This is a genomic window from Staphylococcus sp. SM3655 (assembly GCF_016917315.1).
GTDB lineage: Bacteria > Bacillota > Bacilli > Staphylococcales > Staphylococcaceae > Staphylococcus > Staphylococcus aureus.
This window is the reverse complement of sequence record NZ_CP070305.1, coordinates 2,479,870-2,537,540: the sequence shown is the minus strand read 5'-3', so window position 1 is coordinate 2,537,540 and position 57,671 is coordinate 2,479,870. Positions and strand designations below refer to the sequence as shown.

Annotated in this window: 49 protein-coding genes, 1 pseudogene, 1 riboswitch and 1 other annotated feature (2 of these 52 only partly in view); of the genes and pseudogenes, 43 read left to right on the top strand and 7 right to left on the bottom strand. The window is 32.6% G+C overall.

Annotated elements, in window-relative coordinates; genetic code table 11:
* On the top strand, positions 1-51 hold the 3' portion of the coding sequence (locus JQN76_RS12355) for a glycerophosphodiester phosphodiesterase (RefSeq protein ID WP_000174285.1). Its footprint begins 693 nt before the window's first position; 51 of the gene's 744 nt are visible here — the last part of the coding sequence; its start codon lies beyond the left edge, outside the window; it ends in the stop codon at positions 49-51.
* Between the two features lie 215 nt (positions 52-266).
* On the opposite strand, the gene rpsD is transcribed toward JQN76_RS12355, so the two are convergent.
* Together rpsD and JQN76_RS12345 are read right to left on the bottom strand one after the other, a co-directional pair.
* The gene (gene rpsD, locus JQN76_RS12350; RefSeq protein ID WP_000090512.1) at positions 267-869 is read right to left on the bottom strand and encodes a 30S ribosomal protein S4; all 603 of its coding nucleotides are present in this window, start codon (positions 867-869) and stop codon (positions 267-269) included.
* A 243-nt stretch (positions 870-1,112) separates the two neighbouring features.
* Positions 1,113-1,577 (bottom strand): GAF domain-containing protein, encoded by a 465-nt coding sequence (locus JQN76_RS12345; protein ID WP_000207845.1) that lies wholly within the window; start codon positions 1,575-1,577, stop codon positions 1,113-1,115.
* 136 nt (positions 1,578-1,713) lie between these two features.
* Between JQN76_RS12345 and ezrA the strand changes: the two genes are divergently transcribed.
* Entirely contained in the window at positions 1,714-3,408 is a 1,695-nt protein-coding gene (gene ezrA / locus JQN76_RS12340; RefSeq protein WP_000244865.1) for a septation ring formation regulator EzrA, read from the top strand.
* Positions 3,409-3,481: 73 nt separating this feature from the next.
* Here ezrA and JQN76_RS12335 read toward each other — a convergent pair whose 3' ends face one another.
* Entirely contained in the window at positions 3,482-3,622 is a 141-nt protein-coding gene (locus JQN76_RS12335) for a hypothetical protein (RefSeq protein WP_001789981.1), read from the bottom strand.
* A gap of 148 nt (positions 3,623-3,770) precedes the next feature.
* Between JQN76_RS12335 and JQN76_RS12330 the strand changes: the two genes are divergently transcribed.
* The 6 genes from JQN76_RS12330 (at position 3,771) to JQN76_RS12305 (ending at position 9,908) form a co-directional block, all read left to right on the top strand.
* Positions 3,771-4,919 (top strand): cysteine desulfurase family protein, encoded by a 1,149-nt coding sequence (locus tag JQN76_RS12330; protein ID WP_011447028.1) that lies wholly within the window; start codon positions 3,771-3,773, stop codon positions 4,917-4,919.
* Complete coding sequence (gene thiI, locus JQN76_RS12325) at positions 4,919-6,142, top strand: tRNA uracil 4-sulfurtransferase ThiI (RefSeq protein ID WP_000872655.1); 1,224 nt, start codon at positions 4,919-4,921, stop codon at positions 6,140-6,142. Before JQN76_RS12330 ends, thiI begins: the two co-directional genes overlap by 1 nt.
* A gap of 43 nt (positions 6,143-6,185) precedes the next feature.
* Entirely contained in the window at positions 6,186-6,956 is a 771-nt protein-coding gene (locus JQN76_RS12320) for a sulfite exporter TauE/SafE family protein (RefSeq protein ID WP_000365316.1), read from the top strand.
* 97 nt (positions 6,957-7,053) lie between these two features.
* Positions 7,054-7,548 carry a thiol peroxidase gene (gene tpx, locus JQN76_RS12315; protein WP_000136253.1) on the top strand — a complete coding sequence of 165 codons (495 nt, stop codon included), beginning with the start codon at positions 7,054-7,056 and terminating at the stop codon, positions 7,546-7,548.
* Between the two features lie 122 nt (positions 7,549-7,670).
* On the top strand, positions 7,671-8,618 hold the full coding sequence (locus tag JQN76_RS12310) for a class I SAM-dependent methyltransferase (protein WP_001836686.1): 948 nt from the start codon (positions 7,671-7,673) through the stop codon (positions 8,616-8,618).
* Positions 8,619-8,705: 87 nt separating this feature from the next.
* The gene (locus JQN76_RS12305; protein WP_000040063.1) at positions 8,706-9,908 is read left to right on the top strand and encodes an acetate kinase; all 1,203 of its coding nucleotides are present in this window, start codon (positions 8,706-8,708) and stop codon (positions 9,906-9,908) included.
* 245 nt (positions 9,909-10,153) lie between these two features.
* On the opposite strand, the gene JQN76_RS12300 is transcribed toward JQN76_RS12305, so the two are convergent.
* Complete coding sequence (locus JQN76_RS12300; RefSeq protein ID WP_000634175.1) at positions 10,154-10,654, bottom strand: universal stress protein; 501 nt, start codon at positions 10,652-10,654, stop codon at positions 10,154-10,156.
* A gap of 140 nt (positions 10,655-10,794) precedes the next feature.
* Here JQN76_RS12300 and ald point away from each other — a divergent pair, with 140 nt between their 5' ends.
* Entirely contained in the window at positions 10,795-11,913 is a 1,119-nt protein-coding gene (gene ald, locus JQN76_RS12295; RefSeq protein WP_000689998.1) for an alanine dehydrogenase, read from the top strand.
* A gap of 123 nt (positions 11,914-12,036) precedes the next feature.
* Positions 12,037-12,135 carry a hypothetical protein gene (locus JQN76_RS12290; RefSeq protein ID WP_001789984.1) on the top strand — a complete coding sequence of 33 codons (99 nt, stop codon included), beginning with the start codon at positions 12,037-12,039 and terminating at the stop codon, positions 12,133-12,135.
* 93 nt (positions 12,136-12,228) lie between these two features.
* Here the strand turns inward: JQN76_RS12290 and JQN76_RS12285 are convergent, their stop codons facing one another.
* Entirely contained in the window at positions 12,229-13,284 is a 1,056-nt protein-coding gene (locus JQN76_RS12285; RefSeq protein WP_000161674.1) for a M24 family metallopeptidase, read from the bottom strand.
* Between the two features lie 174 nt (positions 13,285-13,458).
* On the opposite strand from JQN76_RS12285, the gene JQN76_RS12280 reads away from it, so the two are divergent.
* Positions 13,459-14,148: a metal-dependent hydrolase gene (locus tag JQN76_RS12280; protein WP_000777190.1), complete on the top strand. Its 690-nt coding sequence runs from the start codon at positions 13,459-13,461 to the stop codon at positions 14,146-14,148.
* Between the two features lie 304 nt (positions 14,149-14,452).
* Here the strand turns inward: JQN76_RS12280 and JQN76_RS12275 are convergent, their stop codons facing one another.
* Positions 14,453-14,866 (bottom strand): universal stress protein, encoded by a 414-nt coding sequence (locus tag JQN76_RS12275; protein ID WP_000277601.1) that lies wholly within the window; start codon positions 14,864-14,866, stop codon positions 14,453-14,455.
* Between the two features lie 204 nt (positions 14,867-15,070).
* Here JQN76_RS12275 and JQN76_RS12270 point away from each other — a divergent pair, with 204 nt between their 5' ends.
* The 9 genes and pseudogenes from JQN76_RS12270 (at position 15,071) to JQN76_RS12230 (ending at position 30,020) form a co-directional block, all read left to right on the top strand.
* A complete protein-coding gene (locus JQN76_RS12270; protein ID WP_000160435.1) occupies positions 15,071-16,369 on the top strand; it encodes a CBS domain-containing protein in 1,299 nt (432 codons plus the stop codon).
* A gap of 508 nt (positions 16,370-16,877) precedes the next feature.
* A complete protein-coding gene (gene pde2 / locus JQN76_RS12265; protein WP_000626076.1) occupies positions 16,878-17,819 on the top strand; it encodes a pApA hydrolase Pde2 in 942 nt (313 codons plus the stop codon).
* A 20-nt stretch (positions 17,820-17,839) separates the two neighbouring features.
* Entirely contained in the window at positions 17,840-21,037 is a 3,198-nt protein-coding gene (locus JQN76_RS12260) for a DNA polymerase III subunit alpha (RefSeq protein ID WP_001836688.1), read from the top strand.
* Between the two features lie 449 nt (positions 21,038-21,486).
* Entirely contained in the window at positions 21,487-22,716 is a 1,230-nt protein-coding gene (gene ystJ / locus JQN76_RS12255; RefSeq protein WP_000058389.1) for an NADP-dependent malic enzyme, read from the top strand.
* 194 nt (positions 22,717-22,910) lie between these two features.
* A complete protein-coding gene (accD, locus tag JQN76_RS12250) occupies positions 22,911-23,768 on the top strand; it encodes an acetyl-CoA carboxylase, carboxyltransferase subunit beta (protein WP_000471571.1) in 858 nt (285 codons plus the stop codon).
* Positions 23,768-24,712 carry an acetyl-CoA carboxylase carboxyltransferase subunit alpha gene (locus tag JQN76_RS12245; RefSeq protein WP_000883648.1) on the top strand — a complete coding sequence of 315 codons (945 nt, stop codon included), beginning with the start codon at positions 23,768-23,770 and terminating at the stop codon, positions 24,710-24,712. Before accD ends, JQN76_RS12245 begins: the two co-directional genes overlap by 1 nt.
* Positions 24,713-24,980: 268 nt before the next feature.
* Positions 24,981-25,949 carry a 6-phosphofructokinase gene (gene pfkA / locus JQN76_RS12240; RefSeq protein ID WP_000717561.1) on the top strand — a complete coding sequence of 323 codons (969 nt, stop codon included), beginning with the start codon at positions 24,981-24,983 and terminating at the stop codon, positions 25,947-25,949.
* A gap of 21 nt (positions 25,950-25,970) precedes the next feature.
* Positions 25,971-27,728, top strand: a complete 1,758-nt coding sequence (pyk, locus tag JQN76_RS12235) for a pyruvate kinase (protein WP_001232648.1) — start codon at positions 25,971-25,973, stop codon at positions 27,726-27,728.
* A 640-nt stretch (positions 27,729-28,368) separates the two neighbouring features.
* Positions 28,369-30,020 (top strand): annotated as a pseudogene (locus JQN76_RS12230) (IS1182 family transposase).
* Positions 30,021-30,052: 32 nt separating this feature from the next.
* Here the strand turns inward: JQN76_RS12230 and JQN76_RS12225 are convergent.
* Positions 30,053-31,414: an amino acid permease gene (locus JQN76_RS12225; RefSeq protein ID WP_000818525.1), complete on the bottom strand. Its 1,362-nt coding sequence runs from the start codon at positions 31,412-31,414 to the stop codon at positions 30,053-30,055.
* Between the two features lie 347 nt (positions 31,415-31,761).
* Between JQN76_RS12225 and JQN76_RS12220 the strand changes: the two genes are divergently transcribed.
* The 23 genes from JQN76_RS12220 to clpX all read left to right on the top strand — a co-directional run.
* Positions 31,762-32,883: a citrate synthase gene (locus tag JQN76_RS12220; protein WP_000829167.1), complete on the top strand. Its 1,122-nt coding sequence runs from the start codon at positions 31,762-31,764 to the stop codon at positions 32,881-32,883.
* 48 nt (positions 32,884-32,931) lie between these two features.
* Positions 32,932-34,200, top strand: coding sequence for an NADP-dependent isocitrate dehydrogenase (gene icd / locus JQN76_RS12215; protein WP_000123164.1), 1,269 nt, complete (start codon positions 32,932-32,934; stop codon positions 34,198-34,200).
* Positions 34,201-34,589: 389 nt separating this feature from the next.
* Positions 34,590-35,294 (top strand): response regulator, encoded by a 705-nt coding sequence (locus tag JQN76_RS12210; RefSeq protein ID WP_000080028.1) that lies wholly within the window; start codon positions 34,590-34,592, stop codon positions 35,292-35,294.
* On the top strand, positions 35,294-36,955 hold the full coding sequence (pnpS, locus tag JQN76_RS12205; RefSeq protein ID WP_015445861.1) for a two-component system histidine kinase PnpS: 1,662 nt from the start codon (positions 35,294-35,296) through the stop codon (positions 36,953-36,955). Before JQN76_RS12210 ends, pnpS begins: the two co-directional genes overlap by 1 nt.
* Positions 36,956-37,453: 498 nt before the next feature.
* Positions 37,454-38,941, top strand: a complete 1,488-nt coding sequence (locus JQN76_RS12200; protein ID WP_000849439.1) for a hypothetical protein — start codon at positions 37,454-37,456, stop codon at positions 38,939-38,941.
* Between the two features lie 293 nt (positions 38,942-39,234).
* Positions 39,235-41,865 carry a DNA polymerase I gene (gene polA / locus JQN76_RS12195; RefSeq protein WP_001038308.1) on the top strand — a complete coding sequence of 877 codons (2,631 nt, stop codon included), beginning with the start codon at positions 39,235-39,237 and terminating at the stop codon, positions 41,863-41,865.
* A 15-nt stretch (positions 41,866-41,880) separates the two neighbouring features.
* Positions 41,881-42,753, top strand: coding sequence for a bifunctional DNA-formamidopyrimidine glycosylase/DNA-(apurinic or apyrimidinic site) lyase (mutM, locus tag JQN76_RS12190; protein WP_001836902.1), 873 nt, complete (start codon positions 41,881-41,883; stop codon positions 42,751-42,753).
* A 15-nt stretch (positions 42,754-42,768) separates the two neighbouring features.
* A complete protein-coding gene (coaE, locus tag JQN76_RS12185; RefSeq protein ID WP_001127167.1) occupies positions 42,769-43,392 on the top strand; it encodes a dephospho-CoA kinase in 624 nt (207 codons plus the stop codon).
* 169 nt (positions 43,393-43,561) lie between these two features.
* Positions 43,562-44,587, top strand: coding sequence for a type I glyceraldehyde-3-phosphate dehydrogenase (gene gap, locus JQN76_RS12180; RefSeq protein WP_000106141.1), 1,026 nt, complete (start codon positions 43,562-43,564; stop codon positions 44,585-44,587).
* Positions 44,588-44,797: 210 nt separating this feature from the next.
* On the top strand, positions 44,798-45,268 hold the full coding sequence (gene nrdR / locus JQN76_RS12175; protein ID WP_000650082.1) for a transcriptional regulator NrdR: 471 nt from the start codon (positions 44,798-44,800) through the stop codon (positions 45,266-45,268).
* Positions 45,269-46,669 carry a replicative helicase loading/DNA remodeling protein DnaB gene (locus JQN76_RS12170; RefSeq protein WP_000533493.1) on the top strand — a complete coding sequence of 467 codons (1,401 nt, stop codon included), beginning with the start codon at positions 45,269-45,271 and terminating at the stop codon, positions 46,667-46,669.
* Entirely contained in the window at positions 46,669-47,589 is a 921-nt protein-coding gene (gene dnaI / locus JQN76_RS12165) for a primosomal protein DnaI (RefSeq protein WP_000808621.1), read from the top strand. Before JQN76_RS12170 ends, dnaI begins: the two co-directional genes overlap by 1 nt.
* 92 nt (positions 47,590-47,681) lie before the next feature.
* Positions 47,682-47,804, top strand: coding sequence for a hypothetical protein (locus tag JQN76_RS12160; RefSeq protein WP_001790562.1), 123 nt, complete (start codon positions 47,682-47,684; stop codon positions 47,802-47,804).
* Positions 47,805-48,001: 197 nt separating this feature from the next.
* The gene (gene thrS / locus JQN76_RS12155; RefSeq protein WP_000435134.1) at positions 48,002-49,939 is read left to right on the top strand and encodes a threonine--tRNA ligase; all 1,938 of its coding nucleotides are present in this window, start codon (positions 48,002-48,004) and stop codon (positions 49,937-49,939) included.
* Between the two features lie 105 nt (positions 49,940-50,044).
* A riboswitch (Lysine riboswitch) is annotated at positions 50,045-50,220 on the top strand.
* 144 nt (positions 50,221-50,364) lie between these two features.
* Positions 50,365-51,858 (top strand): amino acid permease, encoded by a 1,494-nt coding sequence (locus JQN76_RS12150; RefSeq protein ID WP_000049145.1) that lies wholly within the window; start codon positions 50,365-50,367, stop codon positions 51,856-51,858.
* A gap of 74 nt (positions 51,859-51,932) precedes the next feature.
* Positions 51,933-52,058 (top strand) — a sequence feature (ribosomal protein L20 leader region).
* Between the two features lie 28 nt (positions 52,059-52,086).
* Entirely contained in the window at positions 52,087-52,614 is a 528-nt protein-coding gene (gene infC, locus JQN76_RS12145; RefSeq protein ID WP_001791162.1) for a translation initiation factor IF-3, read from the top strand.
* A 28-nt stretch (positions 52,615-52,642) separates the two neighbouring features.
* Positions 52,643-52,843, top strand: a complete 201-nt coding sequence (rpmI, locus tag JQN76_RS12140) for a 50S ribosomal protein L35 (RefSeq protein ID WP_001125540.1) — start codon at positions 52,643-52,645, stop codon at positions 52,841-52,843.
* 46 nt (positions 52,844-52,889) lie between these two features.
* Entirely contained in the window at positions 52,890-53,246 is a 357-nt protein-coding gene (gene rplT / locus JQN76_RS12135; protein WP_001138360.1) for a 50S ribosomal protein L20, read from the top strand.
* Between the two features lie 104 nt (positions 53,247-53,350).
* Complete coding sequence (locus JQN76_RS12130) at positions 53,351-53,959, top strand: NUDIX domain-containing protein (RefSeq protein WP_000032657.1); 609 nt, start codon at positions 53,351-53,353, stop codon at positions 53,957-53,959.
* 18 nt (positions 53,960-53,977) lie between these two features.
* A complete protein-coding gene (locus JQN76_RS12125; RefSeq protein ID WP_001280020.1) occupies positions 53,978-54,907 on the top strand; it encodes a hypothetical protein in 930 nt (309 codons plus the stop codon).
* Positions 54,908-54,911: 4 nt separating this feature from the next.
* Positions 54,912-55,022 carry a hypothetical protein gene (locus tag JQN76_RS12120; protein ID WP_001790560.1) on the top strand — a complete coding sequence of 37 codons (111 nt, stop codon included), beginning with the start codon at positions 54,912-54,914 and terminating at the stop codon, positions 55,020-55,022.
* A 47-nt stretch (positions 55,023-55,069) separates the two neighbouring features.
* Positions 55,070-56,371: a trigger factor gene (gene tig / locus JQN76_RS12115; protein WP_000127574.1), complete on the top strand. Its 1,302-nt coding sequence runs from the start codon at positions 55,070-55,072 to the stop codon at positions 56,369-56,371.
* A gap of 150 nt (positions 56,372-56,521) precedes the next feature.
* Positions 56,522-57,671 carry the 5' portion of an ATP-dependent Clp protease ATP-binding subunit ClpX gene (gene clpX / locus JQN76_RS12110; protein WP_000472293.1) on the top strand. 113 nt of this gene lie beyond the right edge of the window, so the window shows 1,150 of its 1,263 coding nt (coding positions 1-1,150); the start codon lies at positions 56,522-56,524; the stop codon falls past the right edge of the window.

The window sequence follows — 57,671 nt, the reverse complement described above, 5'->3', positions numbered from 1 at the left end:
ATGGGTGTAGATGGATTAATTACAGATAATCCGAAATTATTTATTAAGTGAGACGATGAATGGTAATTTGATAGAGGGATGAGGATTCGTATATCGCAATTGATAATTTTAAAAACTAATGATGAAATACTAAAGATAATTAAACAAATAAGACTTGTAAATTCTAAGTTGATTGTAAAATAGGGTAGCTCCATATAATTTTGAATCTATCATTTTTAAATTAATAAAAAAAACACCCACAATTGTGGGTGTTTGTATTGAACGTATTATCTTGAGTAGTACTCAACGATTAATTGTTCGTTAATTTCAGCAGGTAATTCGCTACGTTCTGGTAAACGTACGAAAGTACCAGTTAAGCTGTCAGCATCAAAGTTTAAGTACTCAGGTACGAAATTGTTGATTTCAACTGATTCAACGATGATGTTTAATTTTTGAGATTTTTCACGAACTGAAATTGTTTGACCAGGTTTAACAGAATAAGATGGAATATCAACACGTTTACCATCTACTAAGATATGACCGTGGTTAACTAATTGACGTGCTTGACGACGAGTACGAGCTAAACCTAATGAATAAACAACAGCGTCTAAACGACTTGCTAATAAGATCATGAAGTTTTCACCGTGTACACCGAATTTTTTACCAGCGATGTCAAATGTGTTACGGAATTGTCTTTCAGTCATTCCATATAAGTAACGTAATTTTTGTTTTTCACGTAATTGTAAACCATATTCTGATAATTTTTTACGTTGGTTTGGACCATGTTGTCCTGGTGCGTAAGGACGTTTTTCTAATTCTTTACCAGTACCGCTTAAAGAGATACCTAAACGACGAGATTTTTTCCAGTTTGAACCTCTGAATCGAGCCATAATAAGACTCCTCCTTTAATTCTTTTTTGTTGTTATGAATAAACAAAAAAGAGTGTTGCATGCTTACTAAGATATATTGTTTTATGTGTCTTCACCTTATAGCGACAGTTACGTGACACGTCCGCATTGGGAACAACATAGCGCTCAATAATATACAACTGCTACTTTCGTTAATTCACACAAAGATTATTGTAACATTTTCCTGCTAACTGTCAACACTTTATTGAAAATGCTGATGTCCTTTTATGCGAGTTGCTTTTCAATAATTTTAACAATTGCTTCAAGATGTTCTTTGTCATTGTCATCAAATCGATCCGTTATAGGGGCATCGATATCTAAGACGCCGATAATTTTATCATCTTTGAAAATTGGAACGACAATCTCAGACTTACTATTAGCATCACAAGCGATATGTCCTTCGAATTGATGAACATCAGCTACAATTTGTGTACGACGTTCTGAAACGGCTGTACCACATACACCTTTTCCAATTGGAATGTGGACACAAGCGGGGTGTCCTTGGAAAGGTCCAAGTATAAGTTCATTTTGTTCCAATAAGTAAAAGCCGACCCAATTAATTTGATCTAGATTATCATTTAATAAGGCAGACATATTACTTAAAATAGCAATCATATGATGTTCATCTTCAATAAGGCTTGCTGCTTGTTTCTTTAATAATGTGTAGTTTGTTGGGTTAATTGTTGTCATATTTAAAACCTCTTATTTTCATAGATTTTATAATAGTATAGAATTTCGAAAATATTATGGCAATAAATTCATTTTATAATTTATCCTTAAGCAAAATTACGTTATAATAGTAATGATAAATTAGGAGGAGAAGCATATGGTGTTATATATCATTTTGGCAATAATTGTGATTATATTGATTGCTGTAGGTGTATTATTCTATTTACGTTCAAATAAACGACAAATTATTGAAAAAGCAATCGAACGTAAAAATGAAATTGAGACGTTACCTTTTGATCAAAACCTTGCACAATTATCTAAGTTGAATTTAAAAGGTGAAACAAAAACGAAATACGATGCAATGAAAAAGGACAACGTAGAAAGTACAAATAAGTATCTAGCTCCTGTGGAAGAAAAAATCCATAATGCTGAGGCTTTATTAGATAAATTTAGTTTCAACGCATCTCAAAGTGAAATTGATGATGCAAATGAGTTGATGGATAGTTACGAACAAAGCTATCAGCAACAATTAGAAGATGTAAATGAAATTATTGCGTTATACAAAGATAATGATGAATTATATGACAAATGTAAGGTTGATTATCGTGAAATGAAACGTGATGTTTTAGCAAATCGTCATCAATTTGGTGAGGCAGCAAGTCTACTTGAAACTGAAATTGAAAAGTTTGAGCCAAGGTTAGAGCAATATGAAGTACTAAAAGCTGATGGTAATTATGTACAAGCGCACAACCATATAGCTGCCTTGAATGAACAAATGAAACAGCTAAGATCTTATATGGAAGAAATACCAGAATTAATTAGAGAAACTCAAAAAGAATTACCTGGTCAATTCCAAGATTTAAAATATGGTTGCCGTGATCTTAAAGTTGAAGGGTATGATCTGGATCACGTAAAAGTAGACAGTACATTACAAAGCTTAAAAACAGAGCTTAGTTTCGTTGAACCATTAATTAGCCGCTTAGAATTAGAAGAAGCTAATGATAAACTAGCTAATATCAATGATAAGTTAGATGACATGTATGATTTAATTGAACATGAAGTTAAAGCTAAAAATGATGTCGAAGAAACAAAAGATATCATTACGGATAACTTATTCAAAGCTAAAGACATGAATTATACATTGCAAACAGAAATTGAATATGTACGTGAAAACTACTATATAAATGAATCTGATGCTCAAAGTGTTCGTCAATTTGAAAATGAAATTCAAAGTTTAATTTCTGTATATGATGATATTTTAAAAGAAATGTCTAAATCTGCTGTGCGATATAGCGAGGTTCAGGATAATTTACAATATTTAGAAGATCATGTCACAGTTATTAATGACAAACAAGAAAAGCTACAAAATCATCTGATTCAATTGCGTGAAGATGAAGCAGAAGCAGAAGACAATCTGCTACGAGTACAATCGAAGAAAGAAGAAGTGTATCGTCGATTACTTGCTTCTAACTTAACAAGCGTTCCTGAAAGGTTTATCATCATGAAAAATGAAATTGATCATGAAGTTCGTGATGTTAACGAACAATTTAGTGAACGTCCAATACACGTTAAACAGTTAAAAGATAAAGTGTCTAAAATTGTGATTCAAATGAATACATTTGAAGATGAAGCAAATGATGTTCTTGTTAATGCTGTTTATGCAGAGAAATTAATTCAATATGGAAATAGATATCGTAAGGACTATAGCAATGTTGATAAGAGCTTAAATGAAGCTGAACGATTATTTAAAAATAATCGCTATAAGCGTGCGATTGAAATTGCAGAGCAAGCTCTTGAAAGTGTTGAGCCAGGTGTTACTAAACATATTGAAGAAGAAGTTATTAAGCAATAGAAACTAGTATGTAGTTATACTTAAATAATATGAGCACTCTGTCAAATTGGACTGATGAGTTTAATAATTGAAGTTAGCCAACGATACGTTGTCTAGCTTCTTTTTTATATGGATAAATGAAAGGGACAATAAATATAAATAGCAATTGTTTAAAGATAAACGTAATCAAATGTGTTGTTTTAATTAATATAAGTAGTGAAAAAAGCATAATCACACAGCTGTTTAAATAGAGTGAAATAGTCTAATTCTTATTTAATAAGTAGAAATAAGATTATTTTGCGCTATAACCTTTATTTTTTGTCGGATAATAGTATAATGCTTGAGTAAAACAATTTTAACGATTGATGATTAATGAAAGAGAAGTGTTTATTTTGATATATCTAGATAATGCGGCAACGACGAAAGCATTTGAAGAAGTGTTAGATACTTATTTAAAAGTAAATCAATCAATGTATTATAATCCGAATAGTCCGCATAAAGCTGGTTTGCAGGCAAATCAATTACTACAACAAGCAAAAACCCAAATTAATGCAATGATTAATTCAAAAACAAATTATGATGTTGTATTCACTAGTGGTGCAACTGAATCCAATAATCTTGCTTTAAAAGGTATTGCCTATCGTAAATTTGATACAGCGAAGGAAATAATTACATCCGTGTTAGAGCATCCGTCCGTATTAGAGGTTGTAAGATATTTGGAAGCACACGAAGGATTTAAAGTTAAATATGTTGATGTAAAGAAAGATGGCAGTATTAACTTAGAACACTTCAAAGAATTAATGTCAGACAAAGTCGGTTTAGTAACATGTATGTATGTAAATAATGTAACTGGACAAATACAGCCTATTCCACAAATGGCTAAAGTTATAAAAAATTATCCTAAGGCACATTTTCATGTAGATGCGGTTCAAGCATTCGGCAAAATTTCAATGGATCTCAATAACATAGATAGTATTAGTTTAAGTGGACACAAGTTTAATGGTTTAAAAGGACAAGGCGTCTTACTTGTAAATCACATTCAAAATGTTGAACCAACTGTCCATGGTGGTGGTCAAGAATATGGCGTTAGAAGTGGAACAGTTAATTTGCCAAATGATATTGCAATGGTTAAAGCGATGAAGATAGCTAATGAAAACTTTGAAGCATTGAATGCATTTGTTACTGAGTTAAATAATGACGTCCGTCAATTTTTAAATAAATATCATGGAGTTTATATTAATTCTTCAACTTCAGGTTCACCATTCGTTTTAAATATTAGTTTTCCTGGCGTAAAAGGTGAAGTATTAGTTAATGCTTTTTCAAAATATGACATTATGATATCTACGACAAGTGCTTGTTCATCTAAACGTAATAAATTAAATGAAGTATTGGCTGCAATGGGATTATCAGACAAATCTATTGAAGGTAGTATAAGATTATCATTTGGGGCTACTACAACTAAAGAAGATATAGCGAGGTTTAAAGAAATATTTATCATCATTTATGAGGAAATTAAGGAGTTGCTAAAATAATGAAGTATGATCACTTGCTTGTTAGATACGGGGAGTTAACATTAAAGGGTTCAAATAGAAAGAAATTTGTAAATCAATTAAGAAATAATGTAAATAAGTCATTAAAAGGACTTGATGGGTTTGTCGTTAAAGGCAAACGAGATCGTATGTATATTGAACTTGAAGACCATGCAGATATAAATGAAATAACATATCGATTATCAAAAATTTTCGGTATTAAATCTATTAGTCCAGTATTAAAAGTAGAAAAAACAATAGAGGCAATAAGTACAGCGGCAATTAAATTTGCGCAGCAATTTGAAGAAAACAGCACATTTAAAATTGATGTGAAGCGTGCCGATAAAAATTTCCCAATGGATACGTATGAATTACAGCGTGAATTGGGTGGTGCAGTATTGAAGCACTTCGACAATATTTCAGTGAATGTCAAACGTCCAGATCATGAAATTCGAGTGGAAGTTAGATTAGATGCAATTTATATGTATGAAGAAGTTGTTCCGGGTTCAGGTGGATTACCAGTTGGTACTGGTGGTAAGACGTTACTAATGCTTTCAGGCGGTATAGACTCACCAGTTGCTGGGATGGAAGTGATGAGACGTGGCGTAACAATTGAAGCGATTCATTTCCATAGTCCACCATTTACAAGTGATCAAGCAAAAGAAAAAGTTATTGAATTGACACGTATTTTAGCTGAACGTGTTGGACCAATTAAATTGCATATTGTACCATTTACAGAATTGCAAAAACAGGTAAATAAAGTTGTACATCCAAGATATACAATGACTTCAACGAGACGTATGATGATGCGTGTTGCTGATAAATTAGTACATCAAATAGGGGCTTTAGCTATTGTAAATGGTGAAAACCTAGGGCAGGTAGCCAGTCAAACACTTCATAGCATGTATGCAATTAATAATGTAACTTCTACTCCTGTATTACGTCCTTTATTAACTTACGATAAAGAAGAAATTATTATTAAATCGAAAGAAATTGGTACATTTGAAACATCTATTCAACCATTTGAAGATTGTTGTACAATTTTCACCCCTAAAAATCCAGTAACCGAACCAAACTTTGATAAGGTAGTCCAATATGAAAGTGTCTTTGATTTTGAAGAGATGATTAATCGTGCTGTTGAAAATATTGAAACACTTGAAATAACTAGTGATTATAAAACTATTAAAGAACAGCAAACAAACCAATTAATAAACGACTTTTTATAAATAAAATCCTAGAGTAAATTTAAACATAAGGGGATGTTAAACTATGGATTTGAACTTAACGATGATTATAATCATAATTTTATTTGGTTTTATCGCGGCGTTTATAGATTCGGTTGTAGGGGGTGGCGGTTTAATTTCTACGCCAGCATTATTAGCAATCGGTCTACCACCATCTGTAGCTTTAGGTACAAATAAATTGGCAAGTTCATTTGGTTCTTTAACTAGTACGATAAAGTTTATAAGGTCCGGTAAAGTGGACTTATTTGTTGTTGCCAAATTATTTGGTTTTGTATTTTTGGCATCTGCATGTGGCGCATATATTGCAACGATGGTTCCGTCACAAATATTGAAACCTTTAATCATCATTGCACTTTCGTCGGTGTTTATATTCACATTACTTAAAAAAGATTGGGGCAATACACGTACGTTTACTCAATTTACATTTAAGAAAGCCATAATATTTGCAGCACTTTTTATATTAATCGGCTTTTATGATGGATTTGTAGGTGGGGGAACAGGTTCATTTATGCTTTTTGTATTGTTAATCTTTGGTTTTGATTTTTTAAGTGCAGCAGGAAATGCTAAAGTTTTGAACTTTGCTTCTAATATAGGTGCGCTTGTATTATTTATGGTATTAGGACAAGTAGATTATGTAATAGGTTTAATTATGGCTATAAGTATGATTGCTGGGTCATATGCTGGGGCTCATTTTGCTATTAAACAAGGTGTTGGTTATGTAAAAGTATTATTTATTATTATTACTGCTATTTTAATTTTAAAAAATGCTTTTGATTATATTCAACAATTTGTATAAAATTAAATTTGCTTTTGATTAAAGCATGAAAATTGTAATCAAACCATAAATTGTCGTATGATGTAGTTAGAATTTTAAAATGCAGGAGGTCAAGTATATGACTGAAATAACATTCAAAGGTGGACCAATCCACTTAAAAGGTCAACAAATTAATGAAGGTGATTTTGCACCTGATTTTACAGTGTTAGATAATGACTTAAATCAAGTAACATTAGCAGATTATGCTGGTAAAAAGAAATTAATTAGTGTGGTACCATCAATTGATACAGGTGTTTGTGATCAGCAGACTCGCAAATTCAACTCTGATGCTTCTAAAGAAGAGGGGATTGTGCTTACAATTTCAGCAGACTTACCATTCGCACAAAAAAGATGGTGCGCTTCAGCAGGTTTAGACAATGTCATTACATTAAGTGACCACCGTGACTTATCATTTGGTGAAAACTATGGCGTTGTTATGGAAGAACTTCGCTTATTAGCTCGTGCAGTATTTGTATTAGATGCAGATAATAAAGTTGTTTATAAAGAAATCGTTAGTGAAGGTACTGATTTCCCAGATTTTGATGCTGCTTTAGCTGCATACAAAAATATTTAATCATTAAAGAGATAAATCTTAAAATGTATACATCGTGTCCATCGTTGTCAACAGCATTAAAATAGAATTGTTTTCTATGATTGCTAAGACCTATGGGCACTTTTTATTGGAGAGGGACGAATATGGCAGAACAACAAACAATTATGGAACGCTTGTTTCATACATTAGATGAAAAAGCTAAAACATTAAATAATGAAAATGGCCAAAGTTTTATTGAAAATCTTGGGCTAGCAATGGAACAAGTATATACCAATGAAAGAGGATTGTTAGAACAATCGACGTTACAAGATCGACGTAAAGCATTCCAATTTGCATATTTAAGTTTAATGCAGGAAGAAAAGATACAAGCAAATCATCAAATTACACCAGATTCAATTGGATTGATACTAGGATTTTTAGTTGAGCGTTTTATGAACAACCAAGAAGAATTACATATTGTTGATATTGCAAGTGGTGCCGGTCATTTAAGTGCTACTGTAAAAGAAGTGTTACCTGAAATTGCGGTTATGCATCATTTAATTGAAGTTGATCCAGTTTTATCACGTGTTAGTGTACATTTAGCAAACTTCTTAGAAATTCCTTTCGATGTGTATCCTCAAGATGCCATCATGCCACTACCATTAGAAGAAATAGATATCGTTATTGGTGATTTTCCAGTAGGCTATTATCCAATTGATGAAAGAAGTAAGGAGTTTAAGCTAGGTTTTGAAGAAGGACATAGTTATTCACATTATTTATTAATAGAACAAGCAATAAATATATTAAAAGATGCTGGATATGCCTTTCTAGTGGTACCAAGTAATATTTTTACAGGTGAACATGTAAAACAGCTTGAAAAATATATTGCAACAGAGACAGAGATGCAAGCATTTTTAAATTTACCACCAACTTTATTTAAAAATGAAAAAGCGCGAAAATCTATATTAATTTTACAAAAGAAAAAATCGGGTGAAACAAAGCCAGTTGAAGTATTATTGGCAAATATTCCTGATTTCAAAAATCCTTCACAATTTCAAGGATTTATGACAGAGTTAAATCAGTGGATGGACACAAATCGTCCTAAAAAATAATCTGTAATAGTATAGTCATAAAACTGTATGAATGATAAAATGAGAAATGAAATAGTATAAAAAGCAAACGATGGAGGATCATTACTTATGTCAAAATTAATCTTGGCTATCAATGCTGGTAGTTCATCATTAAAATTTCAATTAATTAGAATGCCTGAAGAGGAATTAGTAACAAAAGGTTTAATAGAAAGAATCGGATTGAAGGATTCAATTTTTACAATTGAAGTCAACGGGGAAAAAGTTAAAACAGTACAAGATATCAAGGATCACGTTGAGGCAGTTGATATCATGTTGGATGCTTTTAAAGCGCACAATATTATTAATGATATTAACGATATCGATGGAACAGGTCACCGTGTTGTACATGGTGGTGAAAAATTCCCTGAATCAGTAGCTATTACTGATGAGGTTGAAAAGGAAATTGAAGAATTAAGCGAATTAGCACCGCTTCACAACCCAGCTAACTTGATGGGTATTCGTGCTTTCCGTAAATTATTACCAAATATCCCTCATGTGGCAATTTTTGATACAGCATTCCATCAAACAATGCCTGAAAAAGCATATCTATACAGCTTGCCATATCATTATTATAAAGATTATGGCATTCGTAAGTATGGTTTCCATGGTACAAGCCATAAATTTGTATCACAAAGAGCGGCAGAAATGTTAGATAAGCCAATTGAAGATTTACGTATTATTTCATGTCACATTGGTAATGGAGCATCAATTGCAGCTATCGATGGCGGTAAATCTATTGATACATCAATGGGCTTCACACCACTTGCTGGTGTAACAATGGGTACTCGTTCTGGTAATATTGACCCTGCTTTAATTCCATTTATTATGGAAAAAACAGGTAAAACTGCTGAACAAGTATTGGAAATCTTAAACAAAGAATCAGGTTTATTAGGATTATCAGGTACATCTAGTGATTTACGTGACTTATCAGAAGAAGCTGAATCAGGTAAAGCACGTTCACAAATGGCTTTAGATGTATTTGCTTCTAAAATTCACAAATATATTGGATCATATGCTGCGAGAATGCATGGTGTTGATGTTATCGTATTTACAGCAGGTATCGGTGAAAACTCAGTAGAAATTCGTGCGAAAGTTCTTGAAGGCTTAGAATTTATGGGTGTTTACTGGGATCCTAAGAAAAATGAAAACTTACTACGTGGTAAAGAAGGATTTATTAACTATCCTCATTCACCAGTTAAAGTTGTCGTTATTCCAACAGATGAAGAAAGTATGATTGCCCGTGATGTTATGACATTCGGTGGTTTAAAATAATTTTTAAATAAATATTAAGCGTCTATCTCCGCTACAATTATATGTAGGAGGTAGACGCTTTTTGTATTGTTTGAAAATTAACTAGTGTAATGTCTCTTTTCACGAATATCTTAAAGAATTAAGTAGTCGAAGAAGATTATGAAAACATTATTAAATGAGTTTTATTTATAAACAATAAAAAACCAAGTGCAGAAAGTTGCACTTGGTTCATAATGATCAAGTAGTTATCTAATGATCATCTATATTTAATTTTGATATTTTTCACGTAATTGAGTTGTTGCAACTTGTGGTTGGAAGTCTGCTGGTAACTCTTCAGTACGAACAACTAACACGTCACATGGCGCATGACGAACGATAGATTCTGATACAGAACCAACAATAAATCTTTCCACGGCATTTAAGCCTGATGTACCACTCATAATCAAGTCTGCATTAATTTCATGTGCAAGCTTTTTAGGAATGATAGATTTAGGAGAGCCAAACTCTAGACGCGTTTCTACATCTTTAACACCAGCGTTAGTAGCTACTTCTTTATAACCATTTAATAATTCTTCTGCAAAATGCTTAGATTTTTCAGTAAATTGAGCATCATAAACTTCATAAGAAGAATACGTTCTTGAATCAATTACATTCACAATTGTTAACTTCGCATCGTTACGTTTAGCAACACCAACTGCTCTGTTAAATGCCCATTCCGCTTCATGTGAACCGTCAACTGCGATTAAAATATTTTTGTAAGTAATCATAGTAAGTGCCTCCTTGTTCTTTCTTAATTATATTTTACCACAATTTTCGGAAAAGTCAGTGTAATAACCTTTACAATTTTGTGGATTTTTGATTGCGCTTTCAAAATGTTCGCGTTAAGATGATTATGGAGGTGGATGGTATGAAAATTGGTATACCAAGGGAGATTAAAAATAATGAAAATCGTGTTGGTTTATCACCAAGTGGTGTGCACGCTTTAGTAGAAAGTGGGCATACTGTTTTAGTGGAAACAAATGCGGGTTCAGGATCGTTCTTTGAAGATGTAGATTACAAAGAAGCAGGTGCTGAGATTGTTGCTGAACAAGCAAAAGTTTGGGATGTGGATATGGTTATTAAAGTTAAAGAACCACTTGAATCTGAATATCCATATTTTAAAGAAGGGCTTGTATTATTCACTTATCTTCATTTAGCAAATGAAGAAAAATTAACACAAGCTTTGATAGATAGAAAAGTAATTAGTATTGCATATGAGACTGTGCAGTTACCAGACCGATCTTTACCATTGTTATCACCAATGAGTGAGGTAGCAGGAAGAATGTCAGCTCAAGTTGGTGCAGAGTTCCTACAAAAACTCAATGGTGGTATGGGAATTCTACTAGGTGGTGTTCCAGGAGTACCTAAAGGTAAAGTAACTATTATCGGTGGTGGTCAAGCAGGAACAAATGCAGCTAAAATTGCACTAGGACTAGGTGCAGATGTTACGATTTTAGATGTTAATCCAAAGCGTTTACAACAATTAGATGATTTATTCGGTGGACGTGTACATACAATTATGTCAAATCCGTTGAATATTGAGTTGTATGTTAAACAAAGTGATTTAGTAATAGGTGCAGTTTTAATTCCAGGTGCTAAAGCGCCAAGACTTGTAACAGAAGACATGATTAAACAAATGAAAAATGGGTCAGTTATTATTGACATTGCTATTGATCAAGGCGGTATTTTTGAAACAACTGATAAAATTACGACACATGATGATCCTACATATATTAAGCATGGTGTGGTTCATTATGCAGTTGCAAATATGCCAGGTGCAGTACCGCGTACTTCGACGTTAGCTTTAAATAATGCTACGCTACCTTATGCGCTCATGCTAGCTAATAAAGGGTATAGAGAAGCATTTAAATCAAATCAACCATTATCATTAGGTTTAAATACTTACAAAGGTCATGTAACCAATAAAGGCGTTGCAGAGGCATTTGAAATGGAATATAAATCTGTAGAAGAAGCATTACAATTATAATTTGAATTTAATGAAAAGGGAATGGATTACAGCGTACTAAAGAATGACGTTATCATCTCCTTGGTTATTAAAATTAAATAATGATAAATTAAAGCTAGAAACAATGCGAAGAAATCATCGAACATGAATGATATTGATTTGATTCATTACATGTTACTGATGAACATACCTGCATATGTGTTTCTAGCTTGTTTGTTACATATTGCATTTAGACTTGGATAAAAATTTATGTCTTAGGCGCTACAATGTTATATTGGCAGTGTTTGACTGAATGAGAATGCGCTTGTAACAAGCTTTTCATTTTTATCCCACTCCTTATTTTTCGTAATGTGTTAATACTTCATATCCTTCATTAGTGACAAGTATGTCATCTTCAATTCTTACACCTGCAACACCTGGTACATAAATACCTGGTTCGATTGTAATAACCATGCCAGCTTCTAACAAATTAGAATTAGTACTTGAAACATCTTGATATTCATGTTCTTGTAATCCTAAACCATGACCTAAGCGATGAGGGAAATATTCACCATAACCTTTTTCTAAAATAATATTTCTAGCGATATGATCGATATCTTTTAAAGGTATTCCAGGTTTAATTGCTTGGATTGCAGATGTTTCTGCTTCTAATACAATATTATAAATTTCTTGTGCTTCTTTGCTAGGTTCACCAAATTTAATGGTACGTGTCATATCGCTACAATAATGCTCATAAATTACACCTAAATCAAATAGTACATATTCATTGCTTTTTAATCTGCGATCTCCTGGTGTGCCATGAGGTGATGCGGCATGATCTCCAAATAAAACCATCGTATCAAAACTCATTTCATTGACGCCATATTGTTTGATAGTTTGCTCAATATGGTTGACTACTTCACGTTCAGTCACACCTTCTTTTAAATAAGAAACACCTATTTCGATACACTTATCTGCTAACTCAGCAGCTTTACGTATTTTGCTAATTTCATCTTCGGATTTAATATTTCTCAATTGTTTGATTGTTAAATCAACATCTCCGAATGAATTGACATTGAAACCAGAGGTTAATTGTTTTTGGCGTGCTACTGTTAAGTGCTCGCTTTCAATTAGTAATTTATTGATTGTTTGAGGATAAAGTGAAAAAGGGTTTTCAGTGTCTAAATATCCAACGATTTCACCTGTGAAAGGTGATGCTTTGACTTCTTCGACTTCCATTTTTGGACAAAATAGTACTTGTTTACCATCTTTCTTAATCAATAATGCAAATAATCTTTCATGGGGTTCGCTACGGTATCCAGTAAAATAATATACATTCAACGGTGTTGTAATCCATGCTGCATCAGCTTGTTGATTGTTCAGTTCGTCTATTATTTTTGATATTTTTGTCATTTTATAAACACTCCTCAACATAATATTACTTCCATTTTATGCCAATTATTATTAGATTTCAAAATCGAGCTAATACATTAACTAGATTTTCAATTTTTAAAATTTGAGAATTTGTTATAATTAAGTGGCAAAAGGGTACTAAATTTATATAGCAATTGATAGGAGGATGCTCAAATGAAGTTATCATTTCATGGTCAATCAACGATTTATTTAGAAGGGAACAACAAAAAGGTTATCGTAGATCCGTTTATTTCAAATAACCCTAAGTGTGATTTGAATATTGAAACAGTGCAGGTAGACTATATCGTTTTAACGCACGGTCATTTTGATCATTTTGGTGATGTTGTGGAACTAGCAAAGAAAACAGGAGCAACAGTAATTGGAAGTGCAGAAATGGCTGACTATCTTTCTTCATATCACGGTGTTGAAAATGTTCATGGTATGAATATTGGTGGTAAAGTAAACTTTGATTTCGGAAGCGTTAAATTTGTTCAAGCATTTCATAGTTCAAGTTTTACACATGAAAATGGTATTCCAGTTTATTTAGGTATGCCAATGGGTATCGTGTTTGAAGTTGAAGGAAAAACAATTTATCATACTGGTGATACAGGTCTGTTTAGTGACATGTCACTTATTGCGAAACGTCATCCAGTTGATGTATGTTTTGTACCAATTGGAGATAATTTTACGATGGGTATTGATGATGCAAGTTATGCTATTAATGAATTTATTAAACCAAAAATTTCTGTACCGATTCATTATGATACATTCCCATTAATCGAACAAGATCCACAACAATTTAAAGATGCTGTTAATGTAGGGGACGTGCAAATTTTAAAACCAGGTGAATCTGTTCAGTTTTAAATAGAATATAGATTTTACACTAAAAAACACCTCGCTAATCTATGTGGAAGTTATCGTCTGCATATTTTTAGTGGGTGTTTTTATATTCTACTGATTCAGTTACGACGTGGACGGGGGACATCAGTGGTTCTTTATCATTTCTGACCTACTCTCGTAATTTTAGTTTTATACAATTAGACATTGATTATAAATTTACTACGATATAAAAAATCCAGAACCACAGTCATAATCATTTCTTGTGTTTAATCAGTCGTTTGAGACTGCATCATGATTGAAAGATTATTTGTGATTCTGGATAAAAATTTTATTTAACGATTAATACAGGGATAGTCGCACGTTTTGCTACTTTGTGGCTGACACTTCCAAGTACAAATTTCTTTTTGTCTTCTGCTTTACGGTTACTTAAAACAACAATTTCGTATTTACCGCTATTAGCATGTTTTAATAGTTCTTCTTTTGCATTACCACGAACAATTATTTGGTCATAATCAATACCATAATCTTCTAAAGCTTTGCGTGTTTTTTCCAATCGCTTGTTTCGTTCTTCAGTAAGTTTGTTTAAATGAACACCTGCTTTAATTGATGCTTGAGCATCTTGTTCGCTGATTGCGTTTAAAACTGTTACGACTGTACCTTCGCCAGCTAATTTAGACACTTCTTTTAGTGCTTTTTCATTTTTTAACTGAGTGTCTACACCAAGTAATATATTTTTATACATTAGTACATCCCTCCTCACTTACATTCTAATAAATAATAATGGATTTTTCCATTTAAAATTAAAGATTTTGTGATCTTTGTGTTTGTTGTATATTTTCAAAAAATAAAATAGGTGAAACGATCATTATTTCATTTCACTTCAATGCTTTTTATCCAAAATAAAGTTATAATGTAGTTAATACTGTTCGAAAAGAAGAGGTAAAGAATGACAAAACATGAACAAATTTTAGATTATATTGAATCGTTATCTATAGGCTCTAAAATTTCGGTGCGTAAAATCGCTAAATTTTTAAACGTATCTGAAGGGACAGCATATCGTGCAATTAAAGATGCTGATAAAATGGGCATGGTCGCAACGATAGATCGTGTTGGTACGGTTCGAATCGAAAAACGTAATCGTAATGAAATTGAACATTTAACTTTTAATGAAATTGTCAATATTATTGATGGCCAAGTGTTAGGTGGCAATAAAGGTATCACTAAGATGGTATCTAAATTTGCAATTGGAGCAATGGAACTCAAAGATATTTTAAAATATATTGGTCCAAAGACATTATTGATTGTCGGAAATCGCGAAGATGTGCAGATTGAAGCTTTAAAAAGAGGTACGGCTATATTAATTACTGGTGGATTTAAGCCATCTAATAAAGTTATTAATTTTGCGAATGAACATGATTTACCTGTTCTATCATCAAGTTATGATACATTCCTAGTTGCAAATATTATCAACAAAGCACTTTTTAATCAGAAAATACGAAAAGATATCTTAATAGTTCAAGATATAATGACGCCATTAGATGATTTGTCTGTGCTGTTTGATACGATGAAAATAGCAGATTATAAGCGTATGGCGAATCGAACTGGCCATACAAGATTTCCGGTAGTCAATGAGTCGTATAAATTAGTAGGTATTGTAACAAGTCGAGAGATGATTAATACAAAGGACGACGACGAAATAGATAAAGTGATGACGCGAAATCCTATTTATGTAAATGCTATGAGTACGGTAGCAAGTTGTGCGCATATGATGATTTGGGAAGGTATTGAATTGATTCCTGTCGTTTCGAGTAATAAAAAGACAGTGGGTGTGATTAATAGACAAGATGTTTTAAAGTCTATGCAACTTTTAGGAAGACAGCCTCAGATGGGTGAAACAATTAACGATCAAATCGCCAAATATATAACAATGAATCAAGATGGAATTACAGTAGAAGTTTCACCACTTTTAATCAATCATTACGGAACAGTAAGTAAAGCGGCATTTGTAAGTATTATAGAAGAAACAATACAATATGAAATGCGTAAATTTAAAAAAGGTAATGTCATGATAGAGAACTTAAATATCGTGTATATTAAAACAGTACCTATTGAATCACATATAACAGTGCGCTTTGGCATACTAGACGTCGGAAGAAACTTCGCCAAAATAGAAGTGAACATGCATAGTCAAAACGACAAAGTAGCGAGCGCTCTCGTGATATGCCAAATGTTTGACGAAGTATAGGAACTTAGCAGAGAAAATAGGCATAAGATAGATTTCGCACAAACGTTGGAGCCCAACTTGCACATTATAGTAAGCTGACATTACGTCACATTCTATGTTGGGGCCCACCCCAACTTGCATGGTCTGTAGAATTTCTTTTCGAAATTCTCTATGTTGGGGCCCCACCCCAACTTGCATGGTCTGTAGAATTTCTTTTCGAAATTCTCTATGTTGGGGCCCCACCCCAACTTGCATTGTCTGTAGAAATTGGGGGTCCAATTTCTCTATGTTGGGGCCCCTGAATTAAATAAAGCTTGTTATTTGTGCATTTTTATTTGGTCAACTGTTGCTAGTATAATATTGCTTGATGTCCTATAATCGTTATGAACTAAATAGTATGAAAAAATATATCTAAATAATTAAAACGGGCAAATAGTTTAATATGGTAGTAACAATTTTTATAATTTAGATATTTTGATATAGACTAATGCTTAAATTAAGCAACTTTTCTAAAAAAGGGAGTATGAAAATGATTAGTACTTTGAATGAAATTATGAAATGTATCGAAGACAACGATACAATTATTATACACAGACATGTTAGACCAGATCCTGATGCATATGGTTCACAACTTGGTTTAAAATACTATATTCAGCAGAAATTTCCGCAAAAGCAAGTATTTGCAGTGGGTGAAGCGGAATCATCATTAAGTTTTATTGGAGAGTTAGATAACATTGATGATAAAACATATCAAGATGCGCTTGTAATTGTATGTGATACTGCCAATGCTCCACGAATTGACGATGAACGTTATAGTACAGGTCGTAAACTTATTAAAATAGATCATCATCCTGCAGTTGATCAGTATGGTGATATTAATTTAGTTAATACGAACGCGTCATCTACAAGTGAAATCATTTACGATTTAATCTCACATTTTAATGATGAAGCAATTGTTAATAAAGATATCGCGAGCGTTTTATATCTTGGTATCGTCGGTGATACTGGGCGATTCCTTTTTAACAATACCTCAGAACATACTATGGAAATTGCTGGAAAGTTAATTGGGCATGATATTGATCATAATGCGCTTTTAAATAAAATGATGGAGAAGGATCCAAAAATGTTGCCGTTTCAAGGTTATGTTTTACAACATTTCGAACTTATGGATGATGGATTCTGCCAAGTTAAAATAACTGAAGATGTATTGGAGCAATTCGGTATTCAGCCAAATGAAGCATCTCAGTTTGTTAATACAATTGCTGACATCAAAGGTTTGAAAATATGGGTGTTTGCAGTTGATGAGGGTAGTGAAATAAGATGTCGCTTACGCTCTAAAGGGCAATTGATTATTAATGATATTGCGCAAGATTTTGGTGGCGGTGGTCATCCGAATGCGTCAGGAGTTTCAGTGGACAGCTGGGATGAATTTGAGCAACTTGCTACAGCTTTACGCACAAAACTAAACTAATAGAAAGGAGCCATTCAATCATGGTGGCATATTTAAATATTCATACGGCTTATGATTTGTTAAATTCAAGCTTAAAAATAGAAGATGCCGTAAGACTTGCTGTGTCTGAAAATGTTGATGCACTTGCCATAACTGACACCAATGTATTGTATGGTTTTCCTAAATTTTATGATGCATGTATAGCAAATAACATTAAACCGATTTTTGGTATGACAATATATGTGACAAATGGATTAAATACAGTCGAAACAGTTGTTCTAGCTAAAAATAATGATGGATTAAAAGATTTGTATCAACTATCATCGGAAATAAAAATGAATGCATTAGAACATGTGTCGTTTGAATTATTAAAACGATTTTCTAACAATATGATTATCATTTTTAAAAAAGTCGGTGATCAACATCGTGATATTGTACAAGTGTTTGAAACCCATAATGACACATATATGGACCACCTTAGTATTTCGATTCAAGGTAGAAAACATGTTTGGATTCAAGATGTTTGTTACCAAACACGTCAAGATGCCGATACGATTTCTGCATTAGCAGCTATTAGAGACAATACAAAATTAGACTTAATTCATGATCAAGAAGATTTTGGTGCACATTTTTTAACTGAAAAGGAAGTTAATCAATTAGATATTAACCAAGAATATTTAACGCAGGTTGATGTTATAGCTCAAAAGTGTAATGCAGAATTAAAATATCATCAATCTCTACTTCCTCAATATGAGACACCTAATGATGAATCAGCTAAAAAATATTTGTGGCGTGTCTTAGTTACACAATTAAAAAAATTAGAACTTAATTATGACGTCTATTTAGAGCGATTGAAATATGAGTATAAAGTTATTACTAATATGGGTTTTGAAGATTATTTCTTAATAGTAAGTGATTTAATCCATTATGCGAAAACGAATGATGTGATGGTAGGTCCTGGTCGTGGTTCTTCAGCTGGCTCACTGGTCAGTTATTTATTGGGAATTACAACGATTGATCCTATTAAATTCAATCTATTATTTGAACGTTTTTTAAACCCAGAACGTGTAACAATGCCTGATATTGATATTGACTTTGAAGATACACGCCGAGAAAGGGTCATTCAGTACGTCCAAGAAAAATATGGCGAGCTACATGTATCTGGAATTGTGACTTTCGGTCATCTGCTTGCAAGAGCAGTTGCTAGAGATGTTGGAAGAATTATGGGGTTTGATGAAGTTACATTAAATGAAATTTCAAGTTTAATCCCACATAAATTAGGAATTACACTTGATGAAGCATATCAAATTGACGATTTTAAAAAGTTTGTACATCGAAACCATCGACATGAACGCTGGTTCAGTATTTGTAAAAAGTTAGAAGGTTTACCAAGACATACATCTACACATGCGGCAGGAATTATTATTAATGACCATCCATTATATGAATATGCCCCTTTAACGAAAGGGGATACAGGATTATTAACGCAATGGACAATGACTGAAGCCGAACGTATTGGGTTATTAAAAATAGATTTTCTAGGGTTGAGAAACTTATCGATTATTCATCAAATCTTAACACAAGTCAAAAAAGATTTAGGTATTAATATTGATATCGAAAAGATTCCGTTTGATGATCAAAAAGTGTTTGAATTGTTGTCGCAAGGAGATACGACTGGCATATTCCAATTAGAGTCTGACGGTGTAAGAAGTGTATTAAAAAAATTAAAGCCGGAACACTTTGAAGATATTGTTGCTGTAACTTCTTTGTATAGACCAGGTCCAATGGAAGAAATTCCAACTTACATTACAAGAAGACATGATCCAAGCAAAGTTCAATATTTACATCCGCATTTAGAACCTATATTAAAAAAAACTTACGGTGTTATTATTTATCAAGAGCAAATTATGCAAATAGCGAGCACATTTGCAAACTTCAGTTATGGTGAAGCGGATATTTTAAGAAGAGCAATGAGTAAAAAAAATAGAGCTGTTCTTGAAAGTGAGCGTCAACATTTTATAGAAGGTGCAAAGCAAAATGGTTATCACGAAGACATTAGTAAGCAAATATTTGATTTGATTCTAAAATTTGCTGATTATGGTTTTCCTAGAGCACATGCTGTCAGCTATTCTAAAATTGCATACATTATGAGCTTTTTAAAAGTCCATTATCCAAATTATTTTTACGCAAATATTTTAAGTAATGTTATTGGAAGTGAGAAGAAAACTGCTCAAATGATAGAAGAAGCAAAAAAACAAGGTATCACTATATTGCCACCGAACATTAACGAAAGTCATTGGTTTTATAAACCTTCCCAAAAAGGCATTTATTTATCAATTGGTACAATTAAAGGTGTTGGTTATCAAAGTGTGAAAGTGATTGTTGATGAACGTTATCAGAACGGCAAATTTAAAGATTTCTTTGATTTTGCTAGACGTATACCGAAGAGAGTCAAAACGAGAAAGTTACTTGAAGCACTAATTTTAGTGGGAGCGTTTGATGCTTTTGGTAAAACACGTTCAACGTTGTTGCAAGCTATTGATCAAGTGTTGGATGGCGATTTAAACATTGAACAAGATGGTTTTTTATTTGATATTTTAACGCCAAAACAGATGTATGAAGATAAAGAAGAATTGCCTGATGCACTTATTAGTCAGTACGAAAAAGAATATTTAGGATTTTATGTTTCGCAACACCCAGTAGATAAAAAGTTTGTTGCCAAACAATATTTAACGATATTTAAATTGAGTAACGCGCAGAATAATAAACCTATATTAGTACAGTTTGATAAAGTTAAACAAATTCGAACTAAAAATGGTCAAAATATGGCATTCGTCACATTAAATGATGGCATTGAAACTTTAGATGGTGTGATTTTCCCTAATCAGTTTAAAAAGTATGAAGAGTTGTTATCACATAATGACTTGTTTATAGTTAGCGGGAAATTTGACCATAGAAAGCAACAACGGCAACTAATTATAAATGAGATTCAAACATTAGCCACTTTTGAAGAACAAAAATTAGCATTTGCCAAACAAATTATAATTAGAAATAAATCACAAATAGATATGTTTGAAGAGATGATTAAAGCTACGAAAGAGAATGCTAATGATGTTATGTTATCCTTTTATGATGAAACGATTAAACAAATGACTACTTTAGGCTATATTAATCAAAAAGATAGTATGTTTAATAATTTTATACAATCCTTTAACCCTAGTGATATTAGGCTTATATAACTTTTATCAACTAATAAATTATGATATAGTAAACTGATGGTTAGATATTTTTTAACCATCAGTTTGCGTTTATATTAGTTTTTTATGCTTATTATTTTTATGAGTTTCACTTTACATTATTGATTAATCCATAAGAATAATTAGCACAAAAAGCAGTATACATAAATTGAGTAAAGAATTTTGTCGATATATCGTGCGGAAAAATAATAACTTTTTGATATATTGGTTTTTGCTATCCATTATAATAATTAAAGGTATATCTTTAGATAGTATGGTTTAATGTATCTTTATAAATATTATTTTATTATCGTTTATCGCTATTTGTGTTACATAATCAAAACCATAAATTCTTACTCATTCAGATTTACCCAATATTTTTACTTTTATAATGTAATGCGTTTTATCCAAGTTATTTTTTAAAAATAAATATTGAATTAGGGGCTGATTTCATGTCATTAAGAGATGAAGCATTGGAAATGCACAAACGTAATCAAGGTAAATTAGAAGTTAAACCAAATGTAAAAGTTACTAATAAAGAGGAATTAAGTTTAGCATACTCACCTGGCGTTGCTGAACCGTGTAAAGATATTTATGAAGATAAAAGAAAAGTATATGATTACACAATTAAAGGAAATACAGTTGCAGTTATTACTGATGGAACAGCGGTATTAGGTTTAGGTAACATTGGACCTGAAGCAAGTATTCCTGTAATGGAAGGTAAAGCAGTATTATTCAAAAGCTTCGCTGGTATCAATGGGGTGCCTATTGCGTTAAATACAACTGATACCGAAGAAATCATTAAAACAGTTAAGTTGTTAGAACCTAATTATGGTGGTATTAATTTAGAAGATATTTCGGCACCACGTTGTTTTGAAATTGAAGAACGATTGAAAAAAGAAACTAATATTCCGGTATTCCATGACGATCAACATGGTACAGCAATTGTAACAATGGCAGGTTTGGTAAATGCATTGAGAGTTGTTAACAAAGATATTGCTAAAATAAAAGTTGTACTAAATGGTGCTGGTGCAGCAGGAATAGCCATTGTTAAATTACTATACGCGTATGGTGTAAGAAATATGGTTATGTGTGACTCAAGAGGCGCAATTTTTGAAGGACGTTCATATGGTATGAATCCTACGAAAGATGTTGTAGCTAAATGGACAAATAAAGATAAGATTGAAGGGTCTTTAGAAGAAGTCGTAAAAGACGCAGATGTATTTATCGGAGTTTCTGTAGCTAATGCGCTGTCACAAGATATGGTTAAGAGTATGGCAGATAATCCAATTATATTTGCAATGGCTAATCCAAATCCTGAAATAATACCTGATGATGCCAAAGCGGCAGGTGCACGAGTTGTTGGTACAGGACGTTCAGACTATCCTAACCAAATTAATAATGTATTAGCTTTCCCTGGTATTTTTAGAGGTGCATTAGAGGTTGAAGCTACACATATAAATGAAGAAATGAAAAAGGCAGCTGTAGAAGCGATTGCTGATTTAATCGATAGTTCTGAATTAAATGAAGACTACTGTATCCCAGGACCGTTTGATAAACGTGTAGCGCCATCAGTTGCTCGTAATGTTGCTAAAGCGGCAATGGAATCTGGAGTAGCTAGGATTGAAGTTGATCCGCAAGATGTGTATGATAAAACAATGAAACTTACAGATTTACAATAAAAATAATTAACGTTTAATTAAATTGCTTAAAAGTTAGCAATAAAGAGTCATTAAAATGATGAAAACGAAAGTTTATGATAAACATTCAACAGTCAAACGAATATAAATCAAATAAATTTAAACCCGTTTTTAACTGGTCAAGTTCAGTTTAAGGCTCTAAATGGTTAGAACAGAGGTTATTTGGAGGTTTTCCTATGTTTAAAGATTTTTTTAATCGAACAAAGAAAAAGAAATATCTTACAGTACAAGACTCTAAAAATAATGATGTGCCTGCAGGTATTATGACTAAGTGTCCAAAGTGTAAGAAAATTATGTACACAAAAGAATTAGCTGAAAATTTAAATGTGTGCTTTAATTGTGATCATCATATTGCTTTAACTGCGTATAAACGTATAGAAGCAATTTCTGATGAAGGATCATTTACAGAATTCGATAAGGGAATGACCTCTGCGAATCCATTAGATTTTCCAAGTTATTTAGAAAAAATTGAAAAGGACCAACAAAAGACAGGTCTTAAAGAAGCAGTTGTGACTGGTACAGCGCAACTAGATGGTATGAAATTTGGCGTTGCTGTCATGGATTCACGTTTTAGAATGGGAAGTATGGGATCGGTTATCGGTGAAAAGATATGTCGCATCATTGATTACTGCACTGAGAACCGTTTACCATTTATTCTTTTCTCTGCAAGTGGTGGTGCACGTATGCAAGAAGGTATTATTTCCTTGATGCAAATGGGTAAAACCAGTGTATCTTTAAAACGTCATTCTGACGCTGGACTATTATATATATCATATTTAACACATCCAACTACTGGTGGTGTATCTGCAAGTTTTGCATCAGTTGGTGATATAAATTTAAGTGAGCCAAAAGCGTTGATAGGTTTTGCAGGTCGTCGAGTTATTGAACAGACAATAAACGAAAAATTGCCAGATGATTTCCAAACTGCAGAATTTTTATTAGAGCATGGACAATTGGATAAAGTTGTACATCGTAATGATATGCGTCAAACATTGTCTGAAATTCTAAAAATCCATCAAGAGGTGACTAAATAATGTTAGATTTTGAAAAACCACTTTTTGAAATTCGAAATAAAATTGAATCTTTAAAAGAATCTCAAGATAAAAATGATGTGGATTTACAAGAAGAAATTGACATGCTTGAAGCGTCATTGGAACGAGAAACTAAAAAAATATATACAAATCTAAAACCATGGGATCGTGTGCAAATTGCGCGTTTGCAAGAAAGACCTACGACCCTAGATTATATTCCATATATCTTTGATTCGTTTATGGAACTACATGGTGATCGTAATTTTAGAGATGATCCAGCAATGATTGGTGGTATTGGCTTTTTAAATGGTCGTGCTGTTACAGTTATTGGACAACAACGTGGAAAAGATACAAAAGATAATATTTATCGAAATTTTGGTATGGCGCATCCAGAAGGTTATCGAAAAGCATTACGTTTAATGAAACAAGCTGAAAAATTCAATCGTCCTATCTTTACATTTATAGATACAAAAGGTGCATATCCTGGTAAAGCTGCTGAAGAACGTGGACAAAGTGAATCTATCGCAACAAATTTGATTGAGATGGCTTCATTAAAAGTACCAGTTATTGCGATTGTCATTGGTGAAGGTGGCAGTGGAGGTGCTCTAGGTATTGGTATTGCCAATAAAGTATTGATGTTAGAGAATAGTACTTACTCTGTTATATCTCCTGAAGGTGCAGCGGCATTATTATGGAAAGACAGTAATTTGGCTAAAATTGCAGCTGAAACAATGAAAATTACTGCCCATGATATTAAGCAATTAGGTATTATAGATGATGTCATTTCTGAACCACTTGGCGGTGCACATAAAGATGTTGAACAGCAAGCTTTAGCTATTAAATCAGCGTTTGTTGCACAGTTAGATTCACTTGAGTCATTATCACGTGATGAAATTGCTAATGATCGCTTTGAAAAATTCAGAAATATCGGTTCTTATATAGAATAATCAACTTGAGCATTTTTATGTTAAATCGATACTGGGTTTTACCATAAATTGAAGTACATTAAAACAATAATTTAATATTTAGATACTGAATTTTAACTAAGATTAGTAGTCAAAATTGTGGCTACTAATCTTTTTTTAATTAAGTTAAAATAAAATTCAATATTTAAAACGTTTACATCAATTCAATACATTAGTTTTGATGGAATGACATATCAATTTGTGGTAATTTAGAGTTAAAGATAAATCAGTTATAGAAAGGTATGTCGTCATGAAGAAAATTGCAGTTTTAACTAGTGGTGGAGATTCACCTGGAATGAATGCTGCCGTAAGAGCAGTTGTTCGTACAGCAATTTACAATGAAATTGAAGTTTATGGTGTGTATCATGGTTACCAAGGATTGTTAAATGATGATATTCATAAACTTGAATTAGGATCAGTTGGGGATACGATTCAGCGTGGAGGTACATTCTTGTATTCAGCAAGATGTCCAGAGTTTAAGGAGCAAGAAGTACGTAAAGTTGCAATCGAAAACTTACGTAAAAGAGGGATTGAGGGCCTTGTAGTTATTGGTGGTGACGGTAGTTATCGCGGTGCACAACGCATCAGTGAGGAATGCAAAGAAATTCAAACTATCGGTATTCCTGGTACGATTGACAATGATATCAATGGTACTGATTTTACAATTGGATTTGACACAGCATTAAATACGATTATTGGCTTAGTCGACAAAATTAGAGACACTGCGTCAAGTCACGCACGAACATTTATCATTGAAGCAATGGGCCGTGATTGTGGAGATCTAGCATTATGGGCTGGATTATCAGTTGGTGCTGAGACAATTGTAGTTCCAGAAGTGAAAACAGATATTAAAGAAATAGCTGATAAAATTGAACAAGGTATTAAACGTGGTAAGAAACACTCAATCGTTCTTGTAGCAGAAGGTTGTATGACTGCGCAAGATTGTCAAAAAGAATTATCACAATACATCAATGTTGATAATAGAGTGTCTGTGTTAGGTCACGTTCAACGTGGTGGTAGCCCAACAGGTGCGGATAGAGTTTTAGCATCACGTTTAGGTGGATATGCGGTAGACTTATTAATGCAAGGTGAAACAGCTAAGGGTGTTGGAATTAAGAACAATAAAATTGTAGCAACATCTTTTGATGAAATTTTTGATGGTAAAGATCATAAATTTGATTATAGTCTATATGAACTTGCTAACAAGTTATCTATATAAGATTTCAGGAGGAATTATAAAATGAGAAAAACTAAAATTGTATGTACAATTGGACCAGCTTCAGAATCAGAAGAAATGATTGAGAAATTAATCAATGCTGGTATGAACGTTGCACGATTAAACTTTTCACATGGTAGTCATGAAGAGCATAAAGGTAGAATTGATACAATTCGTAAAGTAGCTAAAAGATTAGACAAAATTGTAGCAATTTTATTAGATACAAAAGGTCCAGAAATTCGTACGCATAATATGAAAGACGGTATCATTGAACTTGAACGTGGTAACGAAGTTATTGTTAGCATGAATGAAGTTGAAGGAACACCTGAAAAGTTCTCAGTAACATATGAAAACTTAATTAACGATGTTCAAGTAGGTTCATACATTTTACTTGATGATGGCTTAATTGAATTACAAGTTAAAGATATTGACCATGCTAAAAAAGAAGTTAAATGTGATATTTTAAACTCTGGTGAGCTTAAAAACAAAAAAGGTGTTAACTTACCTGGCGTAAGAGTAAGTTTACCTGGTATTACAGAAAAAGATGCTGAAGATATCCGTTTCGGTATTAAAGAAAATGTTGACTTCATTGCAGCAAGTTTCGTACGTCGTCCTAGTGATGTTTTAGAAATTCGTGAAATTTTAGAAGAACAAAAAGCTAACATTTCAGTATTCCCTAAAATTGAAAACCAAGAAGGTATTGATAATATTGCGGAAATTCTTGAAGTGTCTGATGGTTTAATGGTTGCACGTGGTGACATGGGTGTTGAAATTCCACCTGAAAAAGTACCAATGGTTCAAAAAGATTTAATCAGACAATGTAACAAATTAGGTAAACCAGTTATTACAGCTACACAAATGTTAGATTCTATGCAACGTAACCCACGTGCTACACGTGCAGAAGCTAGTGACGTTGCCAACGCAATCTATGATGGTACAGATGCAGTAATGTTATCTGGTGAAACTGCTGCTGGTTTATATCCTGAAGAAGCTGTTAAAACAATGAGGAATATTGCTGTATCAGCTGAAGCAGCCCAAGATTACAAAAAGTTATTGTCAGATCGTACTAAATTAGTTGAAACTTCATTAGTGAATGCTATCGGTATTTCGGTTGCACATACAGCTTTAAACTTAAATGTTAAAGCAATTGTAGCTGCTACTGAAAGTGGTTCAACGGCACGTACTATCTCTAAATATCGTCCACATTCAGACATTATTGCGGTGACTCCAAGTGAAGAAACTGCACGTCAATGTTCAATTGTTTGGGGAGTTCAACCTGTAGTTAAAAAAGGACGTAAGAGTACAGATGCATTGTTAAACAATGCAGTTGCAACAGCTGTTGAAACTGGTAGAGTATCTAATGGTGATTTAATCATTATTACTGCTGGTGTACCAACTGGTGAAACTGGAACTACTAATATGATGAAAATCCACCTAGTTGGTGACGAAATTGCTAATGGTCAAGGTATTGGACGTGGATCAGTTGTTGGTACTACGTTAGTTGCTGAAACTGTTAAAGATTTAGAAGGTAAAGATTTATCTGACAAAGTTATCGTTACTAACTCAATCGATGAAACGTTTGTACCTTATGTAGAAAAAGCTTTAGGCTTAATTACAGAAGAAAATGGTATTACATCACCAAGTGCAATTGTTGGTTTAGAAAAAGGTATTCCAACAGTTGTAGGTGTAGAAAAAGCTGTTAAAAACATAAGCAATAACATGTTAGTTACGATTGATGCTGCTCAAGGTAAAATCTTTGAAGGATATGCAAACGTACTATAATTTATAAAAAAACGCCTTTCCATTTATCAACAATGGAAAGGCGTTTTTTGGTTCATCTGGTATTTTATGACGTAATTAATAGGTTATTTGATAATGATAGTGTATGAATGGCAATCTATATAAATGTTTATATCTTTTATACATGTACATTATCACCTTCAAACTTTCACTCATATTACTTTGGAAATTTATTATAAAATAGAAGTATGGATGTATTTCTGAAATGATACATTATTAAATAGATGAGAAAGTAAAAGTATTGAGCCAAGTACGCAATTTAATATTATAAGTTGCATATAAAACAGGCTGGGACATAAATCCCTAAAAAAACAGCAGTAAGATAATTTTCAATTAGAAAATATCTTACTGCTGTTCTCTATTTATACAATACTTCGTATTGAATGGCTTCGCTTTCCTAGGGTGCCGTCTCAGCCTCGGTCTTCGACTGGCACTGCTCCCTCAGGAGTCTCGCCATTAATACTACGTATTAACATGTAATTTTACTTTTAAATACTTTAAAAAAATAAGACACTTTGCCCAACTTGCACATAAATGTAAAATTCAATAAAATGAATTTTCTGTGTTGGGTCCCTTCGTATAATTTAATAAATACCACTAAACTAAATTAACGAGGTGCCTTATGTATAAAATTTATAACATGACCCAACTTACACTACCAATAGAAACCTCTGTTAGAATTCCTCAAAATGATATTTCGCGATATGTTAATGAAATTGTTGAAACGATACCTGATAGCGAATTCGATGAATTCAGACATCATCGTGGCGCAACATCCTATCATCCAAAAATGATGTTAAAAATCATCTTATATGCATATACTCAATCTGTATTTTCTGGTCGTAGAATAGAAAAATTACTTCATGACAGTATTCGAATGATGTGGTTAGCTCAAGATCAAACACCTTCTTATAAAACTATTAATCGTTTTAGAGTGAATCCTAATACTGATGCGTTAATTGAATCTTTATTTATTCAGTTCCATAGTCAATGTTTAAAGCAAAATCTTATTGATAATAATTCAATTTTTATTGATGGTACAAAAGTAGAAGCTAATGCCAATAGATATACATTTGTGTGGAAGAAAAGTATTCAAAATCACGAATCGAAATTGAACGAAAATTCAAAAACATTATATCGTGACTTAGTTGAAGAAAAAATAATACCAGAGATAAAAGAAGATGGAGATAGCGATTTAACAATAGAAGAAATAGATTTAATTGGTAGTCATTTAGATAAAGAAATCGAAGATTTAAATCATTCTATTGAGAACGAAGATTGTGCTCAAATTAGAAAACAGACCCGTAAAAAAATAACTGAGATTAAGAAGTTCAAAAAGAAATTTGATGATTATTCCGAAAGAAAAAATAAATATGAAGAACAAAAATCGATTCTTAAAGATAGAAATAGTTTTTCTAAAACTGATCTGATCATGATGCAACTTTTATGAGAATGAAGGAAGACCATATGAAAAATGGCCAACTTAAGCCAGGATACAATTTACAAATAGCGACAAATTCTCAATTTGTTTTATCCTATGACCTATTTCAAAACCCAACAGATACTAGAACATTAATCCCATTTTTAACAATGATTCAAAATACCTTCGGTTATTTACCAGAGTATATTGTAGCTGATGCAGGTTATGGTAGTGAGCAAAACTATATGGCTATTATAGATGATTTTAATAAAACGCCACTTATTACGTATGGCATGTTTATTAAAGATAAAACTAGAAAGTTTAAAAGTGGCATTTTCAACACTCAAAATTGGAAATATGACGAACTTAATGATGAATTTATATGTCCTAATAACAAAAGAATAGGTTTTAAAAGATATGCATACCGTAATGATAGATATGGTTTTAAACGAGACTTCAAACTATATGAATGTGATGACTGTTCATCATGTTCTTTGAGACATCAATGCATGAAACCAAATTCGAAATCCAATAAGAAAATCATGAAGAATTATAATTGGGAATACTTTAAAGTCCAAATTAATCAAAAGCTTTCTGAACCAGAAACGAAAAAAATCTATAGTCAAAGAAAAATTGATGTAGAGCCTGCTTTTGGATTTATGAAGGCTATTTTGGGTTTCACTCGAATGTCAGTTCGAGGAATAAATAAAGTTAAACGAGAGCTAGGTTTTGTATTGATGGCACTTAATATAAGGAAAATAGCAGCTCAACGAGCTGTACATTATAAAATACATATCAAAAAAGCTGATTTCTATCAAATAATTAATAGAAATCAGCTTTTTTACATTGCCTAAGAACTTAATGTCCCAAGCCCTAAAACTTGTTGTTATTTATTTGATTTAGCAGCGATACGTTTATATCTTAAGTACATAAATGCTAAAAGTATAAACCAAATCGGAATAAAATAAATTGCACGTCTTGTATCAACATTAATAAATAATAACCCGAACACAAAAATGAAGAATACAAATATTAAGTAGCCCATATATTTACCACCTAATAGTTTGTACGTAGCATTTTTATGTAGATCTGGGTTTTTACGACTATAATTGATATATGCAATGATAATCAGACCCCATACAACTAAAAATAACACTGTAGAGATGGTAGTCACATACGTAAATACTTTTGTCGCATCTGGGAAAATATAGTTTAGTAATGCTGCCACAAGTAATAATGCTGATGAAGCAAAGATTGCAACATGTGGAACGCCATATTTATTCGTCTTAGAAAAGTTCGGAGGTGCTTGTTGTTGACTTGATAAACCGAAAAGCATACGGCTATTTGAGAATATACCACTATTACATGATGAAGCAGCAGCGGTTAATACTACAAAATTAATCAAGCCCGCAGCAAACGGAATACCGATCAATGCGAATAATTTTACGAATGGACTGTTATCAGGATCAACTTGCTGCCAAGGGATAATAGACATGATAACCGCTAACGCCCCAACGTAAAATATTAAAATTCTAATGGGTACACTGTTAATTGCTTTTGGAATTGTTTTAACTGGATCTTTTGTTTCCCCAGCTGTAACACCAATCATTTCAATTCCTACAAATGAGAATAGTGCCATTTGGAAAGACATAAAGAATCCAGAAGCACCTTTAGCGAATATGCCGTGTTCATATAAATTTGTGAAACTGGCATGCCCGAATTGAGTTTTAAATGCAAATAGAATCATGACGAAACCAACTACTATTAAACCAATAATTGTCGCTATTTTAATGATAGAGAACCAAAATTCTAATTCTCCGAAAAGTCTTGCGCTAAGTAGGTTGAATGACATTAATAACAGTACACAAAATAGTGCACTTATCCAGTTTGGAATTTCTGGGAACCAAAAGCTAACATATTTTGCCACAGCCGTTACTTCAGCCATACCTGTAATAATCCAACAGAACCAGTATGTCCATCCGGTAACAAATCCTGCAAAAGGCCCAATATATGTATTGGTTACATCTGCGAAAGATTTAAATTCAGTATTCTGTATAATGATTTCTCCTAAACCTCGCATAAACATAAATAACATAAATCCTATAATGATGTATGTTAATAGAATTGAAGGGCCGGTTAATGCAATCGTTTGACCAGCACCTAAGAATAAGCCTGTACCAATTGCACCGCCAATTGCAATTAATTGTATGTGGCGATTGCTCAGTTCCCTTTGTAATTTTTCAGCCATAATACATCTCCCTTAAATATAGATATGTTTATTATGCACTTATATTGAGATATATACAATTATTTTCGGTAAAAATGTGTAAAATTCCATGTTAATATACTTTGGTTTTTATAATCATATATAATAACCAATTGAAAATTTAATTCTATTGTAAAATTCATGGATTATTCACATCTTGAAAAAGCTTTAATGGTGCTATTTGTGGCTATTCTGTGACATTTACATAGATTTACAAAAAAATTGTTGCACATATAATGCCAGTTTTTATATTTCACAAACGAAATGCGTTTAGCTATAATATTAGTTGAAAGCCATTTCATAAAGAAACAGTAAAGGGGAAATTTATCATGGCAGAATTACAAAGAGGTTTAGAAGGGGTTATCGCAGCGGAGACTAAAATAAGTTCAATTATTGAAAGTCAATTGACTTATGCCGGCTATGATATTGATGATCTAGCTGAAAATGCGCAATTTGAAGAAGTTATTTTCCTATTATGGAACTATAGATTGCCAAACGAAGAAGAGCTTGCTCATCTAAAAGGGAAATTAAATCAATACATGACATTAAATCCTCGTGTGTATACACATTTTGAGGAGTATGTTACAGATCACGTGCATCCAATGACAGCATTACGTACGTCATTATCATATATTGCACATTTCGATCCTGATGCTGAAAATGAATCAGATGAAAATCGTTATGAAAGAGCAATGCGTATACAGGCTAAAGTAGCATCATTAGTTACAGCGTTTGCTCGAGTAAGACAAGATAAAGAACCACTTAAGCCTAATCCTGACTTAAGTTATGCGGCAAACTTCCTATATATGTTACGTGGGGAATTACCAACAGATATAGAAGTAGAAGCCTTCAATAAAGCACTTATTTTACACGCTGATCATGAGTTGAACGCATCTGCATTTACAGCACGTTGTGCGGTATCATCATTGTCAGATATGTACTCAGGTATTGTAGCAGCTGTAGGTTCTCTGAAAGGGCCATTACATGGTGGTGCAAACGAACAAGTTATGACGATGTTATCTGAGATTGGGTCAATTGAAAATGTTGATGCTTACTTAGATGAAAAATTTGCTAATAAAGATAAAGTAATGGGCTTCGGTCATCGTGTATATAAAGATGGTGATCCTAGAGCGAAATATTTAAGAGAAATGAGCCGTCAAATTACGAAAGACGCTGGTCGTGAAGAATTATTTGAAATGTCAGTGAAAATGGAAAAACGTATGGCAGAAGAAAAAGGATTAATTCCTAATGTTGATTTTTATAGTGCGAGTGTTTATCACTGTATGGAAATACCTCATGACTTATTCACGCCAATCTTTGCTGTAAGTCGTTCTGCAGGATGGATTGCTCATATTTTAGAACAATATAAAGATAATAGAATTATGCGTCCTAGAGCGAAATATATTGGCGAAACGAATCGTAAGTATATCCCGCTTGAAGAAAGAAAATAATCAATACAAATTAAAAATGAAGATGTAAAATTTGGAGGTAAAATAACTATGACTGCAGAAAAAATTACTCAAGGAACTGAAGGATTAAACGTACCTAATGAACCAATTATCCCATTTATTATCGGTGATGGAATTGGACCGGATATTTGGAAGGCAGCAAGCCGAGTTATAGATGCTGCTGTTGAGAAAGCCTATAATGGCGAAAAACGCATTGAATGGAAAGAAGTGCTAGCTGGCCAAAAAGCATTTGATACAACTGGTGAATGGTTACCTCAAGAAACACTTGATACAATTAAAGAATATTTAATTGCTGTTAAAGGACCTTTAACAACACCAATTGGTGGTGGTATTAGATCATTAAATGTGGCTTTACGCCAAGAATTAGATTTATTTACTTGTTTAAGACCGGTACGTTGGTTTAAAGGAGTACCATCACCTGTTAAACGTCCACAAGATGTTGATATGGTTATTTTCCGTGAAAATACTGAAGACATTTATGCTGGTATTGAATTTAAAGAAGGTACAACAGAAGTTAAAAAGGTAATTGACTTCTTACAAAACGAAATGGGTGCGACAAACATTCGATTCCCAGAAACTTCAGGTATTGGTATTAAACCAGTTTCTAAAGAAGGAACTGAGCGATTAGTTAGAGCAGCTATACAATATGCTATCGATAATAACCGTAAATCAGTTACTTTAGTTCATAAAGGTAATATTATGAAATTTACAGAAGGCTCATTTAAGCAGTGGGGTTACGATTTAGCATTATCTGAATTTGGTGATCAAGTATTCACTTGGCAACAATATGACGAAATTGTTGAAAAAGAAGGCAGAGATGCTGCTAATGCTGCTCAAGAAAAAGCTGAAAAAGAAGGCAAGATTATCATTAAAGATTCTATTGCTGACATTTTCTTACAACAAATTTTAACTCGTCCAGCTGAGCATGATGTTGTAGCAACTATGAACTTGAATGGTGACTATATTTCAGATGCTTTAGCTGCACAAGTTGGTGGTATTGGTATTGCGCCAGGTGCAAACATTAATTATGAAACAGGTCATGCTATTTTTGAAGCAACACATGGTACAGCTCCAAAATATGCAGGTTTAAATAAAGTGAATCCATCTTCAGTAATTTTAAGTTCTGTATTAATGTTAGAACATTTAGGATGGCAAGAAGCGGCAGATAAGATTACAGATTCAATTGAAGATACAATTGCTTCAAAAGTTGTTACTTATGACTTTGCCCGTTTAATGGATGGTGCTGAAGAAGTTTCTACATCAGCATTTGCAGATGAATTGATTAAAAATTTAAAATAAGCAAAATAAAATTAGGTGAGTCTAGCAACTTTAATTGCTAGGTTCGCCTTTTTAAATGAATTGAAGTTGGCAACAGGATAGAAATAATAAAGAGTCACCAATGATTGATTATGTAGTGTTTCTTACACATTAGACAAAGCGAATATGTACATAAGCTTAGGAATAAATGAGTAAAACTCATGCATAGGTAGTGGGATAGAAATGCTATTTTTACAAAATTTATTTCGTTGTCCCAGAGTAAGTCATGCAAATGATAGAAGGAAATATAAGAAGTATTTTATTTATATGTAAAGTAATGTAAAAAATGTGTAAAGATAATGTGTAGGATGTTATTTTTATAAATAGTTCGGTTATAATGTAAATATAATTATAAGTTAGGGAGGCATACCATGTCGCAAAAAGTGTTGGTAGTAGATGACGAACATTCAATCGTAACATTACTTAAATATAACTTAGAAACAGCTGGTTATGAAGTTGTTGTCGCATTTGATGGTGATGAGGCTTTAGAAAAGGTAGAAAGTGAACAGCCAGATTTAATTATTTTAGATGTTATGCTACCTAAAAAAGATGGCATTGACGTATGTAAGACTGTAAGAACAAATAAAAATTTAGTCCCTATATTAATGTTAACGGCGAAAAATGATGAATTTGATCGGGTATTAGGTTTAGAATTAGGTGCCGATGACTATATGACTAAGCCTTTTTCACCTAGAGAAGTTGTTGCCCGTGTGAAAGCCATTTTAAGACGTTCTCAATTTGTAAAAGAAGTAGAAGAGATTGATGATGATATTACCATCGGATCGATACGTATTAGACCCGATTATTTTGAAGTATATAAGCATAATGAGTTATTGGAGCTAACACCGAAAGAATTTGAACTCTTGCTTTATTTGATAGAAAGACAAGGCAGAGTCATTACGAGAGAACATATGTTAAATACGGTATGGAATTATGAATTTGCAGGAGACTCAAGAATTGTTGATGTACATATCAGTCATTTAAGAGATAAATTAGAAGATAATCCTAAGAAGCCACAACTTATTAAAACTGTGCGTGGCTTAGGCTATAAATTGGAAAGACCTAAAGAACAATGATGAAGTTTCACCACCGCTTAATGTTATTGATAAGCAGTATATTAATTATCAGTTTTGTTACATTAGGCATTATTATTCACGCTTCCATCACATATGTTTTATCAGAAAAACACGAACAAGCTCTAGCAACAGATGCAAGATCATATATTTATTTAGTCCAAGATAATGAGATTGATAAAGTTAAAGAAATTGTAAAACAGCAAAATATAGATTTATTGATAACTAAACATGATAAAAAGGTGTTTAGTAGTGGCAAACTGAAAGCTATCCCAAATAGTGATAGCTATATTCAAAAAAGGGACGTTTTTATTTTTAATAAGAAGGTTAACGGTTATCATGTATGGATTAAAGGTTACAATAACGATATTACAGAAATGCATTGGACGTTGTGGAAATATCTTATTTTGACATGTTTAGTTGTACTCATTTGTCTGTATTTTGCAAGCCGTAGTTTTAAGCGTACATTAATCCGTCCCATTCAAGAAGTTACTTATGCAACACAATTGTTGGCAAATGGTTATTATCACATACGTGTACCTGAAAGTAATGTTGTAGAAACTAAAGCGCTTTTTGTGTCTACCAATGATTTAGCACGACGCCTTCAAAAGCTTAATAATGAGCAAAAAATTCAATCCAACCGTTTAAAAACAACGATTGAAAATATTCCAAGTGCTATTTTAATGATAGATCGAAATGGAAAAATCGTTGTTGCAAATAAAGCGTATTATGAACAGTTCAACATCTCGCATAATATTGAACAAGTAGGCTATCACGGCTATGTTAATACTGAAATTGAGCAATTAATTTTAGAAAGTTTTAAAGTTGAAAAACCTATTTATGAACAATTGGAAGTTGCAATAAACCAAGTCCATGCCAAGTACTTTGATATTTCATGCGTTCCGATTTTAACTAGGTCTCAAAAAAGTTTGCAAGGGATTTTAGTTGTGATGCATGACATAACAAATCTGAAACAACTTGAAAATCTAAGACGTGAATTTGTAGCAAATGTTTCACATGAATTAAAAACACCTATTACTTCAATTAAGGGGTTTGCTGAAACGCTTATTGATGGTGCAAAAAATGATGCGGAATCATTAGACATGTTTTTAAACATAATTTTAAAAGAATCAAATCGAATAGAATCTTTAGTAACAGATTTGTTAGATTTATCGCATATTGAGCAACATACCGAGTTAGATACAGACTATATGAATTTATCAGATTTAACGCGGCGTATTATTGATAATATGATGACTCAAGCCAATCAAAAAAATATTTCCATTCATACTGATATTGAAAAAGATGTCATTGTTAAAGCACAAGAAAGTAAAATTGCTCAAGTTATCACGAATTTGTTAACGAATGCAATTAACTATTCTTATGAAGATGGAGATATTAACGTTCGTGTGTATCGAGATGACTTTCGTGTCATTTTCGAAGTACAAGATTTTGGTATAGGTATTAAATTAGAAGACCAACAACGTATTTTTGAAAGATTTTATAGAGTAGATAAAGCACGAAGTAGAGATTCTGGTGGGACAGGTCTTGGATTATCAATTACAAAGCATATAGTAGAGGCCCACCAAGGCAATATTGAAGTGAATAGTCAAGTTGGCAAAGGCTCAACGTTCAAAGTTATTCTAAAAGATTATAAAGAATAAAAATTAAAGTGGTAACAGCGCGTGTATTTTTCACGAAGTTGTTGCTGCTTTTTTATTTCGTTCAAATCTCTATTGGTATTAAATTAGAGTTAATGAAGTGGAATAAATTCGGTTGTCAATTTTGTCATTTGCATATGTCGATTTGTAAGTTATAAGTAATAGATTGTTGTGAATCAAGCAATTTTATAATATATTTATTATAATAAAGAAATTTTAGTAACGCGCTTAAAATAGATGCTTAATTAAAAAGTAATAAGTTTTATTTGAACGGAAATAAATCTTAATTTAAACACTTGAATAGACAAGTGTAATCATTCGTCATAGAAAAAGACGAGGGGCGATTTAGATAAATTGTTGAAAGTAATATTAAATACCTTGTTTATCTAATTTGATTGAGGAAACATGCATAGGTGAAAATTAGAAATACATTAAAAATATTGAATTAATTTTTCGACCTACAAGTTGAGGAAAATTTAACTAGATTTGAGGATTAGCAAAGTGAAAACAATTCAATTACACAAGACAACTTTGATATTAATTGCGATATTATTGTTTTATACTTTTATGGGTATCTTACTACCACTCATGCACGATGATTTACAATGGTTTAGCAATTATAATACTGATATTTTAAAAGTAGGATTTGCATCACTTAATGGTCGCTATATCGGAAATATCTTTGAAATTATAGCTGTACATGTAAGCTGGTTACGTTGGCTTTCATATGGTCTCATTAGTATGGGCATCATTTGGATGATTATGCACATTACACGTTGTAAAGCGTGGACAAGCTATTATTTGTTAGCATTTTCTTTAATGTTAATTTTACCAAGTGCTATTTATGCAGATACATATGGCTGGTTTGCAGGATTTTATAATTATGCGACATCAACACTAATTTCACTCTTTATTATTTATTATTGTATTAATGCAATTATATATAAAGAAAAGCAGCCGGTAAGTGTTACTGTACTATTCTATGTTTTATGCTTCTTCGGTCAATTATTTATGGAGAATGTGACATTATTCCACTGTATCATTTTAATTTTAGCTTTTCTATATGAATTTACTGCAAATCGAACACTTAATTATAAATTATTGTTTTCATTTATGATTGCTACTATAGGTACAATCATTATGTTTTCCAATCCAAATTATCGCAAAATTTTATTTGAAGGATCAGAATATCAACAAGTTTCAAATAATCAAGGTATCTTTTCAAAATTTGCAGAAATGATATCAACGTCACTTCCATATGGTGTCATTTTCAGTCAGATTATAATTTTAAGTATGATTGCAGCGCTTATTATTTATCTACTGCTTAGAAGTGATCGGTATGTACATTTAACAATATTAAAGCGTCGTATCATTATGATAGGATTTATCACTTTACCGCTTTATTATTTACTATTTTACAATCAGTTTTTATTAAATAAAAATACAGATATTGGATTGGTTGGTTTTGTGAACGTAATTGTATGTGGTTACTTTGCGTTTTCGATATTTGTAGGTATTTATTTGTCTATTAATGATCGTAAAACACAAATCACTTTATATTCCTTACTTATTGCAATATGTGTTTCGGCGTCGACACTAGTCATTGTTACTCCAATAGAACCAGGTAATTTTTTGATTGTTTATACGATACATGTAATCATTTTAATTATTTTATTAAAAGAATTTCGGAAATATAAGTCAATCAATGTTAATTTTATTAAAGGTGCATCACTAGTTTTAGCTGTGATATATCTTAGTGCATTTATTTATGTTCATTATGAACATGAAAAAAGAGTTCAGTTATTAAAACAACAAATTAAAGATCATCCACGACAAGAGGTTTATACAGTGGAATCATTGCCGTTTGAACATTATATGCATCATCCGTCACCAATCAATAAAAATTACCAAGAGTGGTTTAATAATTATGAAGAATTACCGAAAATGACCAAAGTTAAATATATTCCATTTGGTTCAGACGATTCATAACTTATTCTTACCTATAAAAATTTAAAATAGCAGCATAAAAATATTAAAAAGTAGACATAATCATGAAATGATAATGTGCATCTCAAAAGTTGGACTTTTAACCTGACTTTATGGAGTGCTCATCAAGAACAATCATGATTATGTCTTTTTTATTTTTTAGCTAAGTCTATATAGGCACTTGTTTTATTTGAAATTAGGTCGTGTATAAATACTCTATGAGATAGTTTCTTTAATTACGACATCACAGTCGAATATGCTAAAATATATATAAATTAGTTCTGGAGGTTAAAATTGTGAATAAATTAGTATTAATCGATGGTAATAGCTTAAGTTTTAGAGCTTTTTATGCATTACCTTTGTTATCAAACAAAGCAGGCATTCATACCAATGCAGTATATGGTTTTGCAATGTTACTAGAGAAGATTTTAAAAGAAGAAAAGCCAAATCATTTTTTAGTAGCGTTTGATGCAGGTAAAACGACTTTCAGACATGAAAAATATAGTGAATATAAAGGTGGACGCCAGAAAACGCCGCCTGAACTAAGTGAGCAATTTCCTTATATTCGCCAATTATTAGATGCTTATCATATTAAACGTTATGAATTAGATAACTATGAGGCAGATGATATTATCGGAACTTTAAGTAAAGAAGCAGATAAAGCGGGCTTTCAGACAATTATTATTACGGGAGACCGAGATTTAACACAACTTGCAACGGATAATGTAACCATTTATTACACTAAAAAAGGTGTTACTGATGTTGATCATTATACACCTGACTTTATTGCGGAAAAATACAACGGGTTAACACCTAATCAAATTATTGATATGAAAGGATTAATGGGAGATACTTCTGATAATATACCAGGTGTTGCAGGTGTTGGAGAGAAAACAGCAATAAAATTGCTAAACCAATTTGACACAGTAGAAGGTGTCTATGAACATTTAGATGAAATTTCAGGTAAAAAGTTAAAAGAAAAACTTCAAAATAGCAAAGAAGATGCATTAATGAGTAAAGAATTAGCAACGATTAATGTAGATAGTCCGATTGAAGTAAAACTTGAAGATACGTTAATGACTCATCAAGATGAACAACAAGAAAAAATCGAATTGTTTAAGAAGTTAGAATTCAAACAATTGTTGGCTGACATTGATCAATCAGCAAGCGTTGAAGATGCAATAGAAAAGACATTTGAAATTGAAACGTCTTTTGATAATATTGATTTTACTTCATTGAAAGAAGCGGCCATCCATTTCGAATTAGACGGTGGTAACTATTTGCGAAATAATATTTTAAAATTCTCTTTATTTACAGGTGAGAAACATATTGTAATTAATGCGGATGACATAAATAATTATGTCGAACTAGTTTCATGGTTAGAAAATCCGAATTCGAAAAAAGTCGTATATGATGCTAAAAAAACATATGTAGCATCACATAGATTGGGGATTGATATTCAAAATATTTCTTTCGATATTATGTTGGCCAGTTATATAATTGATCCATCTCGTACGATTAGTGATGTTCAATCAGTTGTTTCATTGTACGGTCAAAGTTTTGTGAAAGACGATGTGAGTATATATGGAAAAGGTAAGAAATTTAAGGTACCTGAAGATGATGTTTTAAATCCATATGTTGCTTCTATTACTGATGCAATTTACTTTGCGAAACCAAATATGGATAAACAATTAGAAGAATACAATCAGGTAGAACTCTTGGCTGATTTAGAGCTACCGCTAGCTAAGATTTTAAGTGAAATGGAAGAAATTGGTATATTTACAGATGTTCATGATTTAGAAGAAATGGAAAAAGAAATTCAAGAAAAATTAGACGTCTTGATTCGAAATATCCATGATGCAGCTGGTGAAGATTTTAATATAAATTCTCCTAAGCAATTAGGTGTTGTATTGTTTGAGACATTACAATTACCTGTTATTAAAAAGACGAAAACAGGATATTCTACTGCTGTAGATGTCTTAGAGCAATTGCAAGGTGAACATCCTATCATTGATTATATTTTAGAATATCGTCAATTATCTAAGTTACAGTCTACTTATGTTGAAGGATTGCAAAAGGTAATTAGTGATGATCAACGTATCCATACACGTTTTAACCAAACTTTAGCGCAAACTGGACGTTTATCAAGTGTAGATCCTAATTTACAAAATATTCCGGTTAGACTTGAAGAAGGGCGTAAAATAAGAAAAGCCTTTAAACCAACTTCAAAAGATAGCGTTATATTATCAGCAGATTATTCTCAAATTGAATTGCGTGTATTAGCACACATTACACAAGATGAGAGTATGAAAGAAGCATTTATCAACGGCGATGATATTCATACAGCAACTGCTATGAAAGTATTTGGTGTAGAAGCTGATCAAGTCGATAGTTTAATGCGTCGTCAAGCAAAAGCGGTTAACTTTGGAATTGTTTATGGGATAAGTGATTATGGTTTAAGTCAAAGTTTAGGTATTACTCGTAAAAAAGCAAAAGCATTCATTGATGATTATTTAGCTAGTTTCCCAGGTGTAAAACAATATATGTCTGATATTGTAAAAGATGCCAAAGCTTTAGGTTATGTGGAAACATTGCTACATCGTCGACGCTATATTCCTGATATTACGAGTCGTAACTTTAATTTACGCGGCTTTGCTGAACGTACTGCTATGAATACGCCAATACAAGGCAGTGCTGCAGATATCATTAAACTGGCAATGGTTAAATTTGCACAAAAAATGAAAGAGACAACATATCAAGCTAAACTATTATTACAAGTACACGATGAATTAATTTTTGAAGTACCTAAGTCAGAAGTAGATTCATTTAGTGAATTTGTAGAAGAGATAATGGAAAATGCATTGCAATTAGATGTTCCATTAAAAGTAGACTCAAGTTATGGTGCAACTTGGTATGATGCAAAATAAAGTGAGGTTAATGGTATGCCCGAATTACCAGAAGTAGAACATGTAAAAAGAGGAATTGAACCCTACGTTATAAATCAAAAAATTGAACACGTTAAATTTTCGGATAAAGTAATTGAAGGTAAAGCTCAAGGCAAGGAAACAATTATAAAAGGAATTGAATTAGATACTTTTAAAACTTTATCGGAAGGCTATACCATTACAAATGTAGAACGAAGAAGTAAATATATCGTTTTTCAGCTAGATAATAAACGAGAAGAACGTACATTAATTAGTCATTTAGGTATGGCGGGTGGTTTTTTCATTGTAGATGAACTTGAAGATATTATGATACCTAATTATCGTAAGCATTGGCATGTTATTTTTGAGTTGTCAAATGACAAAAAGTTAATTTATTCAGATATACGTCGTTTTGGAGAAATTAGAAATGTTGCGTCTGTAGCATCTTATCCTTCATTTTTAGAAATAGCGCCTGAACCTTTTTCAAATGAAGCATTGACGTATTATTTAAATCGAATTCATCAACAGTCTAATAAGAATAAACCAATCAAACAAGTGATTTTGGATCATAAAGTAATCGCAGGTTGTGGAAATATTTACGCATGTGAAGCGTTGTTTCGTGCAGGTGTTTTACCAGATAAAAAAGTAAAAGACTTAACACACCAACAACAAGAAATGGTTTTTTATTATGTTAGAGAAGTACTAGAAGAAGGTATTAAATATGGCGGTACAAGTATTTCAGATTATCGTCATGCTGATGGAAAAACTGGTGAGATGCAATTGCATCTTAATGTATATAAGCAGCCGGTATGCAAAGTGTGTGGAAGTCAAATTGAAACAAAAATCATCGCGACAAGAAATAGTCATTATTGTCCAGTATGTCAAAAATAAAGAAAGAGTGAAATTATGCCGAAAGTTATTGGTCTAACAGGTGGAATCGCCTCAGGAAAATCAACAGTATCAGAACTCTTATCCGTATTCGGTTTTAAAGTAGTAGATGCTGATAAAGCAGCCAGGGAAGCTGTTAAAAAGGGGAGTAAAGGATTAGCTCAAGTACGCGAAGTCTTTGGTGATGAAGCGATTGATGAAAATGGTGAGATGAATCGTCGTTATATGGGTGATTTAGTGTTTAACCATCCAGAAAAACGCTTAGAATTAAATGCTATCATACATCCTATCGTGCGAGATATTATGGAAGAAGAAAAGCAAGAATATTTAAAACAAGGATATAATGTAATCATGGATATTCCATTATTATTTGAAAATGAATTGGAAAATACAGTAGACGAAGTGTGGGTTGTATACACTTCTGAAAGTATACAAATGGATCGTTTAATGCAACGTAATAATTTGTCATTAGAAGATGCGAAAGCACGTGTCTATAGCCAAATTTCTATTGATAAAAAAAGCCGAATGGCCGATCATGTTATCGATAATTTAGGGGATAAACTTGAATTAAAACAAAACCTTGAGAGATTGTTAGAAGAAGAAGGTTATATTGAAAAGCCGAATTACGGAGAAGAAGATTAATATTACACTATAAATAAGTCATTACTTTACGTACGCGTTGATGTATGTAAGTAATGACTATTTTTTATAAAAAAGATAAATAAATCAACGGAAAACGCTTTCAAATTTCGTATAATATGCTATACTAATTCCATAAAGTATAACACATAAAAATCAAGGGGTGCTTTTAATGTCAACGAATATTGCAATTAATGGTATGGGTAGAATTGGAAGAATGGTATTACGTATTGCATTACAAAATAAAAATTTAAATGTAGTAGCGATAAATGCTAGTTATCCACCCGAAACAATTGCACATTTAATCAATTACGATACAACACATGGAAAATATAATCTAAAAGTTGAACCGATTGAAAATGGATTGCAAGTTGGTGATCATAAAATTAAATTGGTTGCTGATCGTAATCCTGAAAACTTGCCATGGAAAGAATTAGATATCGATATTGCTATAGATGCAACTGGTAAATTTAATCATGGTGATAAAGCCATCGCACATATTAAAGCAGGTGCCAAAAAAGTTTTGTTAACTGGTCCTTCAAAAGGTGGACATGTTCAAATGGTAGTTAAAGGCGTAAATGATAACCAATTAGATATAGAAGCATTTGACATTTTTAGTAATGCTTCATGTACTACTAATTGCATTGGTCCAGTTGCAAAAGTTTTAAATAATCAGTTTGGAATAGTTAATGGTTTAATGACTACTGTTCACGCTATTACAAATGACCAAAAAAATATTGATAATCCACATAAAGATTTAAGACGTGCACGCTCATGTAATGAAAGCATTATTCCTACTTCTACTGGTGCGGCGAAAGCTTTAAAAGAAGTATTACCAGAATTAGAAGGTAAATTACACGGCATGGCATTACGTGTACCAACAAAGAATGTATCGCTCGTTGATTTAGTTGTTGATTTAGAAAAAGAAGTAACTGCAGAAGAAGTAAACCAAGCTTTTGAAAATGCAGGTTTAGAAGGTATCATAGAAGTCGAACATCAACCACTAGTGTCTGTTGATTTTAATACTAATCCAAATTCAGCTATTATTGATGCAAAATCAACAATGGTCATGTCAGGGAATAAAGTAAAAGTTATTGCTTGGTATGATAATGAATGGGGTTATTCAAATAGAGTTGTAGATGTTGCTGAGCAAATTGGAGCACTTTTGACATCAAAAGAAACTGTAAGTGCAAGTTAATACAATTAATTTATAGCCTAACTCTGACTTCGGAGTTAGGTTTTTTATTTTTTAATACAATAATATTGTCATGCAAATTACTTAATAAGTAACGATATAATGTTTTTTATTGTTTCATTATTTGGTTAAATGAATTAAATTGAGGGATTCTTTTTTCATCTCTAGATTTATAGTATAATTAGGCATAATCAAAATAAAGAGGGTGATGTAATGAAATGCCCGAAATGTAATTCTACACAATCTAAAGTTGTAGATTCAAGGCATGCCGATGAATTAAATGCCATTCGAAGACGAAGAGAATGTGAAAATTGTGGAACACGTTTCACTACATTTGAACATATCGAAGTTAGTCAGCTTATAGTTGTGAAAAAAGATGGCACAAGAGAGCAGTTTTCAAGAGAAAAAATACTTAATGGACTTGTGCGTTCTTGTGAGAAACGACCAGTTAGATATCAACAACTTGAAGACATAACAAACAAGGTTGAATGGCAATTACGAGATGAAGGTCATACGGAAGTGTCTTCACGAGATATAGGTGAACACGTTATGAACTTGTTAATGCATGTTGATCAAGTTTCATATGTTAGATTTGCATCAGTCTATAAAGAATTTAAAGATGTTGATCAATTGTTAGCATCGATGCAAGGGATTTTAAGCGAAAACAAACGGAGTGATGCTTAAATGGGACGACAAGCCTTCGAATTCGGCTTAAGACCAAAGGATCAATTCAAAGTTATGCAACACTTTGATTTAAATACGAATCATTTAGAGGTATTGAATCGACTGTATACACCGCTAATTGGAACGCAAGCAGTGGGTTTATATCATTTTATGACTCAATTCGTTAAAGAAAGTCATAATGAAACATTGATTCTTTCTCATTATATTTTTATGAATGAACTTAAAATTAATTTACTAGAGTTTAGACAACAAATGGACTTACTTGAAGCGATTGGATTGTTAAAGGCGTTTGTCAAACATGATGAACAAGAAACACAATTTGTTTACCAATTAATTCAACCGCCTTCAGCACATTTATTTTTTAATGATCCAATGTTGTCAATCTTTTTATATAGTGAAGTCGAGCATCGTCGATTTCATGAGTTGAAGAAATACTTTGAGTATCAACAAATTGATTTGAGTGAATTTAAACAGGTAACAAGACAATTTACTGATGTTTTTAAAGTGCCGTCTACAAAAATAGATATCGATACAAGTGATATTCCGATTAATGAACCGTACCAAGGTATCGATTTATCAAATGAATCTTTTGACTTTGAAATGTTGAGACAAATGTTAGGTAAACATTTTATTAGTCAAGACATTGTTACCAAAGATGCAAAGCGTTTAATTACACAACTCGCGACTTTATATGGTTTAACAGCAGATGGCATGAAGCATGTTATTTTAAATTCAATTACAAGTGGACAACAGTTATCCTTTGAAGAAATGCGTAAACAAGCACGCTCGTATTACTTAATGGAACACGAAAATCAAATGCCTAAATTACAGGTGAAATCTCCTGCTACATCATCTTCGACGGGTAAATCTTCAGAAGTGAATCCAAAGCCACAAAGTGATGAATGGTTTGAGTTACTTGAACAAACGAGTCCAATTGATATGTTAGCTTCTTGGTCTGAATCAGAACCAACTATATCGCAAAAGACAATGGTTGAAGAATTAATTGAACGTGAAAAAATGTCTTTTGGCGTCATTAATATTTTGTTGCAATTTGTCATGTTAAAAGAAGATATGAAACTTCCTAAAGCGTATATTTTAGAAATAGCATCAAATTGGAAGAAAAAAGGTATTAAGACAGCTAAAGAAGCATATAATTACGCTAAAAAAGTTAATCAACCTAAAAATGAGGGTTCTAGCGGAAATTACCAAAAGCGTGGTTCATACTTTGGGCAGCGTAATCGTATTTCAAAAGAAAAAACACCTAAATGGTTAGAAAATAGAGATAAACCTAGTGAAGAAGATTCGGCTAAAGATAATAGCGTAGATGATCAACAATTAGAGCAAGATCGACAAGCATTTCTAGATAAATTATCTAAAAAATGGGAGGAGGACAGTCAATAATGAAGCAATTTAAAAGTATAATTAACACGTCGCAGGACTTTGAAAAAAGAATAGAAAAGATAAAAAAAGAAGTAATCAATGACCCAGATGTTAAGCAATTTTTGGAAGCGCATCGAGCTGAATTAACGAATGCTATGATTGATGAAGACTTAAATGTGTTACAAGAGTATAAAGATCAACAAAAACATTATGACGGTCATAAATTTGCTGATTGTCCAAATTTCGTAAAGGGGCATGTGCCTGAGTTATATGTTGATAATAACCGAATTAAAATACGCTATTTACAATGCCCATGTAAAATCAAGTACGACGAAGAACGCTTTGAAGCTGAGCTAATTACATCTCATCATATGCAACGAGATACTTTAAATGCCAAATTGAAAGATATTTATATGAATCATCGAGACCGTCTTGATGTAGCTATGGCAGCAGATGATATTTGTACAGCAATAACTAATGGGGAACAAGTGAAAGGCCTTTACCTTTATGGTCCATTTGGGACAGGTAAATCTTTTATTCTAGGTGCAATTGCGAATCAGCTCAAATCTAAGAAGGTACGTTCGACAATTATTTATTTACCGGAATTTATTAGAACATTAAAAGGTGGCTTTAAAGATGGTTCTTTTGAAAAGAAATTACATCGCGTAAGAGAAGCAAACATTTTAATGCTTGATGATATTGGGGCTGAAGAAGTGACTCCATGGGTGAGAGATGAGGTAATTGGACCTTTGCTACATTATCGAATGGTTCATGAATTACCAACATTCTTTAGTTCTAATTTTGACTATAGTGAATTGGAACATCATTTAGCGATGACTCGTGATGGTGAAGAGAAGACTAAAGCAGCACGTATTATTGAACGTGTCAAATCTTTGTCAACACCATACTTTTTATCAGGAGAAAATTTCAGAAACAATTGAATTTTAAAATGATTGGTGTATAATGAATACAAATCTAAATCGTTTAAATGATTGAAGACAAGATGATCTAATCAATATTACACAGAAAGCCATTGTTTGATGAGAATATGGTTAATAAATTAGATGATTACTACTTCATTTATGGTATTTGTAATGAATACCCGGATCAAGACCGTTATCTTAAGCAGAGATATTTAATACATAAATTGTATTAGATAACTAGGGTGGTACCACGACGATCTCGTCCCTTGTATAGGGGCGGGATTTTTTGTTTTTTTCAGACATAAATGTTTGTTGGTGTCATAAATTCCCTGTTTATTGTTAATAGGTTTAATGTTAAAACGATGATTGTTGTTCAATTTTTTAACGAGGTCAGATAAAAGTATTTATAAAGCAAATAGGAGGGTTTAACATGGAACAAATTAATATTCAATTTCCAGATGGTAATAAAAAGGCGTTTGATAAAGGTACTACTACTGAAGATATAGCACAATCAATTAGTCCTGGATTACGTAAAAAAGCTGTTGCCGGCAAATTTAACGGGCAACTTGTAGATTTAACTAAACCGCTTGAAACTGATGGATCAATTGAAATTGTGACACCAGGTAGTGAAGAAGCGTTAGAGGTATTACGTCATTCTACTGCACATTTAATGGCACACGCGATTAAAAGGTTATATGGTAATGTTAAATTTGGTGTAGGTCCTGTAATAGAAGGTGGATTCTACTATGACTTCGACATTGACCAAAACATCTCATCTGATGACTTTGAACAAATTGAAAAAACAATGAAACAAATCGTTAACGAAAATATGAAAATCGAACGAAAAGTGGTTTCACGAGATGAAGCGAAAGAGTTATTCAGCAATGATGAATACAAATTAGAATTAATCGACGCGATTCCTGAAGATGAAAATGTAACATTATATAGTCAAGGTGATTTTACTGATTTATGTCGTGGAGTTCACGTTCCATCAACAGCTAAAATTAAAGAGTTTAAACTATTATCTACAGCAGGTGCATACTGGCGTGGAGATAGTAACAACAAAATGTTACAACGTATATACGGTACTGCTTTCTTTGATAAAAAAGAATTAAAAGCACATTTACAAATGTTAGAAGAGCGTAAAGAACGTGATCATCGTAAAATTGGTAAAGAGTTAGAATTATTCACAAATAGCCAATTAGTTGGTGCTGGTTTGCCATTATGGTTACCTAACGGTGCAACAATTAGACGTGAAATTGAACGTTATATTGTTGATAAAGAAGTTAGCATGGGGTATGACCACGTTTATACACCAGTACTTGCTAATGTTGATTTATACAAAACATCTGGTCACTGGGATCACTATCAAGAAGATATGTTCCCACCAATGCAGTTAGATGAAACTGAATCTATGGTATTACGTCCAATGAACTGTCCACATCATATGATGATTTATGCGAATAAACCACACTCATATCGTGAATTACCTATCCGTATCGCTGAGCTAGGAACGATGCATAGATATGAAGCAAGTGGTGCTGTATCAGGATTACAACGTGTTCGTGGTATGACTTTAAATGATTCACATATCTTTGTTCGACCTGATCAAATTAAAGAAGAATTCAAACGTGTTGTAAACATGATTATTGATGTATATAAAGACTTTGGTTTCGAGGATTATAGCTTTAGATTAAGTTATAGAGACCCTGAAGATAAAGAAAAGTACTTTGATGATGATGACATGTGGAATAAAGCTGAAAATATGCTTAAAGAGGCAGCGGATGAGCTTGGCTTATCGTACGAAGAAGCGATTGGTGAAGCGGCATTCTATGGTCCGAAACTAGATGTTCAAGTTAAAACAGCGATGGGTAAAGAAGAGACATTATCAACAGCACAACTTGATTTCTTATTACCAGAACGTTTTGATTTAACTTATATTGGTCAAGATGGTGAACATCATCGTCCAGTTGTTATTCATCGTGGTGTTGTATCAACAATGGAACGATTTGTAGCATTTTTAACTGAAGAAACTAAAGGTGCATTCCCAACTTGGTTAGCGCCAAAACAAGTTCAAATCATTCCAGTTAACGTTGATTTACATTATGATTATGCGCGCCAATTACAAGATGAATTGAAATCTCAAGGCGTTCGTGTAAGTATTGATGACCGTAATGAAAAAATGGGTTATAAAATTAGAGAAGCTCAAATGCAAAAAATACCTTATCAAATCGTAGTTGGGGATAAGGAAGTTGAAAATAATCAAGTGAATGTGCGTCAATATGGATCGCAAGACCAAGAAACAGTTGAAAAAGATGAATTTATCTGGAATCTAGTTGATGAAATTCGTTTGAAAAAATATAGATAGACAGTTGTCGCAATAAAATGCTTTAAAACTTTTATTGCGTATCAAGTTTTACAGGGTTGATTATGCGTGATGAATCCTGTATATTACAAGTTAGTTAAAATATTAAATTGAGTTAGAGGTTGCATGTTTAATTAGTAACTTGTCAGAAGTATTTATGGTACATAAGTTGAACAAGTGAAAGGTAAAGATGCCGAAATAGATATAAACCATAAATTATATCTATTGGGACAGTTTTCGAATAGGAACTGTACTGTCACAGAATGTGATGTGCTACCTTATATAGATAATTGCCAAAGTGGTTGCATATCTTAAAGGTATGTAGCCACTTTTTTACTTTTAATATCACTATGTTCTGTAAAAAAGGGTATGAAAGTGAATAAAGGTTATTTATTTCTTGGCCTCTAAAACATGGAAAGGGAGCTTATATGTCAAAAGTTCAAAATGAAAGTAACAATGTTGTCAAAAGGGGACTTAAAGATCGTCATATTTCTATGATTGCGATTGGGGGTTGTATTGGTACAGGTTTATTTGTAACTTCTGGTGGAGCAATTCATGATGCAGGTGCTTTGGGTGCATTAATAGGATACGCAATTATCGGAATAATGGTATTTTTCTTAATGACGTCACTTGGTGAAATGGCTACGTATTTACCAGTATCAGGTTCATTTAGTACATATGCTACAAGATTTGTTGATCCATCTTTAGGGTTTGCGCTTGGTTGGAACTATTGGTTTAACTGGGTAGTAACTGTAGCAGCAGATATTACGATTGCAGCACAAGTCATTCAATATTGGACACCATTGCAAGGCATACCCGCTTGGGCATGGAGTGCGTTGTTTTTAGTTATAATTTTTAGTCTGAATTCGTTATCAGTTCGCGTCTATGGTGAAAGTGAATACTGGTTGGCATTGATAAAAGTGATTACAGTTATTGTTTTCATTGCAATTGGTTTATTAACGATTGTAGGAATCATGGGTGGTCATGTTGTAGGATTTGAAATATTTAATAAAGGTGAAGGTCCTATTCTTGGTGGCAACTTAGGAGGAAGTTTGTTATCAATTCTAGGTGTATTCTTAATCGCTGGTTTCTCATTCCAAGGTACTGAGTTAATTGGTATTACGGCTGGTGAATCAGAAAATCCTGAACGTGCTGTGCCGAAAGCAATTAAACAAGTATTCTGGAGAATTTTATTATTTTACATTTTAGCCATTTTTGTTATCGGTATGTTAATTCCTTATGATAGTAGTGCATTAATGGGTGGTAGTGATAATGTAGCAACGTCTCCATTCACATTAGTGTTTAAAAATGCTGGATTTGCGTTTGCAGCATCATTTATGAATGCAGTCATTTTAACGTCTGTGTTATCAGCAGGTAACTCAGGTATGTATGCTTCAACCCGAATGCTATATTCAATGAGTAAAGATAAATTAGCGTTTGAAGCATTTGGTAAAACAAATAAAAACGGTGTGCCATATATGTCGTTACTCGTTACAGCAATCATTGTAGTGATTATTTTCGTATTACAAAGCCTTACAAAAGGTGCATACGAATATATCGTTGCAGCAAGTGGTTTAACTGGTTTTATTGCTTGGGTAGGTATAGCAGTAAGTCATTATCGATTTAGAAGAGCATTTGATAAACAAAATTATGACAAATCTAAATTAAAATATACTGCTAAATTATTCCCATTCGGACCATTATTTGCTGGCTTTTTATGTATTGTAGTAATTATTGGTCAAGATGTTGACTTTATTAAAACAGGAGATTTTAATTTTAGTCGCTTCTTAATTACGTATATGGGAATTCCAGTATTTTTAGCATTCTTTATTTATCATAAGCTTCGATATAAAACGAAAAAAATCCCATTAGAACAAGTAGATTTACGTCAAGACGTGTCAATGGATGAAATAAAAGGTTAAAATAAAAATAATTACAGTTATAGTGTTGACTTAAATGTGAATTGTTGATATGATTAACAACGTTGAATACGAAACGAACCAAGTAGAAGCACCCGCTTCTCACCTGTAGCGACGCATAAAGCAGTTGGCAGGTTAATCACATTACACATAACTGTGTATAAGGAAGAGCGGGTATTTTATACCTGCTCTTCCTTTTTGCTTGGTGCAAATTTCGTAAAAATTTTGGAGGTGTCAACCATAGCAAAAGATCAAACTCAAATCAATGACAAAATTCGTGCAAAAGAATTACGTTTAATCGGTCAAGATGGTGAACAAATTGGTGTTAAATCAAAGCGTGAAGCTTTAGAAATGGCTGAACGTGTAGATTTAGACTTAGTGGTCGTTGCACCGAATGCGAAACCACCAGTTGCAAGAATTATGGATTACGGTAAATTCAAATTCGAACAACAGAAAAAAGAAAAAGAAATGAAAAAGAAACAAAAAATCATCAATGTTAAAGAAATTCGTTTAAGTCCAACAATTGAGGAACATGATTTCCAAACTAAGTTGAAAAACGGACGTAAATTCTTAACTAAAGGCGATAAATGTAAAGTATCTATTCGTTTCAGAGGGCGTGCCATTACGCATAAGGAAATTGGTCAACGTGTGCTAGAAAAATATGCAGATGAATGCAAAGATATAGCAACAGTTGAACAAAAACCTAAAATGGACGGGCGTCAAATGTTTATCATGTTAGCGCCAACAGCTGAAAAATAATTAAAGCTATTACAGGAGGACTTATATTATGCCAAAAATGAAAACTCACCGCGGAGCAGCTAAACGTGTTAAAAGAACTGCTTCAGGTCAATTAAAACGTTCAAGAGCTTTCACATCTCACTTATTCGCAAACAAGAGCACTAAACAAAAACGTCAATTACGTAAAGCTAGATTAGTGTCTAAGAGCGATATGAAACGTGTAAAACAATTATTAGCATACAAAAAATAAGAACAAATACAGAAATCGGTAGGAATTACCTAAGGAGGAATTTTTTATGCCACGAGTTAAAGGTGGAACAGTAACAAGAGCGCGTCGTAAAAAAACGATTAAATTAGCTAAAGGTTACTTCGGTTCAAAACATACATTATACAAAGTAGCTAAGCAACAAGTAATGAAATCAGGTCAATACGCTTTCCGTGACCGTCGTCAACGTAAACGTGACTTCCGTAAATTATGGATTACACGTATCAACGCAGCAGCTCGTCAACATGAAATGAGCTACTCACGTTTAATGAACGGTTTGAAAAAAGCTGGTATCGACATTAACCGTAAAATGTTATCAGAAATCGCAATTTCTGACGAAAAAGCATTTGCTCAATTAGTAACTAAAGCTAAAGATGCTTTAAAATAATAACACTTATAAAAAAGCAAAATGCCACATTTAATCGCTAAAATATGACATATTTGCTAAAATGCATTTAAGAGAACAAACATTAAAGTGAGGAGTTTTATACGATGTCTAAATTTGATGAACAAATCATTGTAGTACCTAGAGAAATTATTTTTAATAATGAAAAGAATACTTTCAATGGGTTTTTAAATAAGAATAAACCAGAAGGTCAAAATATTTTTGATGCGCTAAGTCAATATGAAGTTAAGCGACGCGGTGATATGGAAGAGGATCCATCATATAAACAACTCATTTCTTATTGTTTACTTGAAAATGAGCATGGCGAGATATTAGTGTATGAACGATTATCTGGCGGTGGAGAAGCTCGATTGCATGGACAATCTTCAATAGGTGTAGGCGGTCATATGAATGATGTTCCAGGAGCAGAATCTATTAACGAAGTATTGAGAGTTAATGCACAGAGAGAATTAGAAGAAGAAGTAGGTTTAAGTGAGCAAGATTCACAAAATATGGAATATATCGGTTTTATTAATGACGATAATAATGAAGTGGGCAAGGTACATATTGGTGTTGTATTTAAAATCACTGTAAGTACGAATGATGTAGAAGCTAAAGAAACAGATACTTTACGAATAAAATGGGTTGAAAAAGGCAACATAGAGTCATATGATGATTTCGAAACGTGGAGCGCATTAATCCTTCAAGATTTATAATCAAACGAGGTGACATATATGTCAGATATTATTCAGTTTCCTAACTCTTCGAAAAAGTTATATAAAGATATAAAACGTGCTGAACAAGACCAAAACTATGACCTGATGTATGAATATATTGTGCAATATGAACGTCAATTTGAACTCACTGAAGAAATAGCAATGATGAAATGCCGTATGTTATATGAGACGGGGTCATTTCTTGAATTAAGAGAAGAAACAATTGTCTTATTGAAAACTGGCATACAACAATATGATGCATTGATGATTTATTACGTGAAAAGTTTGATTGGTTTGGGACAATATTTTGAAGCGGTAGAAGTAATTCATCAAATTATTGATGAAGTCAAAGATCACAAAACAAGAATGGCATTACATCCTCTTAAAGAATTTGCTAAGTCAAAATTAATTGAAGATGAAAAACGATTGACTCAGTCATTAACTGATTTTGATACGTTATCAATGAGGGAACAGACGCACTTGATTTTGAAGTTAATAGACAATGGTCATTTTCAATTTCAAGAAACGGTATTATATATATTAAAATCTAATACGTACAGTTATAACCTCATTAGTTTAATGATTGAGTATTTAAGGTTCGCAAATTGTACACAAGAACTGACAATTGAAAAGTATGGTATGGATGTAACTTTTGTACCAGCTAATTTAAAAGGGCTAGAACATACAACACTGAAAGAAAAAGTTATACCTAACGTTATGGAAACATTAAATGATGGTGCTTTACATATCGCTGAAGAAGCACACCATATTATGAATAATCACTCTATCATGATTTATCCAATTGATATTGAAACTTTGTTTGAAACGAATAAATGGATTAATGCATACGAATGTTATTTCAAAAATATGTTAGGACTTAAATGTGAATTACAAAGTATCGATGCATTTAATTTTATTCAGCAATTAGATTTGAATAATAATAGTTAAATTGTTGCAAAATAATACTCAGCATTTTAATATAGTTTTGACGAAAAAAGTTGATTTACAAATATATAAACGTTGTGATTTCAATGTTTGTATAGGGAATAGACCTATGATATAATAGGGAAGTTGAAAAAATAAATTAGTTAATCATGGAGGTATATATACATGACAGCAACTTGGGAAAAAAAGGAAGGTAACGAAGGTTTATTAACTGTTACTGTTCCTGCAGAAAAAGTAAACAAAGCGTTAGATCAAGCATTCAAAAAAGTGGTTAAACAAATTAACGTACCTGGATTCCGTAAAGGTAAAGTGCCACGTCCAATTTTTGAACAACGCTTTGGTGTAGAAGCATTATATCAAGATGCTATCGACATTTTATTACCAGATGCTTATGGTGAAGCAATTGACGAAACTGATATTAAACCAGTTGCACAACCAGAAGTAAGTGTTACTCAAATTGAAAAAGGTAAAGATTTCATTTTTGAAGCAACAGTTACAGTTGAGCCAGAAGTTAAATTAGGAGACTATAAAGGTCTTGAAATTGAAAAACAAGAAACTGAATTATCTGATGATGAGTTACAAGAAGCGATTGACCACAGCTTAGGACATTTAGCTGAAATGGTCGTTAAAGAAGATGGTGTTGTTGAAAATGGCGACACAGTTAACATCGACTTTAGTGGTTCAGTTGACGGAGAAGAATTCGAAGGTGGACAAGCTGAAGGTTACGATTTAGAAATCGGTTCAGGTTCATTCATACCTGGTTTCGAAGAGCAATTAGAAGGTATGAAAGTTGACGAAGAAAAAGATGTTGTCGTAACATTCCCAGAAGAATACCATGCTGAAGAATTAGCTGGTAAAGAAGCAACTTTCAAAACAAAAGTTAACGAAATTAAATTTAAAGAAGTTCCAGAATTAACAGATGAAATTGCTAATGAATTAGATGCAGAAGCAAATACAGTAGACGAGTACAAAGAAAACTTACGTAAACGTTTAGCTGAACAAAAAGCTACAGATGCTGAAAATGTTGAAAAAGAAGAAGCGATTACAAAAGCTACTGATAATACAACAATCGATATTCCTGAAGCAATGGTTAATACTGAATTAGATCGTATGGTGTCTGAATTTGCACAAAGAATTCAACAACAAGGTTTAGATTTACAAACGTACTTCCAAATCTCAGGTCAAGATGAAACTCAATTAAGAGAGCAAATGAAAGACGATGCAGAACAACGTGTTAAAACTAACTTAACTTTAACTGCGATCGCTGAAGCTGAAAAAATCGAAGCTACTGATGAAGATATCGATAAAGAATTAGAAAAAATGAGTAAACAATTTAATATCTCAGTTGAAGATATCAAAAATACTTTAGGTAATACTGATATCATTAAAAATGATGTTCGTATCCAAAAAGTTATCGATTTATTAAGAGGTAACGCAAAGTTCGTTGAAGGAACTAAAGAAGATTAATCTTCATTAAATATTAAATTACAAAAATGAGTAGCAGATGCATAGCTTATGTATCTGCTACTATTCTTTAAGCAAAAAGTTTGTATGTTAATATGTTGCATTGTAATATCCAATCTAGTATAGTCTTTAACGAATAGGGGTGTAAAAAGAATGTTTAAATTCAATGAAGATGAAGAAAATTTGAAATGCTCTTTCTGCGGAAAAGACCAAGATCAAGTAAAAAAACTTGTAGCAGGAAGTGGTGTATATATTTGTAATGAGTGTATTGAATTATGCTCAGAAATCGTCGAAGAAGAATTAGCTCAAAACACTTCTGAAGCGATTACAGAATTACCTACTCCTAAAGAAATTATGGATCATTTAAACGAATATGTTATTGGTCAAGAAAAAGCTAAAAAATCTTTAGCTGTAGCTGTTTATAACCACTATAAGCGTATTCAACAATTAGGACCAAAAGAAGATGATGTTGAATTACAAAAAAGTAACATTGCATTAATTGGGCCAACAGGTAGTGGTAAAACATTATTAGCTCAAACATTAGCCAAGACGTTGAATGTACCATTTGCAATTGCAGATGCGACAAGTTTAACTGAAGCTGGTTATGTAGGCGATGATGTTGAAAATATCTTGTTGAGATTAATTCAAGCAGCTGACTTTGACATTGATAAAGCCGAAAAAGGTATTATTTATGTAGATGAAATTGATAAAATTGCACGTAAATCTGAAAACACATCTATAACACGTGACGTTTCAGGTGAAGGTGTTCAACAAGCATTGCTTAAAATCTTAGAAGGTACGACTGCAAGTGTTCCGCCACAAGGTGGACGCAAACATCCAAACCAAGAAATGATTCAAATTGATACAACAAATATCTTATTTATTCTTGGTGGTGCCTTTGATGGTATTGAAGAAGTGATTAAGCGCCGTCTTGGTGAAAAAGTTATTGGTTTCTCAAGCAATGAAGCTGATAAATATGACGAACAAGCATTATTAGCACAAATTCGCCCAGAAGATTTGCAAGCCTATGGTTTGATTCCTGAATTTATCGGACGTGTGCCAATTGTAGCTAATTTAGAAACATTAGATGTAACTGCGTTGAAAAACATCTTAACGCAACCTAAAAATGCACTTGTGAAACAATATACTAAAATGCTGGAATTAGATGATGTGGATTTAGAGTTCACTGAAGAAGCTTTATCAGCAATTAGTGAAAAAGCAATTGAAAGAAAAACAGGTGCGCGTGGTTTACGTTCAATCATAGAAGAATCGTTAATCGATATTATGTTTGATGTGCCTTCTA

Bases quoted from the DNA above. Each gene is read 5' to 3' on its own strand.
- pde2 (WP_000626076.1), top strand. From the start codon at position 16,878: ATGATTAGTACTTTGAATGAAATTATGAAATGTATCGAAGACAACGAT.
- JQN76_RS12275 (WP_000277601.1), bottom strand. From the start codon at position 14,866: ATGTATAAAAATATATTACTTGGTGTAGACACTCAGTTAAAAAATGAA.
- JQN76_RS12290 (WP_001789984.1), top strand. From the start codon at position 12,037: ATGAATGATATTGATTTGATTCATTACATGTTACTGATGAACATACCT.
- pyk (WP_001232648.1), top strand. From the start codon at position 25,971: ATGAGAAAAACTAAAATTGTATGTACAATTGGACCAGCTTCAGAATCA.
- JQN76_RS12270 (WP_000160435.1), top strand. From the start codon at position 15,071: ATGACAAAACATGAACAAATTTTAGATTATATTGAATCGTTATCTATA.
- icd (WP_000123164.1), top strand. From the start codon at position 32,932: ATGACTGCAGAAAAAATTACTCAAGGAACTGAAGGATTAAACGTACCT.
- ezrA (WP_000244865.1), top strand. From the start codon at position 1,714: ATGGTGTTATATATCATTTTGGCAATAATTGTGATTATATTGATTGCT.
- JQN76_RS12285 (WP_000161674.1), bottom strand. From the start codon at position 13,284: ATGACAAAAATATCAAAAATAATAGACGAACTGAACAATCAACAAGCT.
- nrdR (WP_000650082.1), top strand. From the start codon at position 44,798: ATGAAATGCCCGAAATGTAATTCTACACAATCTAAAGTTGTAGATTCA.
- dnaI (WP_000808621.1), top strand. From the start codon at position 46,669: ATGAAGCAATTTAAAAGTATAATTAACACGTCGCAGGACTTTGAAAAA.
- rpmI (WP_001125540.1), top strand. From the start codon at position 52,643: ATGCCAAAAATGAAAACTCACCGCGGAGCAGCTAAACGTGTTAAAAGA.
- JQN76_RS12260 (WP_001836688.1), top strand. From the start codon at position 17,840: ATGGTGGCATATTTAAATATTCATACGGCTTATGATTTGTTAAATTCA.
- ystJ (WP_000058389.1), top strand. From the start codon at position 21,487: ATGTCATTAAGAGATGAAGCATTGGAAATGCACAAACGTAATCAAGGT.
- coaE (WP_001127167.1), top strand. From the start codon at position 42,769: ATGCCGAAAGTTATTGGTCTAACAGGTGGAATCGCCTCAGGAAAATCA.
- JQN76_RS12125 (WP_001280020.1), top strand. From the start codon at position 53,978: ATGTCAGATATTATTCAGTTTCCTAACTCTTCGAAAAAGTTATATAAA.
- JQN76_RS12210 (WP_000080028.1), top strand. From the start codon at position 34,590: ATGTCGCAAAAAGTGTTGGTAGTAGATGACGAACATTCAATCGTAACA.
- ald (WP_000689998.1), top strand. From the start codon at position 10,795: ATGAAAATTGGTATACCAAGGGAGATTAAAAATAATGAAAATCGTGTT.
- gap (WP_000106141.1), top strand. From the start codon at position 43,562: ATGTCAACGAATATTGCAATTAATGGTATGGGTAGAATTGGAAGAATG.
- JQN76_RS12225 (WP_000818525.1), bottom strand. From the start codon at position 31,414: ATGGCTGAAAAATTACAAAGGGAACTGAGCAATCGCCACATACAATTA.
- pfkA (WP_000717561.1), top strand. From the start codon at position 24,981: ATGAAGAAAATTGCAGTTTTAACTAGTGGTGGAGATTCACCTGGAATG.
- rpsD (WP_000090512.1), bottom strand. From the start codon at position 869: ATGGCTCGATTCAGAGGTTCAAACTGGAAAAAATCTCGTCGTTTAGGT.
- JQN76_RS12245 (WP_000883648.1), top strand. From the start codon at position 23,768: ATGTTAGATTTTGAAAAACCACTTTTTGAAATTCGAAATAAAATTGAA.
- thrS (WP_000435134.1), top strand. From the start codon at position 48,002: ATGGAACAAATTAATATTCAATTTCCAGATGGTAATAAAAAGGCGTTT.
- JQN76_RS12305 (WP_000040063.1), top strand. From the start codon at position 8,706: ATGTCAAAATTAATCTTGGCTATCAATGCTGGTAGTTCATCATTAAAA.
- JQN76_RS12130 (WP_000032657.1), top strand. From the start codon at position 53,351: ATGTCTAAATTTGATGAACAAATCATTGTAGTACCTAGAGAAATTATT.
- JQN76_RS12320 (WP_000365316.1), top strand. From the start codon at position 6,186: ATGGATTTGAACTTAACGATGATTATAATCATAATTTTATTTGGTTTT.
- JQN76_RS12280 (WP_000777190.1), top strand. From the start codon at position 13,459: ATGAAGTTATCATTTCATGGTCAATCAACGATTTATTTAGAAGGGAAC.
- tpx (WP_000136253.1), top strand. From the start codon at position 7,054: ATGACTGAAATAACATTCAAAGGTGGACCAATCCACTTAAAAGGTCAA.
- tig (WP_000127574.1), top strand. From the start codon at position 55,070: ATGACAGCAACTTGGGAAAAAAAGGAAGGTAACGAAGGTTTATTAACT.
- JQN76_RS12310 (WP_001836686.1), top strand. From the start codon at position 7,671: ATGGCAGAACAACAAACAATTATGGAACGCTTGTTTCATACATTAGAT.
- JQN76_RS12170 (WP_000533493.1), top strand. From the start codon at position 45,269: ATGGGACGACAAGCCTTCGAATTCGGCTTAAGACCAAAGGATCAATTC.
- JQN76_RS12300 (WP_000634175.1), bottom strand. From the start codon at position 10,654: ATGATTACTTACAAAAATATTTTAATCGCAGTTGACGGTTCACATGAA.
- accD (WP_000471571.1), top strand. From the start codon at position 22,911: ATGTTTAAAGATTTTTTTAATCGAACAAAGAAAAAGAAATATCTTACA.
- pnpS (WP_015445861.1), top strand. From the start codon at position 35,294: ATGAAGTTTCACCACCGCTTAATGTTATTGATAAGCAGTATATTAATT.
- JQN76_RS12345 (WP_000207845.1), bottom strand. From the start codon at position 1,577: ATGACAACAATTAACCCAACAAACTACACATTATTAAAGAAACAAGCA.
- mutM (WP_001836902.1), top strand. From the start codon at position 41,881: ATGCCCGAATTACCAGAAGTAGAACATGTAAAAAGAGGAATTGAACCC.
- JQN76_RS12150 (WP_000049145.1), top strand. From the start codon at position 50,365: ATGTCAAAAGTTCAAAATGAAAGTAACAATGTTGTCAAAAGGGGACTT.
- JQN76_RS12220 (WP_000829167.1), top strand. From the start codon at position 31,762: ATGGCAGAATTACAAAGAGGTTTAGAAGGGGTTATCGCAGCGGAGACT.
- thiI (WP_000872655.1), top strand. From the start codon at position 4,919: ATGAAGTATGATCACTTGCTTGTTAGATACGGGGAGTTAACATTAAAG.
- rplT (WP_001138360.1), top strand. From the start codon at position 52,890: ATGCCACGAGTTAAAGGTGGAACAGTAACAAGAGCGCGTCGTAAAAAA.